This is a genomic window from Candidatus Binatus sp. (assembly GCF_036567905.1).
Classification (GTDB): domain Bacteria; phylum Desulfobacterota; class Binatia; order Binatales; family Binataceae; genus Binatus.
Map to the genome: position 1 here is coordinate 1 of NZ_DATCTO010000073.1, position 51,296 is coordinate 51,296.

49 protein-coding genes and 1 tRNA gene are annotated in these 51,296 nt (G+C 60.5%); 23 read left to right on the forward strand and 27 right to left on the reverse strand.

Going from position 1 to position 51,296, the window contains the following annotated elements:
• The first annotated feature begins 351 nt into the window (after positions 1-351).
• The 7 genes from VIO10_RS11565 (at position 352) to VIO10_RS11595 (ending at position 6,699) form a co-directional block, all read left to right on the forward strand.
• The gene (locus VIO10_RS11565; protein WP_331964054.1) at positions 352-1,719 is read left to right on the forward strand and encodes a DNA methyltransferase; all 1,368 of its coding nucleotides are present in this window, start codon (positions 352-354) and stop codon (positions 1,717-1,719) included.
• Entirely contained in the window at positions 1,716-2,243 is a 528-nt protein-coding gene (locus VIO10_RS11570; RefSeq protein WP_331964056.1) for a hypothetical protein, read from the forward strand. The genes VIO10_RS11565 and VIO10_RS11570 overlap by 4 nt, the downstream gene beginning before the upstream one ends.
• 1 nt (position 2,244) lies before the next feature.
• A complete protein-coding gene (locus VIO10_RS11575; protein WP_331964058.1) occupies positions 2,245-3,858 on the forward strand; it encodes a hypothetical protein in 1,614 nt (537 codons plus the stop codon).
• Positions 3,859-3,928: 70 nt separating this feature from the next.
• Entirely contained in the window at positions 3,929-4,486 is a 558-nt protein-coding gene (locus VIO10_RS11580; protein WP_331964061.1) for a hypothetical protein, read from the forward strand.
• 526 nt (positions 4,487-5,012) lie between these two features.
• Positions 5,013-5,228 carry a hypothetical protein gene (locus VIO10_RS11585; RefSeq protein WP_331964064.1) on the forward strand — a complete coding sequence of 72 codons (216 nt, stop codon included), beginning with the start codon at positions 5,013-5,015 and terminating at the stop codon, positions 5,226-5,228.
• A 446-nt stretch (positions 5,229-5,674) separates the two neighbouring features.
• Positions 5,675-6,076, forward strand: a complete 402-nt coding sequence (locus VIO10_RS11590) for a helix-turn-helix transcriptional regulator (RefSeq protein WP_331964193.1) — start codon at positions 5,675-5,677, stop codon at positions 6,074-6,076.
• 143 nt (positions 6,077-6,219) lie between these two features.
• Positions 6,220-6,699, forward strand: a complete 480-nt coding sequence (locus VIO10_RS11595) for an integrase core domain-containing protein (RefSeq protein ID WP_331964067.1) — start codon at positions 6,220-6,222, stop codon at positions 6,697-6,699.
• 97 nt (positions 6,700-6,796) lie between these two features.
• Here the strand turns inward: VIO10_RS11595 and VIO10_RS11600 are convergent, their stop codons facing one another.
• The 3 genes from VIO10_RS11600 to VIO10_RS11610 all read right to left on the reverse strand — a co-directional run bounded on the left by VIO10_RS11600 (position 6,797) and on the right by VIO10_RS11610 (position 9,314).
• Positions 6,797-8,293, reverse strand: a complete 1,497-nt coding sequence (locus VIO10_RS11600; protein WP_331964070.1) for an SDR family oxidoreductase — start codon at positions 8,291-8,293, stop codon at positions 6,797-6,799.
• A gap of 27 nt (positions 8,294-8,320) precedes the next feature.
• A complete protein-coding gene (locus VIO10_RS11605) occupies positions 8,321-8,494 on the reverse strand; it encodes a hypothetical protein (protein WP_331964073.1) in 174 nt (57 codons plus the stop codon).
• 160 nt (positions 8,495-8,654) lie between these two features.
• Positions 8,655-9,314 (reverse strand): hypothetical protein, encoded by a 660-nt coding sequence (locus VIO10_RS11610; protein WP_331964076.1) that lies wholly within the window; start codon positions 9,312-9,314, stop codon positions 8,655-8,657.
• Positions 9,315-10,091: 777 nt separating this feature from the next.
• Between VIO10_RS11610 and VIO10_RS11615 the strand changes: the two genes are divergently transcribed.
• Positions 10,092-10,376: an integrase core domain-containing protein gene (locus VIO10_RS11615; protein WP_331964079.1), complete on the forward strand. Its 285-nt coding sequence runs from the start codon at positions 10,092-10,094 to the stop codon at positions 10,374-10,376.
• A 114-nt stretch (positions 10,377-10,490) separates the two neighbouring features.
• On the opposite strand, the gene VIO10_RS11620 is transcribed toward VIO10_RS11615, so the two are convergent.
• From VIO10_RS11620 to VIO10_RS11630, 3 genes are all read right to left on the reverse strand, one after another.
• Positions 10,491-10,811, reverse strand: coding sequence for a choice-of-anchor D domain-containing protein (locus VIO10_RS11620; RefSeq protein ID WP_331964196.1), 321 nt, complete (start codon positions 10,809-10,811; stop codon positions 10,491-10,493).
• Positions 10,812-10,888: 77 nt separating this feature from the next.
• On the reverse strand, positions 10,889-11,554 hold the full coding sequence (locus VIO10_RS11625) for a PAS domain-containing protein (RefSeq protein WP_331964081.1): 666 nt from the start codon (positions 11,552-11,554) through the stop codon (positions 10,889-10,891).
• Between the two features lie 661 nt (positions 11,555-12,215).
• Positions 12,216-12,488 carry a hypothetical protein gene (locus VIO10_RS11630; protein WP_331964084.1) on the reverse strand — a complete coding sequence of 91 codons (273 nt, stop codon included), beginning with the start codon at positions 12,486-12,488 and terminating at the stop codon, positions 12,216-12,218.
• A gap of 24 nt (positions 12,489-12,512) precedes the next feature.
• On the opposite strand from VIO10_RS11630, the gene VIO10_RS11635 reads away from it, so the two are divergent.
• The gene (locus tag VIO10_RS11635) at positions 12,513-14,492 is read left to right on the forward strand and encodes a response regulator (protein ID WP_331964087.1); all 1,980 of its coding nucleotides are present in this window, start codon (positions 12,513-12,515) and stop codon (positions 14,490-14,492) included.
• A gap of 247 nt (positions 14,493-14,739) precedes the next feature.
• Here VIO10_RS11635 and VIO10_RS11640 read toward each other — a convergent pair whose 3' ends face one another.
• From VIO10_RS11640 to VIO10_RS11660, 5 genes are all read right to left on the reverse strand, one after another.
• A complete protein-coding gene (locus VIO10_RS11640; RefSeq protein WP_331964090.1) occupies positions 14,740-15,126 on the reverse strand; it encodes an energy transducer TonB in 387 nt (128 codons plus the stop codon).
• Between the two features lie 413 nt (positions 15,127-15,539).
• Positions 15,540-16,709: a sialidase family protein gene (locus tag VIO10_RS11645; protein ID WP_331964093.1), complete on the reverse strand. Its 1,170-nt coding sequence runs from the start codon at positions 16,707-16,709 to the stop codon at positions 15,540-15,542.
• 110 nt (positions 16,710-16,819) lie between these two features.
• The gene (locus tag VIO10_RS11650) at positions 16,820-19,237 is read right to left on the reverse strand and encodes a TonB-dependent receptor (RefSeq protein WP_331964096.1); all 2,418 of its coding nucleotides are present in this window, start codon (positions 19,235-19,237) and stop codon (positions 16,820-16,822) included.
• Between the two features lie 38 nt (positions 19,238-19,275).
• Positions 19,276-19,542, reverse strand: coding sequence for a hypothetical protein (locus VIO10_RS11655; RefSeq protein WP_331964099.1), 267 nt, complete (start codon positions 19,540-19,542; stop codon positions 19,276-19,278).
• Positions 19,543-19,606: 64 nt separating this feature from the next.
• Positions 19,607-20,077, reverse strand: coding sequence for a Fe-S-containing protein (locus tag VIO10_RS11660; RefSeq protein ID WP_331964102.1), 471 nt, complete (start codon positions 20,075-20,077; stop codon positions 19,607-19,609).
• 466 nt (positions 20,078-20,543) lie between these two features.
• Here VIO10_RS11660 and VIO10_RS11665 point away from each other — a divergent pair, with 466 nt between their 5' ends.
• From VIO10_RS11665 to VIO10_RS11695, 7 genes are all read left to right on the forward strand, one after another.
• Positions 20,544-20,915 carry a hypothetical protein gene (locus VIO10_RS11665; RefSeq protein WP_331964105.1) on the forward strand — a complete coding sequence of 124 codons (372 nt, stop codon included), beginning with the start codon at positions 20,544-20,546 and terminating at the stop codon, positions 20,913-20,915.
• A 328-nt stretch (positions 20,916-21,243) separates the two neighbouring features.
• Positions 21,244-21,507, forward strand: a complete 264-nt coding sequence (locus tag VIO10_RS11670; RefSeq protein ID WP_331964108.1) for a cupredoxin domain-containing protein — start codon at positions 21,244-21,246, stop codon at positions 21,505-21,507.
• Positions 21,508-21,566: 59 nt separating this feature from the next.
• Positions 21,567-23,555: a Sec-dependent nitrous-oxide reductase gene (gene nosZ, locus VIO10_RS11675; protein ID WP_331964111.1), complete on the forward strand. Its 1,989-nt coding sequence runs from the start codon at positions 21,567-21,569 to the stop codon at positions 23,553-23,555.
• Between the two features lie 84 nt (positions 23,556-23,639).
• Complete coding sequence (locus VIO10_RS11680) at positions 23,640-24,275, forward strand: hypothetical protein (RefSeq protein WP_331964114.1); 636 nt, start codon at positions 23,640-23,642, stop codon at positions 24,273-24,275.
• Positions 24,276-24,385: 110 nt separating this feature from the next.
• Positions 24,386-25,645 (forward strand): nitrous oxide reductase family maturation protein NosD, encoded by a 1,260-nt coding sequence (locus tag VIO10_RS11685; RefSeq protein WP_331964117.1) that lies wholly within the window; start codon positions 24,386-24,388, stop codon positions 25,643-25,645.
• Positions 25,603-26,325 carry an ABC transporter ATP-binding protein gene (locus VIO10_RS11690; RefSeq protein ID WP_331964120.1) on the forward strand — a complete coding sequence of 241 codons (723 nt, stop codon included), beginning with the start codon at positions 25,603-25,605 and terminating at the stop codon, positions 26,323-26,325. The genes VIO10_RS11685 and VIO10_RS11690 overlap by 43 nt, the downstream gene beginning before the upstream one ends.
• Positions 26,319-27,101 (forward strand): ABC transporter permease, encoded by a 783-nt coding sequence (locus VIO10_RS11695; protein ID WP_331964123.1) that lies wholly within the window; start codon positions 26,319-26,321, stop codon positions 27,099-27,101. Before VIO10_RS11690 ends, VIO10_RS11695 begins: the two co-directional genes overlap by 7 nt.
• 192 nt (positions 27,102-27,293) lie before the next feature.
• Here VIO10_RS11695 and VIO10_RS11700 read toward each other — a convergent pair whose 3' ends face one another.
• Positions 27,294-27,740: a hypothetical protein gene (locus VIO10_RS11700; RefSeq protein WP_331964126.1), complete on the reverse strand. Its 447-nt coding sequence runs from the start codon at positions 27,738-27,740 to the stop codon at positions 27,294-27,296.
• A 338-nt stretch (positions 27,741-28,078) separates the two neighbouring features.
• On the opposite strand from VIO10_RS11700, the gene VIO10_RS11705 reads away from it, so the two are divergent.
• The gene (locus tag VIO10_RS11705; RefSeq protein WP_331964129.1) at positions 28,079-28,948 is read left to right on the forward strand and encodes an integrase core domain-containing protein; all 870 of its coding nucleotides are present in this window, start codon (positions 28,079-28,081) and stop codon (positions 28,946-28,948) included.
• Positions 28,949-29,420: 472 nt separating this feature from the next.
• Here the strand turns inward: VIO10_RS11705 and VIO10_RS11710 are convergent, their stop codons facing one another.
• The 9 genes from VIO10_RS11710 to VIO10_RS11750 form a co-directional block, all read right to left on the reverse strand.
• Positions 29,421-29,801: a group 1 truncated hemoglobin gene (locus VIO10_RS11710; protein WP_331964132.1), complete on the reverse strand. Its 381-nt coding sequence runs from the start codon at positions 29,799-29,801 to the stop codon at positions 29,421-29,423.
• 237 nt (positions 29,802-30,038) lie between these two features.
• Positions 30,039-31,214, reverse strand: coding sequence for a TIGR04053 family radical SAM/SPASM domain-containing protein (locus tag VIO10_RS11715; protein ID WP_331964135.1), 1,176 nt, complete (start codon positions 31,212-31,214; stop codon positions 30,039-30,041).
• Positions 31,215-31,255: 41 nt separating this feature from the next.
• Positions 31,256-31,402, reverse strand: a complete 147-nt coding sequence (locus tag VIO10_RS11720; protein WP_331964138.1) for a hypothetical protein — start codon at positions 31,400-31,402, stop codon at positions 31,256-31,258.
• Positions 31,403-31,601: 199 nt separating this feature from the next.
• Positions 31,602-32,114, reverse strand: coding sequence for a hemerythrin domain-containing protein (locus VIO10_RS11725; protein ID WP_331964141.1), 513 nt, complete (start codon positions 32,112-32,114; stop codon positions 31,602-31,604).
• An 18-nt stretch (positions 32,115-32,132) separates the two neighbouring features.
• Complete coding sequence (locus VIO10_RS11730) at positions 32,133-33,008, reverse strand: multicopper oxidase domain-containing protein (protein WP_331964144.1); 876 nt, start codon at positions 33,006-33,008, stop codon at positions 32,133-32,135.
• Positions 33,005-33,352, reverse strand: a complete 348-nt coding sequence (locus tag VIO10_RS11735; protein ID WP_331964147.1) for a hypothetical protein — start codon at positions 33,350-33,352, stop codon at positions 33,005-33,007. The genes VIO10_RS11730 and VIO10_RS11735 overlap by 4 nt, the downstream gene beginning before the upstream one ends.
• A complete protein-coding gene (locus VIO10_RS11740) occupies positions 33,349-33,645 on the reverse strand; it encodes a hypothetical protein (RefSeq protein WP_331964150.1) in 297 nt (98 codons plus the stop codon). The genes VIO10_RS11735 and VIO10_RS11740 overlap by 4 nt, the downstream gene beginning before the upstream one ends.
• Positions 33,642-35,042 carry a cbb3-type cytochrome c oxidase subunit I gene (locus tag VIO10_RS11745; protein ID WP_331964153.1) on the reverse strand — a complete coding sequence of 467 codons (1,401 nt, stop codon included), beginning with the start codon at positions 35,040-35,042 and terminating at the stop codon, positions 33,642-33,644. Before VIO10_RS11745 ends, VIO10_RS11740 begins: the two co-directional genes overlap by 4 nt.
• Before the next feature lie 28 nt (positions 35,043-35,070).
• On the reverse strand, positions 35,071-35,661 hold the full coding sequence (locus VIO10_RS11750) for a hypothetical protein (RefSeq protein WP_331964157.1): 591 nt from the start codon (positions 35,659-35,661) through the stop codon (positions 35,071-35,073).
• A 153-nt stretch (positions 35,662-35,814) separates the two neighbouring features.
• On the opposite strand from VIO10_RS11750, the gene VIO10_RS11755 reads away from it, so the two are divergent.
• From VIO10_RS11755 to hisN, 4 genes are all read left to right on the forward strand, one after another.
• A complete protein-coding gene (locus VIO10_RS11755) occupies positions 35,815-36,273 on the forward strand; it encodes an Rrf2 family transcriptional regulator (protein ID WP_331964160.1) in 459 nt (152 codons plus the stop codon).
• A gap of 16 nt (positions 36,274-36,289) precedes the next feature.
• Positions 36,290-37,480: an NnrS family protein gene (locus VIO10_RS11760; RefSeq protein WP_331964163.1), complete on the forward strand. Its 1,191-nt coding sequence runs from the start codon at positions 36,290-36,292 to the stop codon at positions 37,478-37,480.
• 1,223 nt (positions 37,481-38,703) lie between these two features.
• The gene (locus VIO10_RS11765) at positions 38,704-40,131 is read left to right on the forward strand and encodes a pyridoxal phosphate-dependent decarboxylase family protein (RefSeq protein ID WP_331964166.1); all 1,428 of its coding nucleotides are present in this window, start codon (positions 38,704-38,706) and stop codon (positions 40,129-40,131) included.
• Positions 40,132-40,159: 28 nt separating this feature from the next.
• A complete protein-coding gene (gene hisN / locus VIO10_RS11770) occupies positions 40,160-40,972 on the forward strand; it encodes a histidinol-phosphatase (protein WP_331964169.1) in 813 nt (270 codons plus the stop codon).
• 24 nt (positions 40,973-40,996) lie between these two features.
• Here the strand turns inward: hisN and VIO10_RS11775 are convergent.
• Positions 40,997-41,072, reverse strand: a tRNA-Thr gene (locus VIO10_RS11775).
• 566 nt (positions 41,073-41,638) lie between these two features.
• Positions 41,639-41,800, reverse strand: a complete 162-nt coding sequence (locus VIO10_RS11780; RefSeq protein WP_331964172.1) for a hypothetical protein — start codon at positions 41,798-41,800, stop codon at positions 41,639-41,641.
• 221 nt (positions 41,801-42,021) lie between these two features.
• Here VIO10_RS11780 and VIO10_RS11785 point away from each other — a divergent pair, with 221 nt between their 5' ends.
• Both VIO10_RS11785 and VIO10_RS11790 read left to right on the forward strand, forming a co-directional pair.
• Positions 42,022-45,207, forward strand: a complete 3,186-nt coding sequence (locus tag VIO10_RS11785; protein ID WP_331964175.1) for a choice-of-anchor D domain-containing protein — start codon at positions 42,022-42,024, stop codon at positions 45,205-45,207.
• 172 nt (positions 45,208-45,379) lie between these two features.
• Positions 45,380-46,426, forward strand: coding sequence for a DUF933 domain-containing protein (locus tag VIO10_RS11790; RefSeq protein ID WP_331964178.1), 1,047 nt, complete (start codon positions 45,380-45,382; stop codon positions 46,424-46,426).
• A gap of 294 nt (positions 46,427-46,720) precedes the next feature.
• Here the strand turns inward: VIO10_RS11790 and VIO10_RS11795 are convergent, their stop codons facing one another.
• The 4 genes from VIO10_RS11795 to VIO10_RS11810 form a co-directional block, all read right to left on the reverse strand.
• Positions 46,721-47,947 carry a DUF1329 domain-containing protein gene (locus tag VIO10_RS11795; RefSeq protein WP_331964181.1) on the reverse strand — a complete coding sequence of 409 codons (1,227 nt, stop codon included), beginning with the start codon at positions 47,945-47,947 and terminating at the stop codon, positions 46,721-46,723.
• Between the two features lie 284 nt (positions 47,948-48,231).
• On the reverse strand, positions 48,232-49,524 hold the full coding sequence (locus tag VIO10_RS11800; protein ID WP_331964184.1) for a DUF1329 domain-containing protein: 1,293 nt from the start codon (positions 49,522-49,524) through the stop codon (positions 48,232-48,234).
• Positions 49,525-49,740: 216 nt separating this feature from the next.
• Positions 49,741-49,866: a hypothetical protein gene (locus VIO10_RS11805; RefSeq protein WP_331964187.1), complete on the reverse strand. Its 126-nt coding sequence runs from the start codon at positions 49,864-49,866 to the stop codon at positions 49,741-49,743.
• A gap of 9 nt (positions 49,867-49,875) precedes the next feature.
• Positions 49,876-51,296, reverse strand: a 1,421-nt coding sequence (locus tag VIO10_RS11810) for an ABC transporter permease (protein WP_331964190.1), incomplete at its 5' end; no start/stop codon positions are given.

Below are 51,296 nucleotides of genomic sequence, written 5' to 3' on the forward strand. Positions count from 1 at the left end.
GCCCCAACACCTTCGCGCAGTTGAGCGCGCACGCGCGTCGCGCGCTCAAGCGGATGCGCCGCAGACCCTCCCTGGTCATGGCCTTCTGGCAGCAGGCCGACCTCTTCCCCTTGTAAGTATATTATGCGAAGCTCAATAATAGGAAATACGACCTGGATTTGCTCGCGACGTGGCTGCTCGAAGACGGCTGGTCCGTAGAGAAAACCAACAAGCTCGTTTCCCAGTGCGAGTTCGCAAGAGACCTTCTGCGCGTATACGATCAGAAATTTTCCTCGATCGAAGACGGCGAACGAGCCACCAGCTAGCAGGCCGAATAGAGCGGGTTGCAGGCCGTGAAGAGGAGAAGAAGCAGTGGAACACCCGTCGACTATTGACGCTACCGGTAAGACAAGTTCTGCAACCGGTCACCCCGAACAGGTCAAAATCCAAGACCGGATTCGGGAACTGCGCAGGATCAGAGCCCGCGACTTGCTGCCTAACCCGAAAAACTGGCGGCGGCATCCTAAGGCGCAGAGCGATGCGCTGCGCGCGCTGTTGGCGGAGATTGGGTACGCGGATGCGCTCTTGGCCAGGGAATTGCCCGACGGCCGGCTGATGCTTGTCGACGGGCACCTACGCGCAGAGACCACGCCCGACGCCGTCGTGCCGGTGTTGATTCTTGATGTTAGTGACGCGGAGGCCGACAAAATCCTGATGACGCTTGACCCTCTCGCGACGCTGGCCGAACCGGACACTGAACGGATCAAAGCTCTTCTCCAGAACGTGCGGACGGACAGCCCGGCAGTGGAAGAGCTGCTAAGGCGCACAGCGGGTGACCAGGTGTGGCGGCTCATCCATCCGGAGGATTTCATCGAGCCTCCCGCGCAGATCGACAAGGCCGCCGAGTTGCAGAAGAAATGGGGCACCACAACCGGCCAACTGTGGCGGATGGGTGACCACCGGCTGCTGTGCGGCGACTCAACCAAGGCCGAGGACGTTGTCAGGTTGATGGCTGGTGAGCGGGCCGTTCTTTTCGCGACCGATCCGCCTTACGCGGTGGGTTACACGGGTTGTGCCCATCCTCAAAGCTGGAGCAACAAGGGCGCCGCAAACAGAAACAAAAATTGGACCGGGCAGTACGTCGAGGCGCCAAGCGCCGACGTAAAGGACAGCGAGGAGTCGGGCATCGAGCTCTATCGTGGCTTCGTAAGAGTGGCGATCGAACACGCGATCACGCGCAATGCCGCATGGTATTGCTGGCATGCGAGCAGGCGCCATTCGATGGTGGAGCGAGTTTGGGCCGAGTTCGGCGCCTTTGTGCATCAGCAGTTGATTTGGGTTAAGACCCGGGCGGTACTGACATACTCGCTGTATCTGTGGCAGCACGAGCCGTGCCTGTTCGGCTGGATCAGGGGTGAGAAGCCAAAGACATTCCGAACGGAGGTCGGCGAGCGCGCGGGCGAATTTCCGGCTACGGTCTGGGCGGTTCCGAGTTCCGAAGCCGAAACCGACGCGCATCCGACCTGCAAGCCATGCAAGCTCTTCACGCTGCCGATGGAGATGCACACCGAGCCCGGCGAGATTTGTTATGAGCCGTTCTCCGGGAGCGGCTCGCAGTTGGTGGCGGCGCAGCAAACTGGACGCCGCTGCTACGCGATCGAAAAATCTGCCCCCTTCGTCGCGGTGGCGCTGGAACGGATGGCCGCCTTGGGCCTCAAGCCGGAGGTGATACGCGAATGATGAAACGCCAGCCGGATGGAACGTTTCGCAACGCCAGGCAGGCGAGTGCCCTCTCCCCCGTGGTGCTCAGGGCGCGCTGGGTCGAAGCCGAGGTGGGGAGCCTCAAGCGAATCGGGCTCGCTTTCGACGCGATCGCGGAGCAGGTCTCACGAGTGGGGAAACATCTGGCGCAACCGATAACTCCGCTCCCGCCGGGAGTGACATTTCCGCCGGACTACACGATCAGCAAGCAGGCTTGCCACAAGTCTTTCCGCAGATTGATCGCGCGCGAGCCAGCGCTTGCGGCCGATGAGTTTCGCAAGCTCGACTCCGCACGCTGCGAGGACATGTTTTTAAATCTGCAGCCGGGCATCCGCAAGGGCAACCCGCGTTCCGTCGAAGCGGGAGTGAAAGTGCTCCGCCACACCGCTCAAATCAATGGCTACGCCGCGCCGCAGCGCCACGAGCTGACAGGGAAGGACGGAAAGCCACTGACCCTCGTGCAGCTGCTGGAAGCAATAGGACCAATCAGCGAGGAGGAGTGAAATGCCTGACCTTACCGATGAACAGAAGGGATACGCGCGCAGGGTGATTCAGGACCCGGTTCTGTTTGCCAGCCACGTTCTGGGAATGGATCTCTGGGCGCGTGAGGTCGAGCTCCTGCGGACCATCAAGTCGCACCGGCGCACCGCGATCAAGGCCTGCCATGGAGTGGGTAAGACATTCACGCTCGCTGTATCGGCTCTGTGGTGGCTGGCGCGGTACCCCGAAGGCGTCGTGCTAACGACCTCGTCCACGCAGCGGCAGGTACGGACGCAGCTTTGGTTTGAAATCCATCGGCTGGTCGATCGCGCGAGGGTACCGTTTCCGAAGCTCAAGACCAGCGAGCTCAAGTTCCGCGACGATAACAATTATGCGCTGGGATTTTCGACCAATCAGGCCGAAAACTTTCAGGGATATCACGGCAAGCAGCTTCTGATCATCGCGGACGAAGCGCCGGGGATCGAGCCGGGAATTTTCGACGCGATGGCGGGAACCATGGCGGGCGGCAGGGTTCATACGGTCATGGCCGGCAACCCGACCATTCCGTCCGGTCCGTTCTTCGATGCATTCACCAGGGAACGAGGGCTGTGGAAGTGTCTTTCCATCGATGCGTTCGATTCGCCCAATCTGAAGGGGCTCAACCTCGAGCAACTCCTCGCCATGGATCCGGCCGAGGGCGGTCCGCTGGACGACAACCCGTTTCCGCAGCTGGTGACCAGGCGCTGGGTGTTCGAGCAGTACCTCGCCTGGTGGCACGGCAATGAGAGCAGCTCGCCGAACTGGCTGTCCCGGGTGCTCGCGCGCTTTCCGGATCAGGCGCAGGATGCCCTCTTCAAGATGATATGGCTCGAGAGGGCCCGGCAGAGGTCATTGCAGAATCCGATCACCGACGCCGGGTCGGGCCCGCTGGTTGCCGGCGTCGATGTCGGAGGAGGAGAGGCGGAGACGGTTGTTTACGTATGCGAGTTCAAAAGCGACCGCCCGAAAATCATCCGGATGGGAGCCTGGCGAGGTGAGGACACGCGCGGGCAGGTGGTCAGCTTGCTTAACGAATTCCGGATCCGTCTTTCCCTCGTGAGGGTTGATGCGGTCGGCATCGGCCACAATTTCGGGCTGCATCTGCGCGATCACCGCTTCCCGGTCGAGATGGTCAACGTCGGCATGCCGTGTGAGAGCAGGCCGCAGATGGGAGAAAACGATCCGGCGCGGCGTTTCGTGAATCTAAAGGCGTGTTTTTATCAGACTCTGGCCGACGCATTTGAACGCGACCAGGTCGACGGGCTGACCGACGAGAAGACGATCGCGCAGCTCTCCAGCATCTTGTATGAGCTCGACTCGCAGGGGCGGATGAAAATCGAGTCGAAGGAAAAAGCCCGCGCGCGAGGGGTTCCCTCGCCCGATCGCGCCGAAGCGCTGATGCTTGCGCTGTGCAAGCCGCCGCAAAAGTACGAGTACACCAAGGCACTTCCCCAGCAGCGCGCGGCGCACGATTCAGACGGTGGTCCGGAACTTGATGACTTTTTGAGCGATTTCGGATCTCGGCGAAGGACCCAGTGGGACCCCATCGCGGCCGGGAGTCTCGCGCGATACTTCCGCAGACACCGCGGCACTTGGTAGAGGCGCGACCTGGTTGCAAGACTTCCCGCGACAGAAATTTGCGCTGACCTATCCGAGCAGGGAGGATCGCATGAAATGGTTTACCGATCTGGCTGTCCTCGGCAAGTCCGACGCACTCGGCAAGTTGATTCCAGCCATTGAATCGCGCCTGCCGCCGGATGCGCACCGAGACTTTGAAGCCGAAATCCGATTTGCTGCCCGCCATCCGGGTACTCGGCGCTATTTCATCCAATCGCCACGACCTTCCGATGAAATCGTGTTCGCGCTGGAGCAGTATCCGGAGGTTATCTGCTTCGACGATGTTTTCATCTATCCCGGCAAATGCTTGACAGCTCCCGAGTACAGCGCGCTGCTGGAGGATTTCTTCTGGAGGATCGTCAAACCGGCCGCTGACGAATTGCGATTGAAATACTTTTCGAGCGGGTTTGAGGACAGATGCCCGGAATGGGCCAAGCGCCGCCGGCGCTCCGCAATGGAAATCGCGCTTGGATTCACGGTCGTATGGCGGCTTCGCACGGAAGGCTACATCAGTCATTTCCCCGTGCGTAAAGAAACCGCTGGAGGGTCAATCGATCTCAACTCGATACTGCATCAATTGCTCAGGATGTCGCCGTCGAGCCAAAATTGACCGGAATCCACTTTCATGATCGGTAGGAATCTAGCGAGGCCCAAGATGCGCAGTGAGCTTTTATGTCAAACGAAGGCATCACAACTTCGCGGCTCGAGCAGACGGAGGAATTGCCGGAGGATGGTCAAAAATGGCGCCAAGGCAAGACATCCCGTCGGCGAGAGGATACTAAGATGATTGAGAACGCGATGATCGGTTTGCGTTACGAATATAGTTACGCGTAACGCAATTCGTCACAAAAATGGCAACCCCAACCCGTAAATGTAAACACTGTGGACAGCGCTTCGACGACAACCGGCGTGGCCGGCCGCAGTTGTATTGCAAGCCGTCGCATCGGGTGCGCGCCCGGGAGAAACGACGGGAGGCTGAAAGCAAGCTACCCTCGGAAAAAGAAAGCCGGCTGTTGACAGAATGCCTGACGAGGTTGGCACGGCAGCGTCGGAGATACCGGATGGTGCCGGACAATTGGAAAAGGGGGTGGCTCCCTCCACCTTACGAGCGCGCCCGAGCAAAGGTTCGGGACGCGTTGGAGAAACTGGCGCCCGAGGTCTTCGGGCAGCCCTCGGCGCCCGCTGAAATTGAACTGCGTGAATTCAACAAGACCTACCGCCGACTCGCGGCGGAGCATCACCCAGACCATGGGGGAGCAAGCCAAGTCATGCAGGCCCTCAACCAACTGCGGCAGGCCCTGCAGACCGACATAGAGCTAGGACACCCGCGGGCCGCCGCATCCGCGCGCTGATTAGAGTTGTCGCTACCGAAAACCTGATCCGGGGTGACGGGCTGGTCGGGCTGTGATAGCGGAACGACCGATGGTCGAGTTTCTGACCAAGCTCCTGTTCGTCGCGCGATCCCGGCTGAAATCGATGCCCCGGAGATAGTCTGTTAAACGATCGAATGAACGATCGTGAGCATGCCGGGAGCACTACGGCATCTCATGCTAAAACTCTAGCCTTTTCAGCGCATTCGGAGTTTTCAGTAGCCACAGTGCCGAGAAAGTTGCGAGCCAAGCAAGAACGACGAGTCCTGTTATCGTTAGCTGATTTCTATTGATTCGTATTTAGTTTTATAATAATTACGCATACCGTGTTTAAGGTAGAGAATTCCGCTCGAACCTCTGCGACGCGCGCCGCGAAACGCAAATCCGATCGGCCAATAGCGCGTGCGAAGAAACCTAATTTCGGTGAGGTGATAGGCCGCAGGCGAAGAGAGCTGAATCTCACCCAGGACGCTGTCGCGACGCGAATCAAGACTTCGACCCCATATGTGGGGCACTTGGAATCGAGCAGGCGGCACCCGTCCGACAAGATTGTCACGAGGCTAGCGGAAGTGCTCGGCCTCGACAGCCGCAAACTGTTCTTTCTCGCCAACCCGGAGACGGAGGCTTTAATCTCTGCTCAACCGGAGCGGGCAGAAGGTTCGGTTTCGGCCTGGGACCAGTTCCGAAAGAACGAACAACTTCAACGCATCCACAACGTCTCGAACGGCGAGCTGGAGCTGTTGTCGCAAGTGACACGTCTCGGGGAAATTCATTCGCCTCGCGATCTGATCTATATTCTGAACGCGGTTCGTCACGCACTCGGAAGATAGCTGTCCACGCTCGTGTTTGGTTCCCAAGCCATAAAGCTCTGAGATCACGCTGCACGCCGGCGATACTACCGCGGCCCATCCCAAAACTCGAAGCTTTTCTAGCTTTCAGAGTTTTTAGTAGCCACAACTGGATCATGATCGTGATGGACGTATTCACCCGCCGTATCGTCGGCTTTGGCGTCGCGCCGGCTGATCTCGACGGTCCGGTCGTCTGCCGCATGTTCAATCGCGCGATTGCGAAGCAGACACCGCCGAAATACCTTTCCTCAGATAACGATCCCCTGTTTCGCTTTCATCGGTGGCGTGCGAACCTTCGTATACTTGAAATTGATGAGATCAAAACCATCCCGTGCACGCCTACGTCCCATCCTTTCGTCGAGCGACTGATCGGGACTGTGCGACGCGAATACCTCGATCGGACCTTATTTTGGAACAGAGGAGATCTTGAACGGAAGCTCGACAATTACAAGGCCTATTACAACCAACACCGCTGTCACACCGGGCTGGGCGGAGCTACGCCGGCTGAAGGGAGTGGCGTACCCGCACAGCCAATCGCCAAACTTGAATCATATACCTGGAGGCTACATTGCAACGGCTTATTTCAGAGCCCAACCGCCGCCTGAATTGGAATTCGACACGGACAGGTCCGGCTTTAGGTTTTGACTAGGCACAAATACGTGCGGGAACGATTGAGCGCTAGGTCATTTCGTGAAGGCAAGATCAATCCGCATCAGTCGCCCGCTGAGACACCGTTAGCGCGGAGTCAGCAGCTATTGCGGCGCGCGCGATTCCGCGCAGCATGCCGGCGAAAACGAGCTGATGCAGCGGAAAGATCCCGTACCAATACGCGATTCCCGGCAGCCCGACCGGATCGAATATTGCCGTCTGCCTGATTGTTGAACCGTTTTCTTCCGCGACGACCTCGAAGTCGAGCCATGCGCGGCCCGGCAGACGCATCTCGGCTGCCAGCCGTAGCTGACGCGGGGGATCAAACGTCTCGACACGCCAGCAATCCACCGCGTCTCCAAGTTCCAGCGACTCAACGTCGCGTCTGCCGCGACGCATCCCGACGCCTCCCACCAGCAGATCGATGAAACCACGCAAATGCCATAGCCATTCGCCGTAATACCATCCTGTCGCGCCGCCAATGCGTTGTATCGGCGCAAATGCGCGCTCTGGCGATACCTCGACGTGCACCACGCGCGAATCGACGAGACGGTTGCCGAATCTCACTCCGCCCCAGTCGCGCGGCTCGCCGGCGGCGGACATCGCGTCAGACCATCGCGTGCCGCGGAAATCGAGATCTTCATTGCGCATCGCGAGCGCGATCGCTTCGCGCATTCCCCGCGGCCGGATTGAAAATACTTTGAGCGCGGTATCATCGCGGACTACCGTCGGATGGATCATGCTGTCGATAAGTTTGCGGCCAACGCGCGCATACAGGGGCGTCACCAGGCCGAGCCACAGGCTCGAGAGCCGCGGAGTAAGAACGTGCACGGGAATCATCAGGCGATGCAGCCCGCGCTGAAGCGAGTACTCGCGCAGGATGTCGCCGTAGGACACGATGTCGGCGCCACCGATTTCGTAGATTGGACTGCCCTCGACCTCGAGGTTCAGCGCCGCAAGCAGGTAATCGATCATATCGCTGATAGCGATTGGCTGCGCCTTCACCGCGACCCATTTCGGCGTGATCATCACCGGCAGACGTTCCGCCAAAGCGCGCACCATCTCGAACGAGAGGCTGCCGGACCCAATGATAATCGAAGCACGGAATTCGATTACCTGAACGCCTGACTCACGGAACACTTCTCCGACCTCATGGCGGCTTCGCAGATGCGTCGAGAGTTCGCCGCTACTCTCACCGAGACCGCCCAAGTAGATGATGCGTCGCACGCCTGCTGAACGTGCCGCGGCGGCGAAGTTGCGAGCGCCCTCGCGGTCTTTCACTTCGAATGAACCCGCCGACCCCATCGAATGAACCAGGTAGTATGCGGTCGAAACGTCACGGAGAGCCGGCTCAAGACTTGCGGGATCGAGTACGTCGCCGCGAACGAGCTCAGTTTTAGCGGCCACGCGCGAGCGCAGGTAATCGGGCCGGCGCGCCAGGCATCTCAACGAAACTCCAGCATTCTCGAGCGCTTTCAGCAGCCGCCCGCCGACGTATCCGGATGCGCCAGTGAGCAGCACAACTGGCCCGTCTGATACTGAATCTGTCATTGAAGTTTGCCGCGAGCGACTGCCGCATCAGACGTGTTCGCCGATAGTGCGACGCGCCCATGGCTCGACGCTTGCAAGTGTCTGGAAGCCTGGATTGTAGCGCACGAAATTGACGGCCAGCTCGCGCCGCACGATCAGCTCGTCGGGAAACGCATCCCGATCGCGAGCAGGCGCCGCCGCGCCTTGAATCGCGAGCGCCACGGTTTGCGGTCCAATTTGGCCGAAGGGTAGATACAGCGAGAGCCGGCTGGTCCCGTCGATCTCGGGGTTGTTGCGGTTGGATGCGTAATCTCCTCCCTTCGATTCGGTCGCAATTTACCCGTTTCAAGTCACGCCGGCAATTTTTGCGCAGGACAACAGACTATATGCTGATAGGAACCTCCGCACACTCGCACGAGACGTCGAAGATCAGCTTGCCGCCGGCGATCAGCGAGATGTGACGGAAAGCTCGGAGTGCTGCATCCGATTGACGCATATTCACGAGAACTGGTCTGACGCGCGCGAGCAGATCGTTATTTTTCACTCCTGGCCCCGGAGCATTCTCGCAATATATCAATAGATCTTGGTTCTGTACCGTTCGCCAGGCGCCTTTCGCTAGGCTCGCAGCCTTCCTGCGTATCACAGCAACGATGAGTTCCGAATTGACTCTCTCTGGCGAATCACCGGCCCATCCAGGACCGAGCGGATCAAAGTAAATTCCGTCATCCGATTTTTCCGCCATCTCGAGTTGTTCATGGAATTTGCTAGTAGTCGCCTCAGTGACCTCGAGTCCGACGGTCTGGCCGGCGAACTCCAAAACGAAATCGGGTGACTCGCCAGGCAGGGCGTAACTAGCACATATGGGAAACTCGATTCGGCCGTGCTCTGTGAGTGCGAACAAATACCTGGACAGTGACCACACCTCGCGATCTATATTCTTCCGGCCTTCGATATGGAGTGGCACGATCGCTCGACGCGCGAATCCGAGCAACTCTTCGCGGTCGCGAAGCGAGAGCACAATTCGAGGTTTGAAAGTCTTCACTGGCTTCGGCTATGCATCGAGGGTCTGCGTAATCTCGGCCGATAGGGCCGCGGATAAGCCATCCCCATCGTTCAAGGAGTTTCCGCGAGGCTCTCCTCGAGCCGGCGGCCTTCCGCGACTGTGCCTACCGAAAACCCGAAAGCGGCGAATGGTCTAGGGTTTTGAAATTCACCGCCATGATGTCGCCCGGCATAGGTAGTTCCAAGGGAGCTGCTAGTAGCCAAACAAGATCGGCGCATTTTTGGCGAATCAAGCGGACCCGTCGCCACTCGAAAGAACCTTGACGACCGGCTGCTCAGGAAGCTTTTGCCTTCCTTTCCGCCCAGCGCTTTTTCATCGCTTCAGACAGCCTCTTCCTGCCTGCGGGAGTGAGTTGCCCACGTCTCTTTGGCGCGGCAGTCTTAGCGGATGACTTCTTCGCCCGCCGCTCTGCCCACCGTCTTTTCATCGCCAGTGACAATCGGCGTCGCCCTGCCGGGGTAATGCCGCCTTGTCTCTTACGCGCAGCTTTTCGAGTGGCGCCTTTGCCACTCACACCCGCGCTTTCGATTAGGGCAGCAATTGCCCGCCCTATCTTGTCTCTTTCGCTCCTCAATTCTGCGATGATTGTGCTTAGGTCCAATATCGGCTCTCCTTGACTGACGGTTGAGACAGTATCGTGTCTGCACGAAGGAACTTCAATAGCTTCCGCCGTCGCTCAAACGCGCAGCGAAGGGGTCGAGCTGGCGCAGAAGCTTCTTCTGGAATACCTGTTTTAGCTAATGCCGGATTCGTGCAATGGGGATCCGAGATCGCCCTACGGCGCCACGCTCGCCGTGGCAGAACGCCCACGTTGAGCGGCTCATCGGATCGATACGTCGAGAATCACTCGACCACCTCGTCGTGTTCGGCGAAGCGCACCTGCGCGCTGTCCTGAAGGCTTATGCTTCTTATTACAACAAAGTCCGGCCGCATCTCTCACTGGATAAAGATGCTCCGGATTTTCGCGGGCCGCAGAAGATCGGCCGCATCGCAGCTATTCCAATCCTTGGCGGGCTGCATCATCAATACGTCCGGGTTTAGGTTTTGAATAGGCACAGGTAATTCGCGGCTGCCCCTCAGCCATCGCTGAATTCTACCAGAGCGCCCGCTTTATGCGCAGCGCCGGGGAAAGTGGCAATGACTCGGGGCCCCTGACTATTCGCTTTTGCCCTTGCCCTTGAGTTTCACCGACTGAGGCTCGTGTTCCGCATTGTCGTTGATCGTCAGGATGGCGCTATACGGCTGCGCAACGGTCGGCATGAACGTAACTCCGATCGTGCACTTCTCGCCTGCCGGCAGTGGTGCATCGCAGTCATTCGTCACGCTGAACGGACTGACCGCTCCGCTGAGCCCCTCCATCACCACCGTAAGACCGGGCTTCTTCTTGCTGCCCTTGGGGTTGCTCACCGTGATGTTCTTCGGGCCCTTGGACGAGCCGGCCTTCACCGTGCCGAAGTTCAGCGACGCCGGACTGATCCGCCACCTTTAGGTTTTGAATAGGCGCACGTACTAGTTTCGCGGGGCGGATCAGGATTTTTCGGGGTGCAGGCCAGTTACTGCTCTGCTGCAGGTCCACGAATCCGCAACTTTGCGTTCTCAACGAGCATCGCCGCCTCGTCCTGGTCGGCGATTTTTTCAGAGACTGTGGTAATATATTGCGGCCCTCGCACTTGGCCCGTACCAATCCCCCACAGGGTATCTTTGGTGAGCACGAAGCGGCGGCTGCCGGTAGCTCTCCACTCGACAAGCTCGCATGACTCGACCCTACCGGCTAACAACGCTTTAACGATTTTGGAAAATCGTGGGATGTCCGCTGGATGAAGAAGCTGGTTGAGAGACATACCCCGGAATTGGGCCGGGCTGAATTCAAACAAATCACAGTAGGACTTACTGACTGAAACAAAGCGCAGATCCCGCTTGAGAACCGAATGGGAGAGCGAAGGGACTCCCTCGAGTTTTTTACGAGCGCCGAGGCGCTCCCAGATCGCACCTTCCCGAACGGTCAACACCTCCTTCAAAAGCGCCTGTTGTTCAATCAACGCGTGCGCGGCTTGCTGGATGATAGGCATCATCTTGGGAAGGCTGTGAACCGGCGTGACGAGATGACCAATCGCGTCATGAATCAATGCTAACAATCCGTTCGTGCCGAACCGGTCAAGCTCCTCTGATGAAGGGAGTTTATCTGTCAGCCCTCTAATATGCCGAGTGATGCTGGCCATACGAAGATCCCCGAGGCCTCGTAACGAGTCAGCCCGATAACTAAGGCTAATACGAAACAGCCTCTGAACTTATAGGAAATAGACTCTGATATTTGGCGGAATGACGGGCTACGCCGGTGCTTCTAAACGCGTTCCGCAGATAACAGGAAATGCGCTTAAACTGCCAGAAGTCTGCCTACGCTGCCAGCAAGTCGTCAGAACTCAAGATATCGTCAAAGGCTCTTGTATCGTGGCCTTCCCCCTAAAGCCCAGCAGAATTGAGGTAGAGTCCGTCGACTATGATCCGCCCCGCGAAATTAGGACGACCGGGACTTGAGAAATCGACCTGGTGATCCGGCCATCACGTACTCCAGGTACATTGGCGGATCGGCCGCGGAGGCCAACCGCGACTGGCACGGCGACGCCAACTGCCACCGCCACTCCGACTGCGACTCCCACGATAGTTAATCGCCGGCGGCCCGGACGCCTGACAGTCCGCGCGCGGCGTACTCGCGGTGATGAAGCTGCGGCGCGCGGCGGCTTTTCGTCACCTACCCTATCCCGGCTTTGGCTTGGGGTGTCTCTGTTCCAAATAGCTTGAGTTTTTCTGATCTTCGCGACCTTCCCCGATTCTGAGGCATGACAGTTGCTCATTCTTTGGCTGCAAGGGCAATCGAGCCGCTCACAGAGGAGCATTGGATTCAGAATGGGACACCCCGAGACCGATATCGCCGAAGATGAGATCAGCCGGCGCCAGGCCGCCGAGCGCGAGCTCGAGGCTGTCCGCGGCGAACTGGCCGCGCAGGTCGCCGCTCGACACGAAGCGCAGGTTCGCCGCGAAGAAATGTGCGATAAGTGTGATATCCGGCAGGAAGTTGCGCAGCGCGGCCGCATCATAGCCGAGGGCGAGCTGGCTGCGGCCGAGTTGCGCGAGAGTGAGATAGCGTGGCGCCAACTTTTCGATCGGAGCCTCGACTCCATGGCGATTTTCGATCTCAAAACCGGCAGATACGTCGATATCAACGAAGAGTACACCCGAAATACCGGCTTCTGCCGCGACGAAATCATCGGTAAGCACTGGAGCGAAATCCAGTCATTCGTGAACCCTGAAGAGAACGAGCGCCTGAGAGCCGAGCTCGAACGAGCCGGCGTGGTCAGGAACCTGGAGGCAACCCTCCGCCGCAAGGACGGCAGCACCTACCACGGCTTGATCTCCGCGGTCAATCTCAAGCTGCGCGGACATTTGTGCACGGTCTCGATCGCTCGCGATATCAGCGCGCTCAAGGAAACACAACGTCAGCTGATCGCCGCGCGCGAAGCCGCGCTAGAAGCTTCGCGGGCCAAGTCTGACTTCCTTTCGAGCATGTCGCACGAGATCCGCACGCCGATGAACGCAGTGCTGGGGATGGCCGACATGCTGTGGGAAAGCGACTTGACCGAGGAGCAGCGCCGCTACCTGGACATCATGCGCAGGAACGGTGTCACCCTGCTCGACCTAATCAACGACATCCTCGACCTGGCCAAAGTCGAAAGCGGCAATCTCAGCCTGGAGGAAGTTGACTTTGACATTCGCGACCTGGTCGACGCGGTCGCCGAGACGATGGGGGTACGCGCGCATGAGAAGCATCTCGAACTCGCCGGCCACGTGGCGGCCGGCGTGCCGCATAACCTGGTCGGCGATCCGCTGCGCCTGCGCCAGGTGATTGTCAATTTGCTCAGCAACGCGGTTAAATTCACCGAACAGGGCGAGGTCGTGCTCAGCGTCGAGATGGCGCATCCGGATACCGGCTCGGGCGCCGCCTCGATTCGGTTCTCGGTGGCGGACACCGGGGTCGGAATCGCGCACGACAAGACCGATAGCATCTTTGACGCCTTCACCCAGGCCGATTCCTCGACGACGCGAAAGTACGGCGGAACCGGGCTGGGGCTCACGATCGTCAAGCGGCTGGCCGAGATGTACGGAGGCGCGATAGCCGTCGAGAGCGAGCTGGGCAAGGGCAGCATCTTCAGCTTCACCGCCGAGTTCAAGACCCGGCCCGCCCCTGCGACGCTCCCGCTTGAGGCGCCGAGCGTGGACCTGGCCGGCATGCGCATCCTGGTCGTCGATGACACCGCCGTCAACCGAATGATTCTGCGCGAGGCGCTCACCTCGCGGGGCGTCCTGGTCACCTGTGTCGAGAGCGGCCAGACTGCGCTGGACGAAATCGATCGGGCGGTGGCCGGCGGCAACCCCTATCGCGCGGTGCTGCTGGATTGCCGGATGCCCGGGATGGACGGAATAGAAGTGGCCCGTCAGATTCGCCGTCGCGGGCTCGGGTCGTATGACCGTCCGATCATACTGATGCTCACGTCCGACGACTTGGGCGCAACCATGGCGCGCGCTCGCAAAGCGGGCATCGAGATCTTCATGGTCAAGCCGATAAGGCGCGCCGATCTGTTCGCAGCGCTGAACCGGGCACTTGGCGCCGCTGATGCGTCGTCGCAACTCACCTCGCCCGCCGAGCGCAACGGCGTCCATTCGACCTCCGCCAGCGACGTATTGGAAGAGATGCGCCCGCTCAGGATCCTGCTGGCTGACGATTCGCGCGACAACCGGTTGCTCATGCACGCATACTTCAAGAAGACACCATACATTGTTGACGAAGCCGAAGACGGCGCCGCGGCGGTCGAAAAGTTCAGGACCGGCGCCTACGACCTGGTGCTGATGGACATCCAGATGCCGATCATGGACGGCTACTCCGCGACCCGCGCGATACGCGCGATGGAGCGTGACACCGGACGCCGCCGTATCCCGATCATCGCGCTGACAGCTTCGGTCCTTGCCGAGGCGTTGGATAAAGCGATCGACGCGGGATGCGATGCATACGTCGCCAAGCCGGTCAAGAAAGCCACCCTGCTGGCCGCCATTCGCGAGGCAACCTGCAATGCCGAAACGAACACCGATGGCCTGCACGCCTGACAGCCTGCGCTCGCATTCACCGTAAAATCGAGATCTGGAAATTGAAGCGATCGAGCAGCGGTCTAACGCTTGATCGCCCGCAATTGTAGCCTGTCACTGCTCATAATTCCGCGAGCCGTGTAAACGTTGGAGTTTTTTCGCTTTTCGCCTTAGTTCCCGCACCACGCGCACGCCACTCTCGTCGTGACCCTTTCGATCATCGCGGACGACCGGAGCGACCGCCGCTGCCGTTCAAGCTCTCTATCGTTCAGTCCAGGACGAAGCGCAGCGGAACGTCCAGAATCACGCGTACAGGGTTGCCGTTGCGGTCGCGTGCCGGTGAGAATTGCCATTGCTTCAGCGCGTCGATGGCCGCCGCGTCGAGCAATGGGGTCGACTCTTTCACTCGTATCGGGCCGACTATGTTTCCTTTTTCGTCGATGACCACCTCGAGAACAACATAGCCCTCGATTTCCCTGACGCGTGCCTCCACCGGGTAGATGGGGGTCACGCGCTTTAATGGAACCGGAGGGATGGCTGCTTGATCGGCCGCGATCGGCGAGTCGCCCAAACCTCCGGGAACGCCGGTGGCGAATCCAGCCCGGCCGGTCGTCGCTGCCGACGAGAGGGTCCCGTCGTTTGAATCGGAAGCCATCCCGGCGTCAGCCTTTGGCTCTGCGGCCCGATCGTCGGGCCGCTCAGGTTTCGTGCTCGCGGCCTTCTGATGTCGCGGCTGGGGAGGCGCCACAGGATTTCTCCCGGCAGTTGGAACCGACTTCGGCTCTCCGCCGGAACCCAGCGGCGGAGGTTCGACCAATGTCACCCGGATTGCTCCATCGACAGCCCGGTCAATGGTATGAACCCACGCTCGATCAAGCTGCACCGCGAGCAGGATCAGGCTTGCGTGGAAGAGACAGGACGCCGCGAACGCGACCCAGTGCCGCGCATGCGAACGGCGCATCGTGGAGTCTTCGCGGAGAATTGGCGCTGCGCGAACGGGCAAAGCGCACAGCGGCCCCGCGCTTTGCGCTTCCACCATGCGCCGGCGCGCTTCGTATCCGGATTCACTCATCGCGCTGGTTTGAAATAGCCGCGCACGCTCAGCGCACGGGAACCGCCGGCGGATAAATCCGTCCAGGCTGTCATCACCTCGTTGGGTCCGAGCGCGGTCATGACGGGATAGGTGGCGCTGCCCGGCCCGTGCGGCAGAGCCGTCGGCGCGGGAGCAACCGCGGGGGCGATCTGCCGCAAGTAGATTCGCTGGTTGGCCCAGCCGTGATCCTGATCCGGGTCGCGTCCCTGAAAGGCGGCCAGGAGGCGGTCTCCAACTGCTTCGAGGTAGGGATGATTTGGATCGCGGACGTCGCCGGAGAGATCCTGCCGCGGACCGAAGTGCTGGCCCCCATCATCGGATTCGGACCACAACAGCCGTTCCTCGCCGTCGATCACCGTATACCAGGCGACGAAGACCTTGCCGTCCAGCAACGCCAGCGACGAACCGGAGTCGGGGCAGCCGTTGATATGCCATCCGTCGCGCGAAACACGGGTTTCCTCCGACCAGACGGAACCGTCGTCATGAGATGAGATCACCACGAAGTCGCGCTCCTGATCCGGATCGACATGCCGCCACGAAAGATACCAGGCGCCTCGCCCGGCGAATTTGATCTCGGGGCGGCAGCATGGACAGACGTCAATTGCAACCCGGGCCGGCGGTGAAAAGCTCCGCCCGCCGTCGGTGGAGCGGATGAGCTCCAAGACGCCGGTTTCAGGAACCGCGCCTGGCACCCTGTCATAGGCGATCCAGACGGCGATCATAGTGCCGTTCGGGGCCACGGCGCCGTTGAAGTAAGGATGAGCACCTCCGCTCGGCGCATCGAGCGCAACCGGCTTGGAGAAACTGTGACCGAAGTTGTCGGATCTCGCGAAGAATAGCGCCATCCCCTGCCCGTTGGGCGCGCTCCCGGTCCACAGGGCGTAGTAGTTTCCGGGCTTGCCTGTCAGTAATCGCGGCGTTCCCTCGCGATGAGAATGCACGCTGCCGACGCCGGCATTGAGCTGCAATGATTGAGTGAAGACGTCGGCGCCGCCGGTGGTGGAAGTGCAAAAGAACAGGTCATCGCCGCCACCAGCGTTCGGCTCGACCAGTGACGCCAGCACGACGCCGGAAGGAAGAAGCTTCAGATCAGGGGCGGAACTCGCAACCGCCAGGATCGGTCGCGCCTGCGGCTCGAAAACCAAGGGGGAAGCCCTGGGCCTGCACCCCGCGATACATGCGGCGCAGACCAGCGCCAAAGCCTCCCAGCGTATCTCCATTTTTCGACTACTCATTGTCGCCGACATCCCTTGTACTAAAGGCTGAAGCGCATTCCGCCGTAAAAAGCGCGGCCGTCGCCCGGCTCGAAGTACGCGCCGTTGCCCGCATCGGGTACGACCGCGGACACCCAGGTCGCGTTGGTGAGGTTTCGCGCGTCGAAGAAAAATTTACAGTGCAGGGGCTTGTAATCGTATCCGGCCCTTACTCCGACCAGCACGTACGACGGCGCGTACGCGGTGTTCGCGCTGTTGACCGCCCAGTGGTTCATTGCCGAATCGACGTATGGCCCGAACCAGAACCCGGAATCGTGATTATACACCACTTCGCCGTGCAGATAGTTCTCAGGCGTAATGCCCGGAATCTGGTTGCTGTGATAGGTCGGATTGTCGACGAACCTGAAATACGAAAATGTGTACGCGACCCGCGCTCTCAACGCGTCTCCCTGTGAATCCAGACCCAGAGCGCGGGCAATATTGCTCGCGATGAGCACGTCGTTGCCGAGCTCGATGCCGGTGTGGCGGGTACGCCCGATATTATCGTACGCAGGGATCGTGTAGCCGGCGTGGGGGTATGGAACGAAATTTACGTTCTGAAGCTCGTCCCAGATTTCGTAGTCAAAGACGCTCACGTCCCAATTGATTCGCTCATTCAGGGCGCCGCGTGTGCCGAGCTCGAACTGCCACGCCTTTTCGGCATCCATGTTTCCGAGGCCCGCCTTGGTGTTTACAGGCGAAGACTCCTCCAGCAGGATTGGCGGCTGATACGCACGGCTGATGTTTCCAAATGCCTGCGTCTGGGAAGTGATCTGGTAAATAAATCCCAATTTCGGAGAGATGCCGGAGAAGAAATCGGTTCCACCGGTCGAATCCGCCAGATACGCCGAGGTGTAGCCCACGATCGATCGTCGTGAATAGTCCATCCGTCCGCCCGCGACCAGGGTAAGCTTCGGAGTCAGGCTGAAATCGTCCTCGGCGTAGGTGCCTATGGTCAGCGCATGGTCCCATTGGTTTCGCAGCGGCGCGCCCATGTGTCCGCCTGGAAGGAGTGCGTACTCAAGATCTTTGACCAACGTGCCGCCGTACTGGATGCCGGCGCTCATCTTGTTCTGATAGCCGAAGAGCGGGGCAGTGGAGACGTAACGCAACTCGGAGTTCCAGTCGTAGCTGCTTCCTTGCAGAAACGCGTAGATCGGCGTGTGGTCGAGGTCGTGCCAGATGAACTGATTGTACAGTTCCAGAACCCCGTATTCTCCCAGCGGCTGGGTAATGGTCACCCCGGTCCTTAGAAAGTCATAGCGGCGCCAAGCATTTGTAGTTACGGCCTTAGGCTCCGCCTGCTGTGGATTGGACTCCAGTTGCTTCAGCGTCAGCGCCTGCGGAAGCTTCTCGTCGTTGTGCAGGTAGTTCGCATCGAAACGAATAGTCATTCCGTTTGCCGCGAGATAGCCGATGCTTAAAAATGCGCGCCGTTGAACCGCGCCGCTGTGGTTGCGATAGCCGCCGAGCTCCGAATCGCTGAGCCCCAAGTAGTAGTCCCAGGGCCCAATCACGCGGCCGGAACCCACGTAGTTCTTCACGTAGCCGAACGAGCCGCCGATGCTGTTGGTCTCAACCAGCGGAGTGTTGTAGCCGGTCTTCGAGACGAGGTTGATTGCGCCGCCGAGGCTGTCGGCGCCAAACTGCAGCGCGTTCGCGCCCTTGTAGACCTCGATGCGCTGGACGAAGTCGGGATCGACCGGCTGGAGGTAGGCAAACCCGTCAGCCTGATTCTGCGTGAAGCCGTCCTGCAGAAGATTCAGGCCCCAGAGCTGATAGGTATTCTCAAGCCCAGATCCACGGATTGATATCTGCGATTGTTCCTCCGCGCCCGCCCTGGTCCCCGCGATCACACCGGGCACGAAGTCGAGCACGTCGGCCAGATCGGAGGGTCTGCGCTGTTCGATGTGCTGCTGGGTCACGAGTCCCACCCCACCGGGCGTTTCATCGAGCGACTTGCGCGCTTCTTTGTCGTTTTGCAGCCGTTCCGGCACGATGCGCTTCCCTTTCACGGTAACCGGGGCGAGACGCATCGGCGCCTTGCGCTTGGAGGCGGCTGCCTTTTTCTGGTCCGGCTTCTTTCGCTGACCGGTTCCGCTACCAGCGCCGCCGCCAGCCTGCGTGGTCGCGGTTCCCGAGTCTGACACACTGGTTGTCGGAGCCGACGGTGAACTTGCCGCAGCAACGCAGACAGGAATTCCCAAAAGCGCCACTACTAACGCGCACCTCCACACCTTCTTCGCTTTGTAAACCTGGCGTCTGGCCGTGTTTGCGGCGTCGGGCAGAGAAACAGCCGCTCCAGCCAAAAGGGCAAGCTCAGAAATCCGTCGCATAGAACATCTCCCAGCGGACACCTTCGCGGTGCACCGCTTGCCTGAAGGAACAAGCTTGGCGCCGCGGCATTTGCGGCGTCGCAAAAGAAAACCAAATCGGGAACGTGGTCGAGCGAAGCTTCTTAGATGGGGCGCTTCGGGGGTGGGGTGTCGGGGGCGACCTGAAAATCGACTGGTCGCACTGCCTTTTTCACGGCGTTCGAGCCCAAGTCTCGGAGAACGAACTCCGGCAGTACCGTTGCTGGGCGGGCAAGCAATGTGTTCGACACACGGTCGAGCATTTGAATCGGCTGGCAAATGTTGGTGGTCAATTCGGGCCGGCTCGGTCCGGATACGACGACCAACCCGGCATTCGCGGGGACGCTGGCCAACAGCATGATGATGGCCATGATTAGACTCAGGTCCCGCAAGTCCGTCTTTGAAAACGACTGCCTCATACCCCGGCTGCCACTTCTAGAACAACCCTCGCTCGCGTTGAAGATCGGCTGGCTTGATGTTGACGGTGTGCCCGGTCACCTGGAACGGCAGTTTCACAGGCACGCATGATGCGAGGCCAGATTCCATTGCTTCCAACTTGTATCGATTGCCGCAATATCTGCAGACGAGATCCCCGCGAGAACTGACGTAACCCTTACGATACATGGAGCAGCGTCGGCAGGCGTCGATGGCTCCTTCAATCCGTCCTGTGGAGTCGCGGGCTAGAAGGAACCGAATCTGATCGCCCGCCCGATCTCGATACGTGAAAAAACGCACATCACCCCGCCTCAGATTATCGGTCTCGATACTTATGGACGGATTCGCACTGACCGGGGAGAACTCAGGTGCTCTCGCCATCATCGACCACGAGACTGCGACTGCCACCAAACCGGCGGCAGCAATCAACAGGGCCGAACGCCCTCGAAATCTTGCGATCGAGAAGGCCATCCTCTTAAGAGCCGCCGGCAGTTTGAGCTAATTTTAAAGCGAAGGCAACGGCAAGGTCGTAGGCGCTGCCGTCGGATCGCGACCGCCACACTGACCGCGACGCCCGAGGCAGCGCCCTCGCGGCCGGCAACCCCGCTACCGACCCTATTGATCAACATCTCGGTGGACGACGAAGATGTCGAAGAGCTGAAGTGGCTGCTCCCCACCGGCACGGTAGCGATAATCAAGCCTGACGCGCTTCCGCTGCGGCGCGCGTGATCGCCGGTTCAAATCCGAGCGGCTCGACCAACCAAAGCTTCAATCCGCTCGTCGCACGAACCGATAAATGCGTTCTTTGAGAGGCGGAAAAGAGTTTGTGTAAAGCTGTCAATACGAGTATTAATTGTACTTAATCTCAGGCGCTGTAGTATTAGCCTGCTTTAAGCCGTATTGCGTGGTTTTCTCGTCAAACATGGCGGAGAAGCAAATGAACAAGTACGCAGAAAAACCACGGATTGGCGCGATCGCGATCTTTGGCGTTGCCCGCCGCATAAGTCGAGCGCAGAGCGCAGCAGATTTCGGCGATGGGGAAGGATGGAGGAAAGGAGAAGTGTCTGCGAAATCGATTGCGAAGGTGGCATTCCCAGTCGTCGTGTGCCCGCGAGACGCGAAACTGCCCCCCGGCGCCGCTGGAAAGCCCGTGGAACAAAACCGGCCTGGAACCTTGCACAGGGAGGCCGGTTTCAGAGTTTTCAGTTTGATGGGCAAAAGGGACACAACTTCGCGGTCCAGTGGCCCCTTTGGAGCCATTGAAGTCACGACTGCAAAACGAGAAACGTTCTTTCGCGGCATTTCCTGATCTTTGTCTGCATTTTCTGGGGCATGTAGGTTGCTTGTGATCAGCTGATAGGCGGATACGCGGACCGGAAGATACGGAATTGTCAGCAGTCGGCGCGCGCCGCAATGGGACGGCGCATGCTACTCCCCCCAACCACGAGCAAGCCCCATCAGAGCCGAGAACATTGCTCCCAGACAGAAAACGACAAAAGGGACAGGAAATGACACAAGGCGGTTGGTGGAGAAACCGGATCGCGGCAGCAGTCTGTGCGAGCCTCCTCGCTCTAATCCTCTTCGCGAACGTGCAGTCGCGCAGTGCCGCCGCGAGCGGTTCAACAGTGGTCGTCACGATGACGGACAAGCCTACGATGTTCGTCCCTGAGACGGTAACCATTCGGGTCGGCGACACGGTCGAGTGGCGAAACACCGGAAAGATCGTTCACTGGGTAACAATTGGCCCTCCGATCCCAAAGGGCGCGCAGCCGTTCGACTCCGGGCCGATGCCTCCCGGCGCGGTATACCGGCATCCCTTCACTGTTGCCGGGCATTACAACTACGTCTGCGTACCGCATGCGGGCACTGGGATGATCGGCGTGGTCGAAGTCACGGAGTAGAGAGCCCAGTAAGCTAGCGGCGCGATGAACGCGCTTGCCAGTTGCGAAGGAGCGGACTCATGAATGCCAAATGCAGCGGAAGAATTTTCGCTTCAATAATTGTCGGGGTCGCGATTGCCGTGGGTGCGATGCTCTCGGGCTGCGAGAGTCGGCCTGCACAGGCGCCAGCCAAACCAAGTGCGATGGCGGGCGATGCGGCCTCACTCGTGTACGTGCCGCCCGGGAAGTATGACGAGTTTTACGGTTTCTTCTCCGGCGGATACAGCGGTCAGATCGAAATCTACGGCATCCCGTCGGGCCGCTTGATCCAGGTCATTCCGGTGTTCTCGCAAAACCCCGAAGATGGTTATGGCTACTCCGAGGAGACCAAGGCCATGCTGATGACTTCGTGGGGGTTCGTGCCGTGGGACGACTCCCATCATCCGGAGCTGTCGCAGACCAACGGGGTGCCGGACGGCCGCTGGCTTTTCATCAACGGCAACAACACGCCGCGCGTGGCGCGAATCGATCTTCGGCGCTTCCGGACCGAGGAAATACTCGAGATCCCGAACAGCGCAGGGGGCCATTCGTCGCCGTTTACCACCGAGAATACTAACTACATAGTCTCGGGCACTCGGTTTAGTGTTCCGATCCCACAGAAAGACATTTCGATTGCCGACTACAAGGGCAATTTCAAGGGCAGCCTGAGCTTTATCAAGGTCGACCCGAAGTCTGGCACGATGAATATTGCGTTCCAGATCCTAGTTCCGGGATTTGACTATGATCTGGCGCACTGCGGGAAGGGTCCTTCAGACGGCTGGTGCTTCTTCTCCAGTTACAACACCGAAGAGGCGCACACGCTGCTCGAGGTCAACGCATCGCAGAATGACAAAGACTTTGTTGCGGCGGTGAACTGGAAGCGCGCCGAGCAGTGCCTCACCGAGGGCAACGGCAAACAGATGGCGGCGCATTATCTCCACAACTATCTCGACCCCGTGACGGACACCGCCAAGAGCGAGGAGTTGACCAGCGTAGCCGTCCTCACGCCGCAGACCTGTCCGGACATGATATACTACCTGCCGACGCCCAAATCGCCGCATGGAATCGACGTGGATCCCACCGGTGAATATATAGTTGCGGGCGGCAAGCTCTCTTCGACGATACCGATCCACTCGTTCCACAAGATGCTCGACGCCATCCAGAAAATGCAGTTCGAGACCGCGAGCTACGGCATCCCGGTGCTCAAGTACGAGGCGGTGCTGGCAGGCGAGGTCCCAAATGCATGCCTCGGGCCGCTGCACAACGAGTTCGACGGCAAAGGCAACGTATACACCTCGTGCTTCATTAGTTCCGAGATCATCAAGTGGAAGCTCGGCACCTGGGAGATCGAGGATCGAATTCCGGTCTATTACGCGCCCGGCCATCTGATGATCCCCGGCGGCGATTCCGCTAAGCCGTGGGGCAAGTACGTCGTCGCGATCAATAAGATGACGAAGGATCGCTTCCTGCCGACGGGTCCCGAGATGGGCCAATCTGCCCAGCTGATCGACATCTCGGGCGACAAGATGCGCACGTTGCTCGACTTCCCTACTATCAGCGAGCCGCACTATGCGCAGGCGATCCCGGCCAGCATGCTGATGCCGAACAACGTCAAGTATTACGACTTGGATAAGGACAAGAACCCGTATGCGACCAAATCCGAGGATGCGGCCAAGGTTGTGCGCTCAGGAAACGTGGTCCACGTTTACATGACTGCGATTCGCAGCCACTTCGTTCCCGACAATATCGAGGGCATTTTTGTCGGCGATACTGTGTACTTCCACGTGACCAACCTCGAACAGGACTGGGATGTGCCGCACGGCTTCGCGGTGATGGGGGCTGGGAACTCCGGCCTGGTGATCATGCCGGGCGAGACACGGTCGCTCAAATGGATGCCGACCAGGACCGGCGTCTATCCTTTCTATTGCACAGACTTTTGCTCCGCGCTGCACCAAGAGATGCAGGGTTACGTGCGGGTGTCGGCGCCCGGTGCGAAGGTGGCGCTGTTATGGCATGGCGGAGGGAAATAACCGCGCAAGCAGAGCAGCGCCGGCCGGACGTGATGGTGATCGGCAAGCCAGCCTCTGGCCGGTTCCGCGCAACGAGAGACACCGATGAAACTTAGACTGTCGCGCGCCATGATGCTGGCGGCGTCGCTGCTTCTTTTGATCTCGTTCGCCAAGCCGCTTTGGCACTACGACTTCGAGGCGCCGCAGTACCCCGAAGGTCTGCCGATGATCATCTACCTTGATCATCTCGGCGGCCGCGTCGACCTAGTGAACGAGCTCAACCATTACATCGGGATGCACAAAATCGTGGAGAGCGATTTTGCTGAATTCCGCATGATACCGGCCCTGGTTGTATTTTTCTGTATCGTGGGAATCGTGGTGGCCGCCTCCAAGCGGTTGTGGGTGCTGGTCGGATGGGTCGTCGGTCTTGCAATTGCGGGCTTACTCGGGTTAGCGGACTTCTACTCGTGGCTCTACATGTACGGGCACGAGCTGGATCCGCACGCGGCAATACGGATTCCGCCGTTTACACCGCACCTGCTCGGCGCGTACCGCATGATGAATTTCCGCATCGTCAGCTATCCCGGCATCGGCGGAATTGCGATCATACTCGCGGCTGTTCTCGGGTTCCTTGCGCTTGTGATGGAGTGGGCGCACGGCAGCTTCCGCGGCGCTCCGGCGATCGCACCGATCGGTTCGGAAATCGCGCCGGGGCATCCTCATCCGGGAGCGGCCCGGTGAGAATGATGGCTTATCGGCCTGGGACTCCGCCGCCAAACTTGCGCCGATCGTCCTCCCTACGGCGCCCGCCGCTTCGCGCACGGACCACTGCCGCTCTCGCCGCGGTACTGTTGCTCGTCGTAGCGCCGCGCATGACCGCTGCGGCGCCGCCGTCAGAAATCGACGTCTGCCCTTCGTGCCCGTTCTCGAGCCTCACGGTCGCGGTGCGTGAGGCGCCCGCCGGGTCGCGGATCGTCGTCCGCGGAGGAATCTATCACGAGCACGGAATCACAGTGAACAAGCCGCTGGAGATCGTCGGGCAGGGATGGCCGGTAATCGACGGCGGTCGCGTCGGCGAGACCATCACGGTCACCAGCGACGACGTCCGAATCGGCGGGCTCGTCGTGCAGAATTCCGGCAGTGCCTTCGCTAGTGATCCTGCCGGGATCAAGGTAAAAAACTCACGCCGCTGCGTGATCGAGCGAAACCGCCTGCTCAACGACTTCTTTGCGATTTACCTCGCTGCTTCGTCCGAGTGCACAGTCAGAGACAATGAGGTTCGCGGCGACGCGGTCTCGGAGGCGCTCAGCGGCAATGCGATTCACCTGTGGAACTGCCGGAAGATCGTCGTCGAGGGCAACCGCGTGAGCGGCCATCGCGACGGGCTCTACTTCGAGTTCCTGCACGATAGCACCATCGCCGACAACCTAAGCGAGCACAATCTCCGCTACGGGATGCACACCATGTTCTCGGCTGACAACAGCTATCGCGGCAACACGCTGCGCGATAATAGCGCGGGCGAGGTGCTGATGTACTCGAAGCGCCTGGTGGTAAGCGGCAATCTGATCGAGCACAACTGGGGCGCGGCGTGCGACGGCGCGCTGCTCAAGGATCTCGATGAAAGCCGAATCGCGGACAACCTCTTCATCCGCAACTCGGTGGGGCTCTACGCCGAAGACTCGAACCGCAACCGGATCGAGAGAAACAAATTTCTCAACAACGGGATCGCGGTGCGGGTGATGGCCGATTCGATCGGCAATTCGTTCGCCGCGAACAGCTTTGAAGCGAACAGCTTCGACGTGGCGACCAACAGCCTGAGCACCTCCGAGAACAACTTCGACGGCAACTATTGGAGCGGCTACCGCGGCTACGACTTGAACGGCGACGGCATCGGCGACGTTCCCTACCACCCGGTTTCACTGTTGGCCGTGTTGATCGAGAACTACCCCGCTTCCGTAATCCTGCTGCGAAGTCCGTTTGCCCGGATGCTCGAGCTGGCCGAAACCGCGATTCCGGTGCTCACGCCCAAGGTGCTCGTCGACAACCGCCCGCTGATGTGGAGGCCGTCGTGGTCGAAATCCGCGACCTCAAAAAGCGCTTCGGCGCGCTGACCGTTTTCGACGGGATCACCGTCGCCTTTCGGCCCGGCGAGATCACGTCGGTTGTAGGCCCCAACGGCACGGGCAAGAGCACGCTTCTCAAATGCATCGTGGGACTGGTTCGCCCAAACTCGGGCGAGATCACCATCGATGGCACCATCGTCGGGCGGGATTGGCGCTATCGCGACAGGGTCGGATATGTTCCGCAGAGCCCGCGATTTCCCGAAGCGATGTCGGCGAACGAGCTGCTCGACTTTTTGAGTGACCTGCGCGGCGTGCGCGCGGTCAACAGCCATCGGCTGATCGATCTTTTCGATCTGAAACCGGTGATGAGTCGCCCGCTGCGTCATCTGTCCGGCGGTACGCGCCAGAAGATCAGCATCCTGGTGGGCACGGTTTTCGACCCGGATATTCTCGTGATGGACGAACCGATGGTGGGACTCGACCCGCTTGCGGCTCGCAGGCAAAAGCAATGGCTCCTCGAGCAAAGGTCGAACGGCAGGACGATAATCATGGCCTCGCACGTGATGGCCGAAGTGGAGACGTTTGCGGACCGCGTGACCTTCCTGCTCGACGGTCGCGTGTACTTCGATGGCGCGCCGGGGGCGGCGCTGGTGAGTTCGGGCGAGCGGACCCTGGAGAACGCGATCGCGAAAATGATGGAGACCGGCTCGGCTTGCGCCAGGTGCTGACTGTCGCGCGCTTCAGCGTGCGCGAGCTCGTCCGCAGCCGGTGGATCGCTGCGTATGCGCTGTTTTTCGCGGCCGCCGAGTGGGCCGCATTCGCGGTCGGCGCGGAGCCCGCGCAAGCGGTCGTGAGCGTGCTCGAACTGACATTGTTCGTCGCACCGCTGGTGAGCATCGTGGTAGGGCTACTGAGCTTCTACAGCACGCGCGAGTTCGCCGAGCTCTTGCTGAGCCAGCCGATCGCGCGCCCGACGGCGTTTGCGGGCCAATACCTTGGCCTCTCGTTCTCGTTGGCCGCGTGCCTGGTGCTTGGACTCGGCGTGCCGTTTCTATGGTACAGCCCTTCGGGTGGTGCCGGGCGCGGGATCTTCGCGATGTTGCTCCTGGCCGGCGTGATGCTCACGTTCGTGTTCGTGGCGCTCGCGTTTGCGGTCGCAGTGCTGACGGAGAATCGCGTGAAGGCGCTTGGCGTGGCGCTCGTCGGTTGGCTTTTTTTTGCTGTGATTTACGACGGACTGATGCTGATGCTGATCATTGCCTTCCCGGCGGTCCGGCTCGACCGCGTGCTGCTCGGACTCGCGCTTCTGAATCCGCTCGATGCGGCGCGCCTTTTGATCCTGCTTCAACTCGACGTCGCGGCGCTGATGGGATATACGGGTGCGGTGTTTCAGGAGTTCTTCGGAAGTGTGGAAGGGATCGCTGTCGCACTCGGTGCGCTCGGTTTATGGATTGCGGCGCCGCTCTGGCTCGGTCTTCGAGCGTACGCGCACCGCGACTTCTGAGACCCGGCGCGGTCGTGCGCCGCGCGTAGCCGACCAGCCCTTCGACCTTGCCCTTGTCGTTGCCCTTGCCCGGCCGTCCGAAGCGGTCGGCGAACAGATAGTGCGACTGCAGCTCGCTGAAGACCGATCGACAAAAAAGCGACTCGACCTATCAGCCGCATGATGCGCAGGCCTTTCGTCCCGTCATGTACGTTACGGCTTCAGATGCTCGGAGAACCAGTCGCGGGCCATCTTCGTGGCCTCCCGGTAATTTTTCTCGTAGATGTCGTAATGGCTTCCGGGAAACACGTGATACTTCACGATCGTGGTTCGTGGTATCGCATTTTTCGCAGCCAGGCCTGAATTCTCGCGGCCGCCGTATTCTTCCTGTTCCTGATCGATGATCAATGTTGGCACTCGTATGTTGGCCGCCGCGACGCGCGGAAGATAACGCCACATCGTCCTGAAGTCTCCGGTACCCTTGAGCGACTCGGGCTGTTCCTTGGGGCGCGGGAGTGCATCGATCTCCCCGCGAGCCATCGCGCTGGCCAGCTTCTGCACCAGCGGCGCAGGTGCCGCGAATCCGCTCTTGTCCGGCGCCGGTCCCGTGCCGGGAACCTGGCTGACGACTGCCTTGATACGTGGATCGTGTCCCGCCACGTAGAGGACATGACCGCCTGTCCTCCGCAAAAATTGTCGGCGGGACTTGAAACGGGCTAAATTGCGACCGATTCAAAGGGAGGAGATTGAGAACCGAGGGCATCGGTCCATGATGAAATCCTGCCTGCTTTGGCTGAACCTGATTGCCGATTTGCTCCGCTTTTTGATTTTCAGTTTACGATCCGAAAGCTCGCTCGCGGCCGAGAATCTCTTCCTGCGCAAACAGCTCGCGTTCTACCAAGAGCGCAGAACCAAGCCCCGACGGACCTCCCATTCAACGCGCTTGACCCTCGTGTGGCTCAGGCCGCTGGTTCGATTGGCGAAGCGCGTTAACGGTCGTGACGCCCAAAACCTTCATCGGTTGGCACCGCAAAGACTTCCAGCTGTTCTGGCGTAGGCAATGCCAATCTGGCCGGCCACGGATTCCGCCGGAGCTCCAACATCTGATCCGTAAGATGGCTCGCGAGAATCCTTCGTGGGGCGAGGAGCGAATCGCAAACGAGCTGCTGCTGAAACTCGGCCTGCGCGTATCGCCGCGCACGATCCGGAAGTATCTGCCAAAGTTGCCGGCCGCACCAGGCGGCAACCCGCGCCGCGACCAGCGTTGGTCAACCTTTCTCAAGAATCACGCCGAGGCCATCATCGCCTGTGACTTCTGCGTCGTCGCAACCGCCACTTTCCGTATTCTTTACGTGCTCGTGATCATGGAACATGCGTCACGCCGAATTGTTCACATTAACGTGACGTCCCATCCGACCGCAGCCTGGACCGTCCAACAGCTGCGTGAGGCTGTCTCTTCGGACCACACGTACCGTTTTATCCTCCATGACCGCGACGCGATCTTCTCCACCGGCTGCGATGCTTCGCTAACGCGCCTGGGCCTTGCAGTCATCGAAACACCTGTTCGGAGCCCAAAGGCGAATTCGCTCTGCGAAAGGCTCATCGGGACCCTCCGGCGTGAATGTCTGGATTGGATTATCCCCTTGACCGAGGAGCATCTTCGAAAAACCCTGCGCTCCTGGCTAGCGCATTACAATCGAGGCCGACCTCACTCTTCTTTGGGCCCCGGCCTGCCCCATCCTCCCCTAAATCTCCCCGTGCATGTGCAACGTCAGAGGCATCGTTTCGACCGATCAAGCCGAGTTGTGGCGCGTCCTGTATTGAACGGACTTCACCACGAGTACAACCTCTTGGCCCGCGCTGCATGAGTGTCGTCGAGTTTTTGCGGACCACAGACGAGACGGAACCGTTCGAGTCGTGCTGACGAAGGTGTTTCCTTACGGGTCCGGATATATGCAGACTATCGCCGGACGCCGAAAAAGACTCCGCGAGACACTGACGCGATTCCTGGCCGAGCGCGGCTGGCGCGAAGTACGCAGGGACGTGTACTCGAGAGAGGTCCGGGAGTAAGTGTTTATGGTCGATTTCTCAACTCCCGGTCGTCCTAGTTTCGCGGGGCGGATCAACCACGGATCAGACTCTACTTATGATTGGCTGGAAATTGGGGTGCAGGGCAACGTCAATCAAGCAATTCCTGCTGGCGAGACAAGGCAATCCCGCGCTTCACGGCGCGCTTAGCTCCAGGCCGGCGCGAAAAAAGAAGGCCCCTGGCCCCGTCCGCGATGAGATGAAACGTGAATGCGCGAGGCGGGGGCCGCGGCGGGTCTGAAAGGTCGCTCCTCAAAGCTCGATGATGTCCGACTTGGTGCTTTCGATGAATGCGAGCACCTCCGCGCACTCCTGCTGAGGAACCTGGAACGAATTCAGGGTAGCGTGCAGGTGGCCGAGGAAGGCTCGCCAGTCCGTCTCGCTAATTTGCATGCCCTTATGTGAAAGGTTCATGGCACGACCGGTGTAGTACATGGGACCTCCAGCGGAAGCGCACAAGAAATCGATCAGCAGTTGCTTCTCGCGAGCGACGCCGTCATCGCCGCGATTCTTCCAAAAGCGCGCTAGTAATTTGTCCGCCGCAAGGCGCGACAATAGGTCGTTGGCCACAGCACAAATGGCATCGTAGCCGCCCAATCTCTCGTACAAGGATTTCGGATTTGTGTTGCTCATAGCATTCTCTCCCATCTTAAATCGGTCACGAACTTGATCCATCCGTAGGGTGACCCTTGAAGACCTTCCGGACGAAGCGCGCCTTAAGATGCTAGCGAAGGAGTTGGGATCGTGAAAACCAAATCTCCTGGACGTCGGCGTAGAAAAAGATGGCCGACCCGCCGTTGATCGCGCCCGGCGCCCATCAGGAACCGTCGCGGAGTCTCGGCCTTCGCCGGGATAGCGGCGCGAAACCGGTCAGTGCAAGACCGGCGGGCCTGCCTCGAGGCCGCTGACGTTCAGCAACGCGGCGATATCGGCCTGGTAGGGAAAAGTGCCCGGCGTGTAGGCGCATAGAGGATCGTCGCCGAGCGGGTCCCCGCTGGTCGCGAAGGCCCGCGATCGCGATCCACCACAGACTGCCGCAAACTCGCACACGCGGCATCGACCAGTGAGCCGCGCCGTGTCGCGCAGGTCGTTGAAAAGCGGGCTTTTGCGATAGATCTCGGTCAGCGTCTGGACCCGGACGTTGCCTGCGGGGATCGGCATAAATCCGCTCGGATGGACCGTGCCGACATGCGAGACGAAGACAAAGCCGCGCCCGGCGTTGATATCCATTGGGCTGCGGCGCTCGTGGCCCTGCGACGGCCACGGCTCGAGCGCCACGCGCAATTTCCGATACGTGGGTCCGAGCCGGATGCTGCTCTCGGGCGCGATACCGCGACGTTCCAGGATCGTGCGTTCGAGGACCACGCGCCGGAAATGGTGGCCCTCGGTAGTCTTGGTCGCGATCGCGTTGCCGACGTCGTACAGGAAATTCATCACGTCTTCGCACTCATCGGCGGAGAGCTGTTCGAGCGCTGCGCCGCGTCCGACCGGGACCAGCATGAAGCCGCTCCAGACCATCGCGCCGCGTTCGCGCACGATATGGGCCATGCGCGGCAGATCAAACAAGTTCAGCCGCGAAACGGTCGTGTTGATCTGGACTTTGATCCCCAACTCACGCGCCGTCTCCCACGCCGCCATCGTGCGCTCGAAGACACCGTTGATTCCGCGAAACGCGTCGTGAATCTCGGGACATGAGCCGTCCACGCTCAGCGACAGCGCCTTTAGCCCCGCGGCCTTGAGTTCGGTAATCACCTCGCGGGTGAGCAGCGGTGTCGCGGAGGGGGAAAACGCGACCGGAAGATGGCGACTGGCGGCGTAGGCGACCAGTTCAGCCAGGTCGGGGCGCTTCATTGGGTCTCCGCCGGTCATCACGAACAACGGCGGCGGCGCACCGAACGAGGCGACTTCGTCGATCAGCGATCGCGCCTCGCGCGTGTTGAGCTCAAGGGGATTGTGCAGCGGCTGGGCCTCGGCGCGGCAATGCTTGCATGCGAGATCGCACGCGCGGGTCATCTCCCAAATCACGATAAAGGGGCGCTGCCCCACGTCGATCCTAGGATGTCTTACGCTGGGCGGACCATGCGGTGTCACGTCCGAACTCCTTTTTCATCGCGCGTCCGCGATGGCCGTTGGTAAAGCCCGACGTGGCGGGCGACGATGAGATACTTCCTGAAGAGCCGATTGGTCTCTTCCTCGTGTTCGCTGACCGTCTCTTTGCCGCCCGGATCAGCCATCATGATTCTCCCGGCCTGCACATCAGCCCGTCCGCTGGCTTAGACTATTGCGAGTGGCCTGCTCCCCAATTCCCAACGCCGTCCAGTACCCGAGCACCCATCCGGCGGCGAAGACGGCCATAAAATAAAGAGCACCTGCTCACTATTCGCATTTGAGATTTGGTAAGTTCTGCGAAAACCTTGAATTGCTCTGCCCGAATCAGGAGTCGAGCAGCGCGGCATCGAAGCCGGCGCGAGCGAGTGCGCGGCGCGCAGCCGATTCGACCTTAGGGCCGTCGACATGGGCCGCCGCAGGCACTTCCGGCGCGGCGCGGAGGCATCTCACGAGCGCTTCGGACTCGGTGTCAGCTATACGGTCGCACTCCGCGTAAACACCGTCAGGCCCCTCTTCGATTCGATTGTGTGTCGCCAGCACCGTCTTGAGCGCTCGCAAGACCGCGCCTCGTGGCATGGGCACTAGCAGCGCCGCGATGGCACCGTGATCCAACCGCAGCTTGGCTGCGATCGCGAGTGGTTCGCCGCATCGAAGCCGTTGCATCGCAGGGAGAAGAATCTTCTCCTCCATGCCGATGTGCTTCAGAAGCCCCCGGCGGAACTCGCCAAACGCCTTCATATCGATATTCTCGAGATCGCGGCCCGCGCGAGCGAGCAATTGATCGAGGCGCGCGTGATCGCGTTCGAGAAAGCTGCGGATTGTCTCTCCGTCCGTCATCGAATTCCGTGGCGACAGTCAGGGAAGGGCGTGGAAGATGCCGATCGCACCCTTGTATGCACGTGCGATGGCGTGATCCAGGAAGGGGTAGTCGCCCGCTTCATGGACGGTGAACTCGAAGACGGCGCCATCGCCGGGGCCCACCTCAAAACTCTGCACCCCGTGGAATGCGTTGGCGGGGTTTCCGCTTCGATAGACCGTGGTGAACACGGTGCCGACAACGTGAAAGGTAGAGGTGCGGTTCGGGCCTATGTTTACGAAGAAGATGCGCACCGGCTGGCCGACTTTTATCTGGATCGGGTGGTCGGCGTATTGTTCGATGACACCGTTGAACACCACGAAATCAGGGCGCTCATCCATCATCCGCTTGCTGTCGCCAGAGACCATCCCGTTCTTGTCCGGATCGCCATAGAATTCGCCCTGCTCGAGCGTCACTTCCTGGGCCTTGGACCATCCGCCCTTGGGATCCACGATCATCATCCCATACATTCCGTTGGCGATATGGGTGACCATCGGCGGCGCGCTGCAATGGTACGCGAAGACGCCGGGAACGTTCGCCACGAAGTCGTAGCTGAGGTCGGTTTTCCCCGGGATCGGAGCGAAATGCTTGCTCGGCGCAATCGCCGCGGCATGAATATCGATGCCGTGGGCGATCTCCATATCATTGACGAGATGGATGTGGACCTTGTCGCCTTGTCGAACCCGTAACACCGGTCCCGGCACAGTGCCGCCGTAGGTCCAGGCGTCGTACTTCAGTCCTGCGCCGATATCGACGGTTTTTTCCTCAACCGGGATCGTGAAATTGCGTTGCTCCGCGAGCGCCAACGACGCTGTCAGCAAGCTTCCCGCGATCGCCGCTACGGCCAGCCCGGCGCCGCTGTGGTGTTTGATCATGATTCGCCGGTATCGGACGATGTTCGCGGTCCGCGATAGAGCGCCGACCACAGCGCCATCAGTCCGGCGATGTTTGCGCTCCAGAACACCACCCAGAATGTAGTCTCGGAAGATGCCGATGACAGTCCGGACACGATCAGCATCAGAATCGCGACGCCGGCGGCCGCGACGGCGATGCCGGGCCATTTCAGATAGTCGGCCCGATTCGCGAGGACTCCCAGCACTGCGAGCGCTATGCCGGCGACGAGCAGGAGCCCGTGTTGCGAGTCGAGCAGCGGCTGGTCGAGCACCGTCACGCATACCAGCACGATCGCGATCAGCGCGCTGATGAGGTCGGGTATCATCGAATCCTCTCCTCTCGATGAAGCCGCGCGAGGTAGCGCCAGGTGACCGGCGGAATCATCAGGTAGATTGCGCAACTCACCGCCACCAGCACTTTCCATCCGAAATGCAGCGGCGTGAACGCGACCAGCGCAAATGCGATCAGGCACAGCCCCATGTAACTCAAATGGCCGCCCGTTCGGATCATCTTGTGATCCGAGATCTGCGCCGCGCAGTACAGCAGACCGTACGCGCCCGCGGCGGTGACGAAGGCGCCCAGCAGCAGCGCGGTGGCAAGCATCTGGGCGGGCGTCATGATCCTGCCGCCGCCATCGGTTCGCTTACGGCAACCTCGCGCCGTCTCGTCGCCAGCAGGTCGTACACCAGCATCGCATAGCCGCATGCGAACAGGAGCCCGAAGGCGAAGCGCGCCCACATGCCCTCGACGAACCACGGCCGCCCCTCCATCGCGAGAAACGCGCCCCAGGTCGAGCCGCCGATCGCGCGCTCATAGAAAGCCTGATCCATGCCCGCCACCAGCAGCGCGCCGACCATGCCCAGCATCCCGATGTTGAGCAGTGCGAACGACCATTTCCAGGCGCGGCCGTCGAGACCCTCATAGCCACGGCTCTTCTCCAGCGCGAGATAGAGCACCGCGATCACGCCGCATCCGTAAGCGCCCCAGAATGCGAAATGCCCGTGCGACGCCGTCCATTGGGTGCCATGCGAATAAAGGTTGATTTGCGGCAGCGTCATCATGAAGCCCCATACGCCGCCACCGATGAAATTTCCGAAGGCCTCGGCCAGCGTCCAGTAGAACGCCGGACGATTGGCGGCGCGCAAATGATGACTGCCCGCGTCATACACCGCATGCACCACCATCCCGAGCAGCGGCAGCGGTTCCAACGCCGAAAAAAATCCACCGATTGCGAACCAGTAGCGCGGCGTGCCGATCCAGAAATAGTGATGGCCCAGCCCGAGGATGCCCGTGCCAAGCACCAGCGCAACTTCCACGTAGAGCCAGCTCTCGACCACCCGTCGCGACGCGCCCACCAGATGAATCAGGGTCCACGCCATGATGCATCCGATCAGTACTTCCCAGGTCGCTTCGACCCACAGATGAACCAGCCACCACCACCAGAACAGATCCTCCGACATGTTGCGAATTTCAGGAAAGGCGTCGAGGTAGAGGACCACCAGCGGGATCAGGTCGAACATCAATACGGTCAGGATGCCGGTACTCTTGCGCGCCTTGAAGGCAGTACCGATAACGTTGTACGCGAACACCACCATCACCGCCACGATTCCCAGCGCGGCCCATCGAGGAGCTTCGACGTACTTGCGGCCCTGGTTGATGAACCACATCGACGCTTCGGTGGCCGAGCCGTATTGCACGAAGATAAATACCACCACCACCACGGCCACCGCCGCGCAGAAAACCCAGAAGAGGATTTCGGCCAGCGCGATGCCTTCGACCTCGCGCTCGAGTTCCTGCGGAAGGAACCAGTAGATCGCGCCGAGAAATCCCATCAGCAGCCAGATCACCAGCCCGTCGATGTGAACGATCTTCGCGCTGTTGAAGTTGAACACGTTCAGCAGAAAGCCGGGCCAGATGTAATAGATCGAGGACAGCAGGCCGAAGACCACCATCGCGCCGAACATCACCGTCGAGGCGGTGAGATACTTCAGGCCCAGCCGCTGGGATCGATACATCGCGCTCTTCTCCTTCGCGCCCCGTTGACTACTGCCCGCTCGCGGCGCCGAATCGGTCGGGAAAGCCATTGCTGTCCACCGACGACATCCACTTCAGGTATGCGACCGCGGCCTCGGCCTCGTCGCGCTGGATATGCAGGTCGGGCATCGCACGCGCGCCAAGTCGCAGCGGATGCATCATGAACGCGGCAAGCTTGTCCGCGCGTTTAGGCCCGGCGTATATGCTCCACACCGGATCCATCCACGCGCGGGTCAGATCGGGAGCGTAATATCCGCCGTTGCCGAAAAAGGTGTGACAATCGATGCAGGCGCGGCTCTGGATGACGAGCTTGCCCTTGCCGATGAGATCCGCGGCTTCCTCAGGGGAGTACTTGTGACCGAAGATAAGCTCCTCGCCCCCGATTTTTGGCGCATACTCGGCGCGCGCCGGATCGTATTGGTATGCGACCGAGTTGTTGATTACGTCGTAAGCTGGGACGCGCGGGCTGCCGGGAGTGATTTGCCGCAGCGTGTCGATGGTGAGCGCGGCAAGCACCATCGACATGAAGATAGTGGCGGCGATCGCACCGGCGCGCCAAAAGAGTGGATCCTGTGTGTAGCGTTGCGCGCGCTCTGTCATTGGCGCCCTCCCGCAACGATTTATAGCAGAAGATGGATTATAAATACATGTTACCAGAGATCAGCTTTCGATTCGCGGAGTCTTTCAGAGCGACCCATCGGAAAGAGGTGGCGAGTGAGTCGACGATCTGTTTGGCTCAATGAAGAGGCCTTTATGGAACTCACATTCTATACCGACTACGCGCTTCGAGTTCTGATCTATGCGGGGCTGTGCCGCGATCGGCTCTGCCTCATCTCCGAAATTGCCGAGCATTACGCCATCTCCCGCAATCACCTGACGAAGGTCGTGCATGGCCTCGCTCGTGGAGGTTTCGTCCAGACTCATCGCGGCAAGAGCGGTGGTCTCGCCCTGGCGAGATCGCCCCAAGAGATCAGTCTTGGCGACGTGGTCCGGTACATGGAAGGCCCCTTCCGCCCAGTCGAATGTTTCCGAACCGGCAACCTGTGTGTAGTGACCGGGCCGTGCAGTCTGCCGAAGATCCTCGAAGATGCATTCCACGCATTTATCGATGTTCTCAACGCCCATACTCTGGCGGACTTGCTCCATCATCGCGGGCAGTTGACGAAGCTTCTCTTCCCGCCCTCGTCGTCTCGGCAAACGGAAATGGCTTAGAGGCAAGTAATCGTCAGTGACGCTGCCCGAAAATGTTGAACGCGCGGCGCTATCGCCGCCTGCGGCCATCTCGCGTTGGCGTAGCGAACCGTTCCGGCTGTTCTTTCCGCTGGGCGTCCTCTTCGCGTGGATCGGTGTAGGTCACTGGCTGCTGTACACCACCGGAGCGACTGCTACCTATTCGTGCCGCTTTCACGGCCTGGTGCAGATGCAGGCGTTCATGATGGCGTTTGCCGTGGGGTTTCTACTCACTGCTCTGCCGCGCCGAACGCAATCCCCGCCAGTTGGGCGAATGGAGATGGCGGCGTTGGCGGCAGCGCTGGTTGTCACCACTGGCGCGGCGATTATCGAGTCGTGGGTTTTGGCCGAAATCGCTTACGCAACGCTGTTTGTGCTGCTCATCCAGTTTGCGCTGCGTCGATTCTTGGCTAGCACTGCGGGCCGCCGCCCGCCGGCCGCCTTCGTGCTCTTGCCTATCGCCGCCGCACAGGGTCTGGCGGGCGCTGCGCTGATCGCCGCAGCCGACGCGAACGCCGTGCTTCCCTCGAGCGGCCATCTTGGTGCGTTGCTGGTCGAGCAGGGAGTATTTCTATGCCTTGCGGTTGGCATCGGCAGTCTGGTTCTGCCGCTCATCGGCGGCGCACCTCCACCTCCAGACCTGGGCTCCGCGCCTCGCGAAGCCTGGAAGGCGCTGGCATATGCGGCAGCCGGGGTTGCGATCTTTGCAAGCTTGCTGCTTGAACAGCTTGGCTTTGAACGAAGCGGCCCGCTGTTTCGCGCGATGGTAGTAGCGATCGGACTTGGGTTCGGAGGCGGTGCATTGCGCCTGCCCGGCAAGCCGGGTGCGCACCGCAAGCTGGTGTGGCTCGCGGTGTGGCTAATGCCAGTGGGATTGATCGCCTCGGCAATCTGGCCCGACTATCGCGTGCCGGCCCTGCACATTCTCTATATTGGCGGCTTTAGCATGATGGCTTTTGGAGTAGGCAGCCACGTTGCGATGAGCCATCTGAATATGGAGCAACTCGCGCTTGGGAGGCCGCCCGCGGTGATCATACTGGGCGCGGCATTCGTGATCGCGCTGTGCGCGAGGCTGGCGGCCGATGCCAGCGATACCTACTTCATTCACGTCGGATGGGCGGCCGCCGTGTGGATTTTGGGCTCGGCGGTTTGGTTGGCCTTCTTCGGCCCGAAGCTGCTTCGTTCCTGAATCGCCATCGGTGTGGCTCCTCAAAACCTCAACCATGCGAGCGGGAACGCGAATTGTCCATTCGGGCTGACCGGAAAATAACAGTGTTTGGATATTTGCACGCGCGCGTCAACCACCGTGCGTCAACCGCCACTTGTCAACCGCCGCTCAAGTGTCAACCGCCTTGTCAACCGTCAACCGGTTGACGCGGGAGAGCGGTTCGCATCAGACTGCGTCATCCGCCAAACAGTCTGGCATGTTATCCTACTTTTTGGAGAAGTGATGAAATCGGCGCGTGGGGCGCGATTCACGCGCGGTCATGGACCCGGAGAATGCCAACGGCCGCGGCTGACGGCAAAAATCCCACAAAATTCTCTGTTCGCGATTTAGGTGGTTCCATCTGCGAGCCGGCCGACATCTAGAGGGAACCCGGGACGCACCCCAGCTAGGGCGCGTGGAAGCAACTCGGCCCGCGTAAGCTATCGAACGTCCAGCGCCTGTTCCTGCGCGTTCCAGAGCGGGGGCAGCTCGATTCTTTGGGTCATTGCTACGGTGGTAAGGTCCGCAGGCTGGCGGCCTTCGACGATCGCCTCGACGTTCCGGGGCGCGAGAAACGCCGGCCGCATCATGCGCCGCACGTAACGGCCCGTAAGATGTTCTCGCTTGGCGATCTCGCCGATCGACCGCGCCCGGCCCGCCAGCAGATCGTTGGACCATCGATACGCACGGGCGGTCGCCTTGAGCAGCGGCAGATCGACGCGGGGCGCCCCCAGAGCGCGTTAGCGCTGCTCATCTGCCGAATCAGATCGCGAATCTCGCGCTCCACCGATGGCCGCCCTGATCTCGACCGCCATCGCCAAAACAGGCGAAATCCCTGACGGTGCCATTGGACGACCGTGGCCGGCTTGACCAACACCATCATTTCCAGACAGCGCGGCCACAATCGGTAGAGCACGACCCAGAGCAAGCGGTCGAAAGCAAATAGACGCAGCCGACCCGGCCGCTGGCGGCGAAGAACGTGCAGCTGATGACGGAGCGCGAGGTTCTCTAGTTCCACAACCGCCCGGCTACGGAATCGGCGGGCAACAACCGAGACGATGGATCGCTCGACGAGTTTAAGCATGCCGGCGACACTACGGCGGCCCTTACCAAAACTCTAGACTTTTCGCCCTTTTCGGAGTTTTTAGTAGGCACACTGCGCGTCCGGATTATCCGGGCGCTGAGATTCACAAGGAGTTCGTACCATGCCCAAGGCAGCAAAGAAGCAGCAAGAGCCCTCCGGACCTTTCGGAGATATGTTCCCCTATCGCGAAACCTTCGAGACCTACCACGAACTGCCCAAGAAGGGCCGCCCGGCCGAGGAGGTCTTGCGCAAGTTGCGCAGCATCGCGCGCCACGAGGACGCGCGCTGGCAGACCGGCCAGATCTCGGGCACCTACTTCCACGGCGGGATGGAGCACTATGCCTACCTCAACCGCGTGTTTGCGCTCTTCTCGCACGTCAACCTGCTGCACCGCGACATGTGCCCGAGTGGGACCAAATTCGAGGGCGAGATAATCGCGATGACCGCGCGGATGCTGGGCGCGGCGCTGGCGCGCGAGAACGATCCGCAGGCCGACGTGTGCGGAGCGATCACTTCGGGCGGCACCGAGAGCGTCATCCTGCCGATGCTGGCGTATCGGGAGAAAGCCAAAGCCGAGCGCTCAATCACGGCGCCCGAGATGGTGGTGCCGGAGACGATTCATCCGGCATTTTCCAAGGGCGCGCACTTTTTCGGCATCAAGCTGATTCGCGTGCCGGTCGGAGCCGATTACCTGGCCGACGTGAACGCGATGCGGCGCGCGATCGGGCCCAACACCATCGCGATCGCGGGTTCGGCGGCGAATTTCCCGCACGGGCTGATCGATCCGATCGAGAAGTTGTCCGAGCTGGCGCTTGAAGCCGGCGTCGGCCTGCACGTCGATAGCTGCTTCGGCGGTTTCATTCTGCCGTGGATCGCAAAGCTCGGGTACGACGTTCCGGCGTTCGACTTCCGCCTGCCCGGCGTCACCTCGATGTCCTGCGATACGCACAAATGGGGCTACGGGCTCAAGGGCGCGTCGGTGGTGCTCTATCGCAATCGCGCGTTGCGCCGGCGGATGTACTTCGCGATGACCGACTGGCAGGGCGGGTTGTATGCGTCGCCCACCGTGGCGGGCAGCCGCTCGGAAGGAATCAGCGCATCGACCTGGGCGGCGATGGTCACGCTCGGCGAGGAGGGATACCTGAAGACGACCCGTCGCATCATGAAGGCGGCGGACACGATCAAGTCGGGGGTCGCAAAAATCCCGGAGCTCAAGATTATCGGCAAGCCGACCTACTGCATCGCGTTCACGTCCGACAAGGTGGACATCTACCACGTCAACGATTTTCTCGTGGAGCGTGGATGGCGGCTTAACGGGCTGCAGCGACCCGCGGGCTTTCACCTGTGCGTCACCCTGCCGCAGACGCTTCCGGGCGTGGCGGCGCGTTTCGTCAAGGACATCGCAGCCGGCGTCGAGTACGCGAAGAATCCGCCGGCGGCGCCAGCGCGCAGCGGCGCGGTGTACGGCGGCGGCGCAGCCTCGCTCGATCCATCGATGGTGAATGAACTGATGCTGGCTTGGCTCGACTCGAGCACCGAAGTCCCGTAACCGGGCCGGCCCGCGAGGAGACCAGCCTATGCCGGCGATGGATGATCGCGCGATCGAAGAGTACGCCGCCTTTGCCTGCCATCTGGCGGACCTCGCGGGACGCACGATCCTGCCGTATTTTCGCGTGCGCTTGGCGGTCGAGAATAAGGCGGGCGGCAGCGGCTACGATCCGGTGACGCTCGCCGATCGTGCAGCGGAGCGAGCGATCCGCGACGAGATTCACCGTGTTCATCCCGGCCACGGAATCCTCGGCGAGGAGCACGGCTCCGCGGCCGGCACCGACGCGCTGACCTGGATCATCGATCCGATTGACGGGACGCGCGCCTTCATTATCGGACAACTGCATTGGGGCGTTTTGATCGCACTCAACGACGGCGCGCGACCGGTGATCGGCGTGATGCATCAGCCGTACACGGGCGAGACGTTCGTCGGCTCACGTCTGGGCGCCGAACTGAGGCGCCACGGCACAAGCAACTCACTGCAGGTGCGCGAATGCCGGCGGCTCGAAGACGCGATCGTCTGCGCAACCGATCCGGCGATGTTCTCGGGTCCGGGCGAACGCGACGCATTTCGCCAGCTCGCGTCCAAGGCGCGGATGAGGCGCTACGGCGGCGATTGCTATTCGTACTGCCTGCTCGCCGCGGGCTTCATCGATCTGGTGATCGAATCGAGCCTCCAGTCGTACGATATTCAACCCGTCATCCCGATCATCGAGGCCGCAGGTGGAATCGTGACGAGTTGGTCGGGCGGCCTGCCATATGACGGCGGGCAGATCATCGCCGCCGGCGATCGCGAGCTGCACAAAATCGCGCTCGCGATGCTGGCGCCCGCCGCGCGATAACCGAATCTGCCTGCGTCGCCTTACTGGAGCCACCCGCCGGATTCGAACCGGCGACCTGCTGATTACGAATCAGCTGCTCTACCAACTGAGCTAGGGTGGCTTTCCATCGCGCCGCTCCGCCGACGGAATTAGCAGATTAGCGAAGCTGGCGCTGGCGAGAAAGACTCCGCGGGCCGGCAAGCGCGGAAATTGCGCGGGGGCTGGCCGGGCTCGAACGCGATCTCGATTCAGGCGCATTTGCGCGGATCGCGGCACCCTGACTCGCGGCGAAACGATCGCGCGTCAACTGTGTCAGCACCTTCATCAGGCGCGGCCGTCCAGCATATTCGCGGTTAAGAATCAGTGCGAAGAACCGTTCGTTAGCGATAATTTTTAGGTTTTAATTTGCCAATTCAAGTTATGACCGGGTGCTTCGTGTTTGATGGTTCTTCTTTGATTCTTACAAACTGTCACAAAATTTGACTTAGTCTCGACCGAAGGTGATGGTGTCCGCGAATGACTACACAGGTGTGAAAAGTCATGCGCGGTCGGTAGGAACGTGCTGACAAGGTTTCGTGCGAGGTACGGTGTGAGTTTGTATCTGGTCGCGACAACTGCCTGCGTCCTTGCAATATTCGCGATTGTGTCGTGTCCGGCGTATCCCGGCGACTCGAGCAAGGGCGCGTCTCACGACACGAGCGCGTCGTCGAGCACTGCGATGCCGGCAGCGGCCATGCCGGAGTCGGCGCCGTCGATCATCATCGGCGGAGCGCCACCAACCCCGCAAGCCGCGCCGCTGGGATCGGAACCATCGAGTAATCGTCCAGTGTCGAGCTCTCCGCCGGACACGACTGACTATTCGAGACCAGCGAGACCGAATGAAAAGGCGCCGTAGCTCTCTGACGCAGCCTGGCGGTTTGAGGAGACCGCTCCAGAGCGAAAATTAGAAGGGAAATTAGGAGATAGACGGGCTTTTGAGCCGAGCCCCAAGTAGGAAGAGGCAACCAGTAAACCAAGCATCGTCAAATGGAGGAGCGAGGATCAATCGACGATCCTCGCGGGGGAAAGCAATGTTCAAACGAAACCTGTTTGCGGTCGTCGTGTTGCTCGGCCTGATTGTTTCGGCAGCATTTACCTCGTGGACTCAGGATACTTCGGATGCCGGCATTAGCTCGCCGCCGATCGCCAGGAGTTGGCCGCCCGACGTGACGAACTATGCGCGCCCGGCGACTGCATACGACATTGGGCACGCCAAAGGCCTTTCGGCGCCGGGGTTCTTCGTAGTTGAAGTACCCAATTCCGCCGGCGGCGAGCCCGACCTTGCAATCAACCCGCTCAACCTGAATCAGATCGTGGTTCACGCCGGATTCGGGGGATGGACTGGAAGCGCTCCCAACGAAGTCTCCAACGACGGCGGCCTGACCTGGACCCAAAGCTTCCAAATTCCCAACCCTACAGGCGTCAGCGGACAGGGCGGATGTCCCTGCGACATTACGCACGACTATGGTCTGGACGGCAACCTGTACGGGACGTATCTGGGCGCAACGGATGTCTATTCCGCGTCCAACACTAATCCGTTCGCCAATCTCTTTAGTTACTTCCTGGTTGGTGGCGTCGCACAGCAGACCGACTTCGGTGCGCCCGGGAACGCCGATCAGCCTCAGCTTCTCACCGACGTAGATCCGACGACCGCGGGCCAGAACAACACCTACGTAGCGTACGATGACGACGCCTCGAACAACCTGAGGGTTTCGGTGGCGCTTGGCACGCAGCCTCCGAACTTCACGAAGGACAACGTGGCAGGGGTTTACTTCGGCGGCGGCACCAACCAGGGCCTTCGGATCGCAGTCGATCCCCGCACCGGCTACATTTACAGCCTCTACCAGGGTTGTACCTCGGGCTGTGGTGGAAGTTCCAAGACGATCGCGTACGTACTCAATCGTTCGCTCGACGCCGGGACCACTTGGACTCTCAACGGTTCTGGAACGGGAATCACGGTTGCGACCGGTGTGACCGTTCAGCCGACGCCGAAGTTCGGCACGGTCAATGCCCTGCTGGGCGGTATCAATCACGCGGCAGTCGATCCGACGACCGGTGATGTTTACGTGGTCTTCGGAGCCGCGAACGGCTCCGCAAGCCAGGGAATCTACATCGTACAAATCACGTTTGATGGCGCCAGCCCCAGCAACGCCATCATCGGCACAGTTCACCCGGTCTCCCCGTTCGCGCTTGAAGCGGCATTGCCGGCGGTGGCGGTCGCGCCCAACGGGACCATCGGCGTTCTCTACACGTCATTTGACGGATTCTCCGTGGACGGCTTTCCGATCTATTCGGGACACTTTGCGTACAGCACTGACGCCGGTGCGACTTTCACTGACAAGGATCTCCTGACCTTCCTGTCGCCGGCGACCGACAGTGGCAATTCCCGGCAGCGGGTGCTCGGCGACTACCAGCAGTTGAAGGTGGTCAACGACCTGCCGCCTGCCAACGCCGGCGCCACCTTCTACGGCGTATTCACCGGCAACGGCGCGGCGCTGGGAGACGCGACCGCCAACAACGATGCGATTTTCTTCAAGGTAACGCTGGCTCCGCAAATCAACCTCAACCCGAACCCGGTTGCGATCGGAGATGTCTGCGAAGGCTCAACCGGACAAGCGCAACTGGACGTGTCGGACACGGGCGCGGATAACCTGCTCATCAGCAGCATAACCCGGACCTCCGGAAGCACCGATATCTCGCTGGCGGCCGGCCCGACCTTCCCCGTGAACATCAGCCCGGACGCCAATTTCAACTTCACGTTCGCCTGTAAGCCGACCTCGGTCGGCGCGAAGACCGCTACCTTCACCATAGCGAGCAATGATCCGGCCAATCCGAATACTGTCGTCACGGCGACGTGCAACACGGCGTCGGGTACGATTAACCCAACCGGAAGCGGCAATTTCGGCATCGCGGTTTGCGCCGGAACGGCTCCAACGCAGACGCTCAAGCTCAACAACGTCGGGACGTGCAACCTCGACGTGTCGTCGGCGGCGCTTACCGGCTGTTCCAGCGATTTCACGCTGGTGAACCCGGCTGAGTTTCCGGCGACGATCAGTCCGGACTCGGGTCTCGGCGTTGGCATTCAATTCTCGCCGACATCGCAAGGACTACAGTCGTGCAATCTCACGATCAGCAGCGATGACCCGGTCAATTCCACGGTCCTAATTCCTCTCAGTGGTGAAAAGGGAAATGGAGCCATCAACATAACCGGCAGCGGCAATTTCGGCGCCGCGGTTTGCGGCGGAAAGGCTCCCCCGCAGACGCTGAAAATCAATAACACCGGCCCCTGCAACCTCATCGTAACGTCGGCGGTGATCTCGTGTGCCGATTTCACCTTGGTGAACCCGGCTGAGTTTCCGGCGACGATCAGTGCGGACTCGGGTCTCGACGTCGGCGTCAACTTCACGCCGACATCAGCAGGACCAAAGTCGTGCACTCTCACGATCAACAGCAACGACCCGAGCAATCCCGCGGTCGTTATTCCTCTCAATGCGACCACGCCGTTGGCTTCCGCGTCGTTGACATTCCCGGCGGGACTCACGTTCCCACCGACGGTGATTCAGCAGAGTGCGGCGTGTCCTGTGAAGATGGGTGTTCCGGTCACGGACGGCGGCGCGTGCCCGGTGCAGATCAATTCCGTTACTCTGACTTCGACCAGCGTCCCTCCTAATCTTGATTACTCGCTGACCGGACTTCCGGGTTTGCCGGTAACGCTGGCGGCGGGCGCTCAACTTGGCGCCGGTGACCTCGACCTGGTCTTCGAGCCATCCGCTGTCGCGCGCACCAGCACGGGCACCGCGAACTTCATTTTTGTCAACGACCCGATCACGGGCGCCACCGCTACCACTGCGGTGCCGTACTGCGGCGAGGCGGTCCATCGGGGCCTGCGAGTGCTGGTAACTCTGGCCGGAGTCCCGGTGTCAACCGTGAAGAAAATAGTCTTGCAAAACGCGTTTGGGCCGGAACAGCCGCACGGAGACTTCAATCACATAAAGACCATAAGGAACGCGGCGTTGCAGACTGTAACCGGGGTGGCGCCATGCCCGTCGTTCCAGTTCCACGCGGAATTTGGCGGCGTCGGCAATCCCTTCGAGCTCAAGGATGGCGTGTATCGGGTCAAGGTCACGCTCAAGGTCGGCAAGAAGACCAAGCAGAAGGTCGTCAGAGTCGCCATGGACCAGTGTTCCTTTACGCCGAATGTGATAGTGGCGTTCTGATCGCATAAGCAACCAACCGGCGGGGCGGCCACAAGTTTCAGCTCGTGGCCGCCCCGAATCTTTTTTCAGCGTACATAACTCGCCAGCCTTCCCGCCCGATGCGCTTCAATCCGCGCAGGGCTTACTCCCGAATTGCGGTGGTGTAGAATTCCCGGGATCGAGGTGGGATCAATTGAAGACCGGGATCATCGGCGCACGCGGCGCCGGGAAATCAACCGTATTTCACGCACTGACCGGACTCGCGCCGATTGCAGGCACGGCCGAGGGCCGCAATCGTGCGCGCCCGGGACAAATCAAGGTCGCGGATCCGCGCCTCGATTTTCTTGAAGCGGCGTACGGTTCGAAGAAGAAGATTCCGGTCGAGCTCACCATCCTCGACTTCGCGCCAAATCCCAAAGAGCAGAAGGAGGGCGCTGCGCTCGATCCGAGTCTGCTGCCGCTGGTGCGCGACATGGACGCGCTGCTGATCGTGATTCCGCAATTCGCCGGCATGGAAAAAGATCTGACCGCGACGCTCGAAAGTATCGAGGGCGAGTTGGTGTTCGCCGACTTCGATCAAGCCGAACGCCGCCTCGAGCGGCTGAAGAAGGAAAAGGGCGGCAGCGACTTCGAACGCGCGGCGCTCGAGAAAGTGATCGCATGGCTGGGCGACGGCAAAGCGCTGCGACTGCTCGAACTGACGGCGCAGGAGGCGCACGCATTTTCGAGCTTCGGGTTTCTTTCACGAAAGCCCGCGCTGGTCACCGTGAACTGCGAGATGGAACGCGCCGCCGCCGATGTCACCGACGCCGAACGCGCCGCCGTCCGGGCGCACGGACTCGAGGTGTTCAGGCTCGCGGCCGCTTTCGAGTCGGAATTATGGGAACTCGACGAGGCCGGCCAAAAAGAGATGCTCAAGGACGCTGGACTCGACGCGCCCGCGCGCGATCGGCTGATCGGCGCGCTCTACCAGCATCTCGGGCTGATCACTTTCTACACCGCCGGCGAGCCCGAGGCGCATGCATGGTCGTTGCGCCGCGGCGAGTCGGCGCTCGATGCCGCCGGCGTAATCCACACTGATATCGCGCGCGGATTCATCCGGGCCGAAGTTGTCAGCTACGAGGATTTCGCCATCCACAAGTCCGACGCGAAGGTCAAAGAGGCCGGCAAGCTCAGACTCGAAGGCCGCGACTACGTAATGCGCGACGGCGACATGATTCACATCCGCTTCAAGGTCTGACCCGGCTGGGCGGCAATGCGCTGGTGCGGCGGGAAAGTTGCCGGCGCAGAGCGACTCGTTGGACCTGCGAGGCGCATCCGCGCCGGCTTCGGACACGGGACCTTTTCTGCCATCGCGCTTGGGGTGCAAAAGCCGCAATCGCGCGATACGCAAAATATATTCCGGGATCCGGCATATGTAAACTATTCACCTTCTCGCGCTGTGGAAAAAAAACAAAGCGCGGAGCGCCACGGCGACCAACCGTTTAGCTCCGCGCCTGTTTCAGCAATCAATCAGGCTGCTTAAGGCTTGGGCTTAAGGAGCTGCGGCCACCATCGCCTTCACCGTGCAGAAATCCTTGTCGACTGCCCCCATGTTGATGTACCAGCATTCGCGCTCGGGCGTGTGCTGGCCGGGCAGATAACACATTGAAGAGAAGTTAGCCTGCGTGTCGATCGAAGCCGCACCGACTACGAACTCCCGCTTGAACGGGTAGATCGCGACGCGGGCATCCGGCACCGGGCGGTCACGATAGGCCAGCCAGTAAATGTGCGCGCGCCACAAATGACCCTTCTGGTCGTAGGTGTCGATGTACGGCTGGAACCATACTTCGCCGTCGAGATAGACGTCGGTCAACTTGTCGAGCGCACCCGGATTGTTCGCACCGCGCCGGGGCGTCGCCTCGACGATGTATATGTGGCGCAGCTCCCAAGCCTCGGGGCATGCGGTCGCACCGCCATCGTAGGGGCAAGTATCTTCGGGCGAATGCTGCGCATGCACGCTCGCGAGCATCTGCTTCTCACCCAGGAATTTGTAGTTGTACTGCTCGGTCTTGGGGTTGAAGCCTGAATAGTGATCAGGGTCGTAGCTCTGCGCGCCGGTGGCGGTGGAAAGCATCGCCTCGTTCAGGCGCCGCACACGACGGGTGCCGGGCTGCCAATCCCAGCTGTCGTCGCCGCGGTTCGGATCAAGGTAGCGATAGCGGATCAGGCCCTGGCCGCGCGATTCCTGCGGCGCGAGCAGTGGATAGAGAGCAAACAGCCACATGCGCCCCGACTGCTTGAAGTCCGGATCGACCGGCAGCGGCTCGACTTCGGTCCGTCCGAACAGGTTGTATCCTGCGTAATGACCGATCTCGATGTCGTTGACGATGCTCTGGTCCTGGCCCGGACGAATGTACTCGCTCTGGCAATCGTAGAAGCGCAGATCGTAGTCATCGCTCGTGATGGGCCGCCACACATTGTTCCAGATGACTTTCGTTCCCACATAAGGATCGTTCGGATCGATCAGCGGAAACGGCTGGCCGGCGACGTAGCCGATCAGGCTGCGATGATCATTAGTGAGCCGCACCTGCTGGGAATACTTTTCCGTCGCCTCCCTGTAAGGCGGCGGCCAATCGACCCGCTCGGTCGGGACGATATCCATGTGCATTCCATGGGTCACTGCGTAAAAGACCCCGGGCGAAACCAGATCTTTTACCTGTGCCGCATTTTCGGGTGTTATGCTGTCGCCCGGCTTCACTGTCGCATTTGCTGGTGCCACGATGAGACACAAGAGTGTTAGCGTCCCCACGCCCGGCAATATCTTCCCCAAAGCATGCCTGGCCATTAGTGCGACCTCCTGTTCGTCTTTGGAATTCTAATTCTGCATCGCGAAATTTTCTGAACTCAACAACGTGACTGGGAATATTATCAGATTGTTGGTTAACTCTACAATCTGATCTGTCGGCGATAGAAAAGCACGGAGCGGCGCAGCTGTTGCGCTGCGCCGCCCCGTTCGAGCAATTTAGAGGGACGTAAAGCCCCTGATTTATGTGGCCAACTCGCTTACGGAGCCGCGGCCACCATCGCCTTCACCGAGCAGAAATCTTTATCGACCGCCCCCATATTGACGTACCAGCATTCGCGCTCGGGCGTGTGCTGGCCGGGCAGATAACACATTGACGAGTAGTTAGCCTGCGTGTCGATCGAAGCCGCACCGACTATGAACTCCCGCTTGAACGGGTAGATCGCGACGCGGGCATCCGGCACCGGACGGTCACGATAGGCCAGCCAGTAAATGTGCGCGCGCCACAAATGACCCTTCTGGTCGTAGGTGTCGATGTACGGGTTGAACCCTAATTCAGCGTCCACATAGACGTTGGTCAACTTGTCGAGCGCACCCGGATTGTTCACATCGCGCCGGGGCATCGCCTCGACGATGTATACGTGGCGCAGCTCCCAAGCCTCGGGGCATGCGGTCGCACCGCCATCGTAGGGGCAAGTATCTTCGGGCGAATGCTCCGCATGCACGCTCGCGAGCATCTGCCTCTCACCCAGGAACTTGTAATTGTACTGCTCGGTCTTGGGGTTGAAGCCTGCATAGTGGTCGGGGTCGAAACTCTGCGCTCCGGTCGCGCTACTGTTTATCGCCTCGTTCAGGCGCCGCACACGACGGGTGCCGGGCTGCCAATCCCAAGTGTCGTCGCCGCGGTTCGGATCTACGTAGCGATAGCGGACTATTCCGACTCCGCGCTGGTCCGCCGGCGAAAGCACGGGGTACAGAGCGAACAGCCACATGCGCCCCGACTGCTTGAAGTCCGGATCGACCGGCAGCGGCTCGACTTCGGTCCGTCCGAACAGGTTGTACCCGGCGTAGTGACCGATCTCCAGGTCCTCGATCACGTTCTGGTCCTGGCCCGGACGAACGTACTCGCTCTGGCAATCGTAGAAGCGCAGGTCGTAGTCATCGCTGTGGATGGGCCGGAACACGTTGTTCCACATAATTTTCGCCCCCACATAGGGGTCGTTCGGATCGATCAGCGGAAACGGCTGCCCGGCGACGTAGCCGAGCAGGCTGCGATGATCGTTAGTGAGCCGGACCTGCGTGGAATACTTTTCTGTCGCCTCCCTGTAAGGCGGCGGCCAGTCGATCCGCTCAGAGGGCACGATATCCATGTGCATTCCATGAGTCACTGCGTAAAACACCCCGGGCGAAACCAGGTCTTTGACCTGTGCCGCGTTTGCGGGTGTTACGACATCACCTGGCTTCACTGCGGCGTTTGCTGAAGCCACGATGAGGCATAAGAACATTAACGTCCCCACGCCCAGCAATATCTTCCCCAAAACATGCTTGGCCATTAGTACAGTCTCCTGTTCGTCTTTAGAGTTCTAATTGTGGACCACGAGATTTCCCGAAGTCAAGCATATATTCATCATATTATCGGATTGTTTTTTAACTCTACAGGCTGATCTGCCGACGGTAGAAAAGCGCGGGGCGGCGCAGCTTTTTCGCTGCACCGCCTCGTTCGAGCCATTAGAGGGACGTGAAGCCCCTGATTTATCTAGCTAACTCGCTTACGGAGCGGCCTTTACCATCGCGTGGGTGGTGAAGAAATCTTTGTCCACCGCACCCATGTTGATACACCAGCACTCGCGCTCGGGCGTGTTCTGCCCGGGCAGGGTAATCCCCGGAACCCCCACGCTCCTGAACTATTCATAGCGCAGAGCGTCGATTGGGTGTAGCAGGCTGGCTTTGCGTGCCGGGTAATAGCCAAAGAAAACTCCTACCGCCGCCGAAAAGACGAAGCCGCCCGCCACCGCTACCGGCGAGACCAGCGTTGGCCATTGCGCCAGCGCTGAAATCAGCTTGGACACGAGTATGCCCAGGATTATCCCCGCGAACCCGCCCATCAACGACAGCAGCATCGCCTCCACCAGGAACTGCAGCATGATGTGGATGCGGCGCGCGCCGATCGCCATGCGAATTCCTATCTCGCGGGTGCGCTCCGTCACCGACACCAGCATGATGTTCATGATTCCGATTCCGCCCACCAGCAGCGAAATCGACGCCACTGCCAAAAGCAGCATCGTCATCACCTGCGTGGCGCTCTCGGACGCCGCCGCTATTTCGCTTAGATCGCGCACCGTGAAGTCGTCGTCCTGTTTCGGCTGGATGTGATGGCGCTCGTGCAACGTGCGCGTGATTTGCGCAACCGCGTTGTCCATCTGGTCGGAACCGCTCGCCTTGATAAACATCACGTTGACGACGCCGGTGATTTTCAGCGCGCTGCCGAGCGCGCTGGTCGATCCGGTGGTCGAGCTGTAAACCGAATTGGTCGTCGGTACCGACGCGTAAGGGTTGCTCGCGCTCGCCGTGGCTACCGACGCGGGCGAGGCTGCCGCCGACGGCGCCGACACGCCCAGCACTTTGCGCTCCGCGGTGTTGAACGGCACGATTACCACGTCGTCCTGGTCCTGCCCGTAACTCGACTGCCCCTTGACGCTGAGCACGCCGATTACTCTCATCGGGGAGTTTTTCACCCGGATCGTCGCGCCGACCGGATTCTGTCCCTCGCCGAACAGATTGTTCACCACCGTCTGTCCGAGCAGGCATACTGGCGCGCCCGCCTTTTCCTCCGCGTCGGTGAAGATGCGTCCGATCGATGGCGGCCAGTCCCGGACCGCAAAGTAACTCGGCGTCGTCCCCTGGATGTTGGTGCTCCAGTTGCGATTTCCCCAGACCACCTGCGCCACCTGCCGATCCATGTACGTCACCAGTGCGACCGGGCCTCCGCCACGCGCAAGCGCCTGCGCATCGGCGACCGTAAGCGTGGAATTGCTGCCCAGCCCTGCGCGCACGCCGTTGGCGGTGGTCGCGCCCGGCACCACTATCAGCAGGTTGGTGCCGAGGCTGTTGATTTGCGCCTCGACTGACGATCGCGCCCCGTCGCCCACCGCCACCATCGTGATCACCGCCGCGACGCCGATGAAAATGCCCAGCATCGTGAGCGCCGCGCGCAGCTTGTTGCGCTTGATCGCGCGCCCCGCCGCCACCACCGCCATGCTGCCAAACGTCCACACCTCGTCGAGGCTCGACGCCGCCGGCGCCGCCGCCTCCGTGGCCGGCGCCG

Coding starts and splice junctions, on each gene's coding strand:
- VIO10_RS11740 (WP_331964150.1), bottom strand. CDS start 33,645: ATGACGCCCGCCCAGATGCTTGCCACCGCGCTGCTGCTGGGCGCCTTC.
- VIO10_RS11720 (WP_331964138.1), bottom strand. CDS start 31,402: ATGGCTGATCCGGGCGGCAAAGAGACGGTCAGCGAACACGAGGAAGAG.
- VIO10_RS11575 (WP_331964058.1), top strand. CDS start 2,245: ATGCCTGACCTTACCGATGAACAGAAGGGATACGCGCGCAGGGTGATT.
- hisN (WP_331964169.1), top strand. CDS start 40,160: ATGCCGGCGATGGATGATCGCGCGATCGAAGAGTACGCCGCCTTTGCC.
- VIO10_RS11785 (WP_331964175.1), top strand. CDS start 42,022: ATGTTCAAACGAAACCTGTTTGCGGTCGTCGTGTTGCTCGGCCTGATT.
- VIO10_RS11640 (WP_331964090.1), bottom strand. CDS start 15,126: ATGGCTTCCGATTCAAACGACGGGACCCTCTCGTCGGCAGCGACGACC.
- VIO10_RS11600 (WP_331964070.1), bottom strand. CDS start 8,293: ATGACAGATTCAGTATCAGACGGGCCAGTTGTGCTGCTCACTGGCGCA.
- VIO10_RS11730 (WP_331964144.1), bottom strand. CDS start 33,008: ATGATCAAACACCACAGCGGCGCCGGGCTGGCCGTAGCGGCGATCGCG.
- VIO10_RS11665 (WP_331964105.1), top strand. CDS start 20,544: ATGAACAAGTACGCAGAAAAACCACGGATTGGCGCGATCGCGATCTTT.
- VIO10_RS11800 (WP_331964184.1), bottom strand. CDS start 49,524: ATGGCCAAGCATGTTTTGGGGAAGATATTGCTGGGCGTGGGGACGTTA.
- VIO10_RS11755 (WP_331964160.1), top strand. CDS start 35,815: ATGGAACTCACATTCTATACCGACTACGCGCTTCGAGTTCTGATCTAT.
- VIO10_RS11625 (WP_331964081.1), bottom strand. CDS start 11,554: ATGGCCAGCATCACTCGGCATATTAGAGGGCTGACAGATAAACTCCCT.
- VIO10_RS11710 (WP_331964132.1), bottom strand. CDS start 29,801: ATGAGCAACACAAATCCGAAATCCTTGTACGAGAGATTGGGCGGCTAC.
- VIO10_RS11580 (WP_331964061.1), top strand. CDS start 3,929: ATGAAATGGTTTACCGATCTGGCTGTCCTCGGCAAGTCCGACGCACTC.
- VIO10_RS11745 (WP_331964153.1), bottom strand. CDS start 35,042: ATGTATCGATCCCAGCGGCTGGGCCTGAAGTATCTCACCGCCTCGACG.
- VIO10_RS11680 (WP_331964114.1), top strand. CDS start 23,640: ATGAAACTTAGACTGTCGCGCGCCATGATGCTGGCGGCGTCGCTGCTT.
- VIO10_RS11725 (WP_331964141.1), bottom strand. CDS start 32,114: ATGACGGACGGAGAGACAATCCGCAGCTTTCTCGAACGCGATCACGCG.
- VIO10_RS11750 (WP_331964157.1), bottom strand. CDS start 35,661: ATGACAGAGCGCGCGCAACGCTACACACAGGATCCACTCTTTTGGCGC.
- VIO10_RS11595 (WP_331964067.1), top strand. CDS start 6,220: ATGGACGTATTCACCCGCCGTATCGTCGGCTTTGGCGTCGCGCCGGCT.
- VIO10_RS11570 (WP_331964056.1), top strand. CDS start 1,716: ATGATGAAACGCCAGCCGGATGGAACGTTTCGCAACGCCAGGCAGGCG.
- nosZ (WP_331964111.1), top strand. CDS start 21,567: ATGAATGCCAAATGCAGCGGAAGAATTTTCGCTTCAATAATTGTCGGG.
- VIO10_RS11735 (WP_331964147.1), bottom strand. CDS start 33,352: ATGATACCCGACCTCATCAGCGCGCTGATCGCGATCGTGCTGGTATGC.
- VIO10_RS11635 (WP_331964087.1), top strand. CDS start 12,513: ATGGCGATTTTCGATCTCAAAACCGGCAGATACGTCGATATCAACGAA.
- VIO10_RS11765 (WP_331964166.1), top strand. CDS start 38,704: ATGCCCAAGGCAGCAAAGAAGCAGCAAGAGCCCTCCGGACCTTTCGGA.
- VIO10_RS11660 (WP_331964102.1), bottom strand. CDS start 20,077: ATGGCCTTCTCGATCGCAAGATTTCGAGGGCGTTCGGCCCTGTTGATT.
- VIO10_RS11670 (WP_331964108.1), top strand. CDS start 21,244: ATGACGGACAAGCCTACGATGTTCGTCCCTGAGACGGTAACCATTCGG.
- VIO10_RS11615 (WP_331964079.1), top strand. CDS start 10,092: ATGGGGATCCGAGATCGCCCTACGGCGCCACGCTCGCCGTGGCAGAAC.
- VIO10_RS11655 (WP_331964099.1), bottom strand. CDS start 19,542: ATGGCCATCATCATGCTGTTGGCCAGCGTCCCCGCGAATGCCGGGTTG.